The organism is Clostridium sp. LS (assembly GCF_002760435.1).
GTDB lineage: Bacteria > Bacillota > Clostridia > Clostridiales > Clostridiaceae > Clostridium.
The window spans coordinates 1-51,928 of the sequence record NZ_AUUU01000071.1 but is presented as its reverse complement, the minus strand read 5'-3'; the positions used below and the strand labels follow the sequence as shown (position 1 = coordinate 51,928).

Here is a 51,928-nt window from a genome sequence, read left to right as displayed (position 1 = left end):
TTGGCTTTTCAAAAATAAAATATTTAAGAAATTACGAAGTAATTTCAACCTTAATCCTTAATCATTAATCATTCATCATTAATAAAACGTGGCGCAGCCACTTTGTTATACTTATTTTATCAAACTGAAAATGACAAAGGATGAATTGAAGAAAATGGGAGTAAATTATGAGAATTGGAGAATTTGAACTAGCAGTAATTGATATAATAACATTTACAGGACTGCTGATTACATTTTTAACTGGAGTTTTGAATCTACTTCAAAATAAGAAAACTCTTTATATAAATAATATTACAAGATTTAGAGTCATATGGATAACTACACTTAGAACACATATTTCGTGCTTAAAGGAATTAAGTAATATAACAAATTTATATATTAGAACTAAGGAAGGAACAAATAAAATTGAATATAGAAGGGAATTGGAAAAAGTTGTTTCTTTAATAAAAATGCACTTGAATTTTACAGGATCCATAGATATGGAATTAATATCAAAAATAGATGAATTAAAAGCTACCCTAAATAGCTATTTGCTGTTATATCATTGTAAAAACTCTATTAAGTTAGTAGAGGATGATAATGATCTTATAGATAAATTTTATGATGCTGTTGATGTCATAAGTGAAAAAAAATTGTTAAAGCAGTTTTTAAATATTGCAATAAAAAATAAAAAAATTGAAGAAATAAATAGTACTGAAAATTTAAATTTATTTGATTTAAAAAGCAGAGTTAAGCTGGCTTGTATGGGCGACTTAGAGTTAATAAAGCAAATAATTAAAGAAAGTGATTATATGATAAGTAATTATGAAAATGAAATTGAATGTTTAAATAATGATATAGATACTATAGTACATATTTATCTAAAAGCTGAATGGATTAGATGTAAAATTGAAACGAAAATTTGGCCCTATAACAGGTATAATGAAGAGCAGGTTATACAAAAATTGCGAAAAGAATATCAAAAAATTAGACATTAAATTAAGCAATAAATGCAGGTTACTCAATTATATAAATGAATAACCTGCATTTATTTGTTAAACTAGTCGCATACCTATTTTGTGGGATTTTCTATTGTTGGCTTGAAAATTTTTGTTTAGCTTTATCTATTTTATTTTGATCTTCTTGTTCTGTTGAGTACCAGCCTTTATCAGACATTTTACAATATAATTCATTTTGCATTTTTAATGTGTCATTTAATGATCTATCAAATGCATTATAAACATTTTGTGTGGAAGCTTCTATGGTTCCATGTAATAATAAATCAGAGCCACGTTTTACTGTCAATAAAAGATCTTCAATTAATTCTTTATCGTTCATAATAAACTCTCCTCTTAATCTTATAATAATTGATAAATTTGATCAAATATTTGTTGGTGAGTATTAGCCAATTGATTAACATAACTTTTAAGCTCACTATCTTGAATTTGATTTGCAATGTCTTGGCATTTTTTCTTCATATGTTGTTGATGACCTAACGCATCTTGAATATATAATAATTCTTTTGGACTCATTATAATTCACCTCCTACATAATTAACTTAATTTATTTAACAAATGTATTATGTGATAAAGAGAATTTTTTATACTTAGAGCTATGATGAAGTTATAACTTATAATTTCGCACTAATTTAAGAATATTGATTGGAAAATATTATAGTGATATTATTTTAGTAGCAATTTGACTGTTAATTTTAGTATAAATTAAGAGGAATATATTTTATGGAAGAAAAAGTGGAAAGAGAAAAGGCATGGGAACTTCTTTAGAAAATACTATTTTAGGAATGAGAGAAGTTGCAGATTCTATACGACTTTAACCATGAGTATTAAAATGGGGGGATAAGCATGATTAAAAATGTAATATTTGATCTTGGAAATGTAATATTAGAATTTGATCCTAAAACATATGTTAAAGCTAAAATCGGTGAAGAAAAACTTGAAGAAATATATGAATGTGTTTTCAAAAGTAAAGAGTGGCCTATGCTTGATAGGGGTGTAATTAGCGAAGAAAGTGCTATAACAGAAATAATTAATAGAAATACTAAAAATGAAAAATTAATAAAATTAATCTTTGAAAATTGGTATGACATGTTAACTCCTATAGATAGCAGTGTAAATATGTTAAGAAGATTAAAGGAAAATGGATACAAGATATTTTATTTATCAAATTTTCACTTGGCGGCATTTGAATATATAAATAATAAGTACAATTTATTTGAACTATTTGATGGTGGAGTAGTTTCCTACAAAGAAAAGTTGCTTAAACCTGAAAAAGAAATTTATGAAAAAATTATTACTAAATACGATTTAGAGCCAAACTCAACAATATTTATTGATGATATGAAAGAAAATATTGAGGGAGCTATAAATTTTGGACTTAAAGGCATAGTCTTGGAGGACCCGAAGGATTTAGAGATAGAATTGAGAAAATATCATATAAAAATTTAGTATGATACTAATTAGGTATACATTAAAATATATTTATTGGAGAATATAACACTGAAGACCTTAAAAAAGTACGGAGGTGTTTATTATGGAAGATAAAAATAATATATCTTCAGCAGGAATAACACTTGATTTTATTCACAATGCTGCAGTGGCAAATACTGATATAAAATTAAGCGACCAATCTCTAGAAAATAGCAATGAAGATTTAACATCTAAATCACAAACAGATAGTGAAAAAAATTCAATAAAAGCAATAATAAAGCATTCAGGCGAAATAACAGGATATGAACTTTCAAATGGTGAGAAAGTGACTAAAGAACGAGGTGTAGAATTAGCTAAAGAAGGAGCTATATGCGGAGTATCTGTTTCAACTTCAAGAAAAGGTGAAGAATATTTAAGAAGCCGCAGAGATGATGATGAATCAAATAATTTGAGCTCCCTTCCAGTTATAGAAGAATAATAATTCTTAAAATATTTAAAAAGTAGAATATCTCATAAACATTGTAACAATTAAGATTAAGTCAGAATATATAATTTATTAGAAAACTCATGTCATAAAGACCATTGAGATAAAATAAGAGACTTAGTTCGTAACATATTTTGTATTAGATGGTTATATTCTAGTGCAGTCATACGAAAACACATACAGGTCTATTATTTTTTAAAATGTGTCTAAATGATATGAGTTTTTTTATAAAAGTGCTAAAATAATAAAGAAGCATAAAAATTAATAGATATATGCTAATAGGAAAAAATTAAAAGCTATAGGAACTTAATCAAGAATAGGAGATGTATTAATGAGTGATTTACGTGATTTAAAGGAAATGACGAAAGCTAAGGCAGCGCAAGAAATGCAGGAATTAAAAGATAAAATAATAGAAAGATTAAGCTCTATTAAAAGAGATGGAATAGATGAATTAATAAAATACCTTTTAGAAAGGACCGATTATTTTACTGCACCAGCATCTACAAAGTTTCACTCAAATTATGATGGAGGCTTAGCATATCATTCAGATAATGTGGTTGAATTACTAATTCAGAAAAATAATCAGTATAGATTAGGATTAAGTAATGATACAATATACTTAACTGGATATTTACATGATCTTTGTAAATGCAATTTTTATGAAAAGACAATGAGATTAAAAAAGGATGAAATGACAGGAAAGTGGATAGGATATGCTTCATATGAATTTGATGATAAGATTCCTTTAGGACATGGAGAAAAGAGCGTAATTTTATTACAGCAATTTGTTAAGTTAACCCTAGAAGAATGTTTAATGATTAGATGGCACATGGGAGCTTATGTACCTAAGGATGAATATAGAGATTATAACAAAGCAATAGAAATGTATAAATCAGTTTTAGCCTTTAGCAATGCTGATGCAGAAGCTTCACATTTTCTTGAGGAAGTTAGAGAACCTGAAATTTATTCAATTGAAGAATACAACCAATATGTAAAAGAAAAAGCTATGAGAAAAAATAGTTAAGTAGATTTTGGTATATTTGTATATGAAATATGGAGGATTTTAAAATAATATTGAGCATGATGGAGTTTAAGTAAAATTATTTAAACCACAGTAAGAAATATTGTCATAAATAGTAGCATTTTTAAAGATAATATAGTAAAATGTCAATGTTGTATGATAATAATGTTTCAAGGTAAACATAAAATTAAGTATTTGTAAGATTGCGAACATTAAATAGATAAGATTTAATCGGTGGATTTTTGAAACAAATTCTAATGCAACTAGAATTTAATTTATGCCAGAAAGGTTGTGATGTTAGGGTTGGACAACAAGCTGAAGTTATACGGCTTTAACAACCTCACAAAGACACTTAGCTTTAACATCTATGATGTGTGCTATGCAAAAAGTGAGCGCGAACAAAAGGACTACATTGCGTATATTGATGAGCAATACAATTCAGAGAGACTTACAAGAATTTTATGTGATGTAACGGAAAGTATCGGGGCACATGTACTTAATATTTCAAAACAAGATTATGACCCGCAAGGAGCAAGCGTAACTATCCTAATATCTGAAGAAACTTTAGCCGTTAAAGAAATCGATGCTTCTTGTAATAAAGGTGAAATTGATATTTTGAAAACTAGAGATACTGTTGTGGGACATCTAGACAAAAGTCATGTAACTGTCCATACTTATCCAGAATATCACCCAGATAACTCAATTGCTACTTTCCGTGTTGATATTGATGTTGCTACTTGTGGAGAAGTTTCTCCTTTAAATGCATTAAACTATCTTATTGGAAGTTTTGATTCGGACATCATAACGATAGATTATCGTGTAAGGGGATTTACCCGGGACGTTGATGGCAGAAAGTTGTTTATAGATCACAAAATAACATCCATTCAAGATTATATTGATGAAAGTACCTTGAAGAGATATGATGCTATGGATATAAATGTATATCAGTCAAATATATTTCATACTAAAATGTTAATTAAAGAAATTGAGCTTCAAAATTATCTTTTTAATAGAGATGTTTATGAAATCAAACCAAAGCAAAGACTTGAGATTGAGAATAATCTAAGGAAAGAAATGATTGAGATTTTTAGTGGGACTAATATATATTAATGGGGGGATGTACAGATGAGAGATAGAGAATCCCATGCTAATGCACCAATTTATAAAGCGTTAACAGAATATAAGAAAGCTAGAGTGGTTCCATTTGATGTACCAGGACATAAACAAGGAAGAGGAAATGCTATGCTTAGGGAATTTTTAGGTGAGCAGTGTCTTTCTGTTGATGTAAATTCAATGAAACCCCTCGATAATCTTTGTCACCCAGTATCAGTAATAAAAGAAGCTGAAGAACTTGCAGCAGATGCTTTTGGTTCGAAACATGCATTTTTCATGGTAAATGGAACAAGTTCTTCTGTTCAAGCTATGGTTATGAGTGTTTGTAAAAGAGGCGATAAAATTATAATGCCTAGAAATGTACACAGAAGTGCCATAAATGCCTTAGTTATTAGTGGAGCAATTCCAGTTTATATAAATCCAGGAATTAATAAAAAGCTTGGAATACCTCTTGGAATGTCAGTTGAAGATGTGAAAAGAGCAATCTTAGAAAATCCAGATGCAAAAGCCGTGTTAGTAAATAATCCGACTTATTATGGAATATGCTCAAACTTAAAAGAAATTACTAAAATTGCCCATGAGCACGGGATGTATGTTTTAGTAGATGAAGCACATGGAACACATTTTTATTTTGGAGAAAACATGCCAGTATCAGCTGTGGCAGCAGGTGCAGATATGGCAGCAGTTAGTATGCATAAAACCGGTGGTTCCTTAACCCAAAGTTCTTTCTTGCTGTTAAATTGTGATTTACATATTGGATATGTTCGTCAAATTATAAATTTAACTCAAACTACAAGTGGATCATACCTTTTAATGTCATCCCTTGATCTAGCAAGAAGAGATCTTGTACTTCATGGAAAAGAAATTTTCAATAAAGTTACCCAAATAGCTGAATATGCTAGAGGTGAAATAAATAAAATAGGAGGGTACTACGCTTTTTCTAAGGAATTAATCGATGGCGATGCAGTTTACGATTTTGATATAACAAAGCTATCTGTTTTTACTAGGGAAATAGGCCTTGCAGGAATTGAAGTATATGATCTTTTAAGAGATGAATACGGCATACAAATCGAATTTGGTGATATTGGAAATATATTAGCTATTATTTCTGTTGGAGATCGAAATTTAGCTATTGAAAGATTAATATCATCATTATCAGAAATTAAGAGATTACATTCAAAAGATAAAGCTGGAATGTTCGATCATGAATACATTAATCCAGAAGTTGCACTTACTCCTCAAGAAGCATTTTATTCTCCTAAGATTTCAGTTCCTATGAATGAAAGCAGCGGGAAAATATGTGCTGAGTTTGTAATGTGTTATCCGCCAGGGATACCAATTCTTGCTCCAGGAGAAAAAATAACTAAAGAAATCCTAGATTATATAAACTATGCGAAAGAAAAAGGTTGTTTTTTAACAGGAACAGAGGATCCTAAAATTGAAAATATTAATATTGTGGAGGATAAATAAATGGAGTTATGGTATACAGAACAGCACACTGAAAATGTAAGATTTTCGATTAAAGTTGAGAAAGAAATTCATACAGAACAAACTGAATTCCAAAGAATTGATGTATTAGAAGCTAAGGAATTCGGTAGATTTTTCACATTAGATGGATTAATGATGGTAACAGAAAAAGATGAATTTATTTATCATGATATGATTGTTCATGTGCCAATGGCAACCAATCCTAATATTAAGAAGGTTCTGGTTATAGGAGCAGGAGATGGAGGAACTATAAGAGAGCTTACAAGATATAATTCTGTAGAGCAGATAGATATGGTAGAAATCGATAAAAGAGTTGTTGAAATCTGTAGAGAATATTTTCAGCAAACAGCATGTAAGCTTGATGATGAAAGAGTAAATATATTTTATGAAGATGGTTTGAAATTTATACGTGATAAAGAAAATGAATATGATTTAATAATAGTAGATTCAACAGACCCTTTTGGTCCAGGAGAAGGACTATTCACTAAAGAATTCTACGGAAATTGTTATAAGGCATTGAAAGAAGATGGGATCTTAGTAAATCAGCATGAGAGTCCATACTATGATAACGACGCAGCAGCAATGAAAGAGGCTCATGAAAAAATAACAATATATTTTCCAATTATCAGAGTATATCAAGCACATATTCCAACATATCCATCAGGACACTGGTTATTTGGATTTGCATCAAAAAAATATCACCCTGTAAAGGACTTAGATGCAGATGCATGGAATAAATTAGGAATAAAAACAAAATACTATAATACAGATCTTCATGTAGGAAGCTTTGCTTTACCTAATTATGTTAAAGATATGTTAAGTGGGCTTACCGAATAATAAAAATTAACAATTTAATGATAAAATAAAAATTGTAGTAATTATGATCAGAAATACAAATTTATAAAGAAATTGGAGGAATTAGGATGGGAAAAGCTTTAATTATTGGTGCTGGTGGCGTTGCTAGCGTTGCTATTCACAAATGTTGTCAAAACTCAGAGGTATTCGAAGAAATTTGTATTGCCAGCAGAACCCTATCAAAATGCGATGCTATAAAGGCTTCATTAGAAGGAAAAACTAAAACTAAAATTCAAACTGCTCAAGTAGATGCAGATAATGTAGCAGAATTAGTAGCACTAATTAATAAGTTTAAGCCAGAGGTTGTAATAAATCTTGCACTTCCTTATCAAGATTTAACAATTATGGATGCATGTTTAGAAACAAAGGTTCATTACGTAGACACAGCTAACTATGAACCACTTGATACAGCTAAATTCGAATATAAATGGCAATGGGCTTATAGAGAAAAATTTGAAAAAGCAGGGATAACAGCACTTCTTGGAAGCGGTTTTGATCCAGGTGTAACAGGAGTATTCAGTGCTTATGCTGCAAAGCATTATTTCGATGAAATTAACTACATAGATATTTTAGATGCTAATGCAGGTGACCATGGATATCCATTTGCAACTAATTTCAACCCAGAAATAAATATCCGTGAAATTACAGCTCCAGGAAGCTATTGGGAAAATGGAGAATGGGTAGAAACAGAACCTCTTGAAATAAAGAGAGTTTATGATTTCCCTGAAATAGGTCCAAAGGATATGTATTTACTTCACCATGAAGAATTAGAATCTTTAGGCATCAATATTAAAGGAATTAAGAGAATAAGATTTTGGATGACATTCTCAGAAAAATATTTAACACATTTACGTGTACTTGAAAATGTTGGTATGACTTCAATTGAACCAATAGATTATGAAGGAAAGCAAATTGTTCCATTACAATTCCTTAAAGCAATTTTACCAGACCCAGCATCCCTTGGGCCAAGAACAAAAGGTAAAACTAATATAGGATGTATTTTCCAAGGTAAAAAGGATGGAAAAGATGTAACTTATTATGTATATAATGTTTGTGTTCATGAAGAATGCTACAAAGAAGTTGGATCTCAAGCAATTTCATATACAACTGGAGTTCCAGCTATGATAGGTGCAAGCTTAATCTTAAGAGGTTTATGGAAGAAACCAGGAGTATATAATGTAGAAGAATTTGATCCAGATCCATTTATGGAAGAATTAAATAAATGGGGATTACCATGGAAAGAAGACTTTGCACCAACTTTAGTTGAATAAACAACAGAAATTTTAAATTAAATGTTAACTAACCGAAAGGGTAGGTACTCTGTTGTTTCGGTTGCTATAGAATATAGCTGTGGATTTCTAAAATTAGAAGTTGTACCCACAATGCTAGCATCAAAGGCAAGCTTTGAACTAGCATATGTGGAACAACTTCTAATTAAGAAATACCTACAGCTATATTCTAAATGCAACACTGCATATTATGACCCTTGTGGTTACAAAAGAGTACCTACCCTTTCTGGTATAGATAATATTTGAGTGTAAAAATTTAGTTAATAGTTTATTTATTTAAAATATCACAATTGTTTAATTTTATGTTGTTCTGTATATAAAATTAAAGACTTAAGTAAAAATTGATAATTATAACGATAAAATTTGAATGTTATCAATGAAAAAGTTAAGGATGAAATCTTAATTGGATTTCATCCTTAAAATGTTAACTCTTAAATGAGAAAAAGGTTGGTGGATTGATGAAAGATATAGATTTAAATAAATTGCCATCACCATGTTATTTGGTTGATGAGAGGCTTCTTAAAAAGAATTTGGAAGTTTTGGATCATGTTCAAAAGGAAACAGGGGCTAATATTATTCTTGCAACAAAAGCTTTTTCAATGTTTTCTACGTTTCCTTTAATAGGAAAGTATTTAAAGGGAGTTACTTCAAGTTCTTTGCATGAAGCTAGACTTGGATATGAAGAAATGGGTAAGGAAGTGCATATTTACGCGCCTGCTTATAGAGAAGATGAATTTGATGAGATAATGAAATACAGTGATCACATAGTATTTAATTCATTTAGCCAATGGAAGAAATATAGAGATAAAGTTAAAAATCTTGAAGGAAAGAAAATTGAATGTGGAATTCGTATTAACCCAGAGTATTCTGAGATAGAAACAGATATATATAATCCATGTTTTGAAAATTCAAGAATGGGAGTTACTTTAGCGAATTTTGAAGAAGATGGGCTTGAGGGTATAGACGGATTACATTTCCATACAATGTGTGAACAAAATTCTGATACTCTTGAACGTACAATAAAGGTTGTAGATGAGAAGTTTGGCAAATACATTAAGAAAATGAAGTGGATTAACTTTGGCGGCGGTCACCATATTACTAGAGAAGATTATGATTTAGAAACTCTAATAAAATCTATTAATTTTATAAAAGATAAATATAACGTTGAGGTTTATCTTGAACCAGGTGAAGCTATAGCCCTAAATACAGGATTTCTTGTTGCAACAGTTTTGGATACAATGAAAAATGGAATGGATATAGCAATATTAGATACTTCAGCAGAATGTCATATGCCAGATGTGCTTGCAATGCCATATAGGCCTAATATAATAGGAGCTGGAAAGCCAAATGAATTTGAGTTTACTTATAGATTTGGAGGTCCAACTTGTCTTGCTGGAGACATTATAGGTGACTACTCATTTAAGGAGCCATTAAAGCCGGGAAATAAACTTGTGTTCTGCGATATGGCTATTTATTCAATGGTTAAAAATAATACTTTTAATGGAGTTAATCTTCCTGCAATTGTAAAATACAGTGAAGAAAAAGGTGTCGAAGTTATAAAAAAATTTGGATATGAAGACTTCAAAAATAGATTGTCATAAATAGAAAAAGAATTGTGTAATTAAACACAGTTCTTTTTTTATTTTACAAATATTCTTTTAATAATCACATTTTAATAAATTAATGATTCGATTTTACTAAAAATCGAACCATTAATTTATTTAATTCCTAATGATACTACGAATAAAAAATTATTAACAATTAATATTATAATACAACAATTTTTGATAAGTTATTAATCAACACTATATAAAAATATAAGTGTTAAATTAAGTTTGATTTTAGGGAAAAAAAGAGAAAAAATTCGTATTAAGTTAAAATGGAGTATTTTAGTAAATAAATGTAAGATAAAGTTGGAAATATTTAAATGACAATATAATTTACTATTAAAAACACAAATGTAAAAATGGACCAGATATTCTTGAATAAATTTAATTCATATATTATAATTTGCTATAGTATTCCTATAAAATGTAATAAAGGGGAATGCTAGGTATAAAATAATTTTTATGTAAATTTATTTAATGGGAGGATTAAAAGTGGATGTTATAAATCAAACGAATAGAACTATATTATTTGAGGAGATTAATCCAGAAAAATTAGATTTAATTACAGTAGTAGGTGATACTAAAGGATTAAATAGTTTAAATGATGACAAAATTAAAGAGATTAATGAATTATTTTTAGTAAATAGCTTTGATGAATTTTTAGAAAAGTTTTCACCAGTAGTATATTCATTTTATAATGCAACAAATCAGAAAGTAATGTATACACTAAAAAAACCAGAAAACTTTCCAAGTGAATTAATAACTGAGATTCCAATCAATAAATCCAACGACTTTTTGAAGATGTTATTTACGTTAATAGATACAAAAAGAGCTCAAGGAATTGCAAATGTAGATTTTAAGTTCGAGAATTTATTGGACATGATCTCACCTAAAAAAGTAATGGATGATATAAGGCAGACTCGAAAGGAAATTCAATATACATATAGTAAGTATGAAGCCTTAGATGATGAAGATCCAAGTAAACTTGACATGGGGGACAAGCTTAACTTAATGTTTGAGGAAGCAAGTGCAAACTATAACAATATTATGGCAATGTTACCTCTTGCAATTGAAGATATAAAGACAAGATTACTTCTTGGAGGAGACGATAATAAAAACTCAAATGAACAATTTCAGCTTGGTGTTTTGAGCATGGGAGAAAATGGAGAATTGAAGGTTATAGAAGCTCCAAAAGTAGAAGAAACCTCATTAGTTGCAATAGATGATAAAGCAAATGCAGGCTTAATCGAAGCTTTTGAGGAAGACTATGAAGAAGTTAATGAGACAAAATCAGAGTATGTAAAAAGCTTGGTTATAAGAACATTTTGTCCACTTTCATCAACCATGGAAAGCTCAGTAGACGTTGAGTTGGAAGTAAATAACTATAATACTTATTTAGAATTCTATAAAAATTCTAAAGATGATTTTATAAAGACAGTAAAGCCTTTAATAGAAAAAATATTAGGGGTAAAGATGTTTTTTGATCAATATAAGACAAAAAGCAAGGGAATGAAGCCAAGTTTATTGGTTACAAATACAAAGCTTACTAGATTGGTAAATGCTCAAAATCTGCCAAGGCTGAACACATTCTTAAGTTCAGTAAATGATAAGAATGACTTTGAAAATACAATTTGGTTTGGAATTGTTCCATCAATCGAACTTGAAGGACAAGCAAAAAATAAAGTTCGAAGGGAAAGATTTAAGTCTAACAAACAAGCTTTACAGACAGATTCGAACTCAATGGAGGACTTAGCTATGCTTTTGGATACAGTTCAAAAGTACCGTATACAAGTGTTCTTTAGTTTTGAACCAAGAGAAGATACTACCTTTAATCATATAGCAACAGCGGGAATTGAGAAGTTTATGGATAAATGTGAAACATTAATGAATAATCCGTATAGTGAATTTGCAATTCCATGTTTACCTAATTTTACAGTTATTCCAAAGGAAAAGTCAGGGGTAATTTTAGATAAGAGAATGATATTAACGGAAAATGGAGCAGTAGAGCTATCTAAAGAAAAAGAGGATATTCTAAAACTTTGGATAGAAGGAGTTTACATTGGAAGTTCATATATAGGAGCTGGTATTGTAGCAGCATACCAATGTCCAGAATATTTAAAAGAGAATTTTAAGGATGTATACAGTGAATATCCAGGAGTTAGATTTGATATAGAATCAGGAGCTAATTCATTAATGATTACAACAACTCTTGCAAAAGAAATATCTGGATTTACGAACGAAATTAAAAATGCAATAAACAGAAGAAATTTTGGATTTGTTTTTTCATCTGAAAATGCCAAAATTCAAGGTAAGGATATAAAGCAAATAACAGTATATAAGGCTAGAAGCTTACAAGCTAATGAAAATGATTTTGAATCAATTTACAAGACATTAGTGACAACATATATTGAGAGAATATTAAGATTCTACACTAATGATTTTAAAGAAGATAATATTGTGAAATTCTTTAGTAACAATCCAACAAGTGTTAAAAGCAAGTGGATGGCACGTAAAGAATATATTAATGCCATTGTTAGAGATGGAGATGATATTAACTTCGTAATAAATGAAAAGAATGGAACATGTAATATCGACTTAGTATTTAACGGTAATGTTAAGAACCTTGAAGTTGAAATTACACGCAATGACGCACGTAGTGAAGTTAGTTAATTACAATAGATTTTAGGCGCAATCAAAAAACAAGTCTATCTGCCAACTATTTTTCACCATCCTGTATCGGCAGATTGACCTGATGGGCGCGCTATAATGGCAATCTAGCTCGTTGCTTGATGAAAAATATTCATGACATATTGGACTTGTAATATTTAGTGCCTTAATAAATCTATTTTAATTATAAATAAAAATTAATGGGAGGATCAAAAATGGGATTTAGAGTAAAAGTTGAGGGTGCAGAAACTATTGATTTAAACATCGAAAGTATTGAAACTGTAGAATTCAAAACAGATACTCCAGATGATTCTAATGCACGTTCAACAGATTTAGGAACAACATTAGTAATTGCTGGTAAAATTTTAACACCAGTAAATGGAGAAGCAGCAGATAACACAATTAAATTAGCACAATGGTCATTAGTGCCAGCAGAAAAAGCTGATTGTTACAGAAAAGTAACTGTAGATGTAATTTCAGCATCTCAAGTAGTAAGACAATTTACTTTACCTAATGCTTTTGTAATTAATTATGAAGAAGATTATGGTGATACAGAAGGTGTAGGTACATTTAAATTGTATGTTAAACAAAAGAAAGATAAAACAGCCGGTGTTAAATTTGAAGGCGGCTTTGCTGAATAAAAATTATAATAAGGAGGACGTTAATAAATGGGATTTAAAGTAAAAATTGAAGGCGCAGAAACAATAGATCTTAGCATAGAAAGTGTTCAAACTGTAAAACTTACTACAGATACTCCAGAAGATTCAAATGCAAGGTCAAAAGATGTTGGAAGCACAATGATTATTGCAGGTAAAATCTTAACAGCAGTAGACGGTGATCCATTTGACAGCACAAGAAAAATGGGTACATGGTCATTAGTGCCAGCTGAAAAGGCAGACTGCTATAGAAAAGTAACTGTAGAAGTAATTTCAGCAGATCAAGTTATAAGAAAAATAACTTATCCAAATGCCTTTGTAGTTGACTATAAAGAAAATTTTGGAGACACTGAAGGAATAGGTACTTTTGAGCTTGTTGTAAGACAAAAGAAAGACAAGCTAAGCACAGTTACAATAGAAGGCGGATATAGCGCTTAACTATAATAATATTGATTTTTCTTTTAGGACAAAGTCCAAAAGAAAAATCTTTTAATATATTACAAAAATCAAATTCTAATATAAATAAACATGCAGCTTATAATTTCAACATAAGCTGCAAACTCTTAACTGTAAATTGTTAACTGTTAACTGTTAACTGAACTAAGTGGGGGATAAGGTGAAAGATTATTATAAGATATTAAATATATCTACAGAAGCCTCTAAGGATGAGATAAAAAAAGCATTCAGAAGTTTAGCAAAAAAATATCATCCAGATAGAAATAAAAATGATACGGATGCATTAAGAAAATTTCAGGAAGTAAATGAAGCATATGAAGTTTTAAACAACGAAGACTCGAGAAGAAAGTATGAACAAGAATTTTTTAAAGCGAAAAACACCAGAGAAGCAAATAGTACAGATAATAGATCTAATAATAGTAGTAATAAAAAATATCAAGATAAAGGTGAAAGTATAGAAAACTTAAATAAATATTTTGAGAGTTTTTTTGGATTTAATGCAAATTCCAATAATATTAATAAAGATAAATTACAGAATAAAAAAAATCCAATGGATACCAGTAAAATGTTTGAGAGCTTTTTTAATATAAAAAAGAAGTAATGGAGTGGTTACTTTGAATGAAGAAAATAATTTAAATTATAATAGTAAATTACTAATAAGTCTGCAGTTAATTAATGTATTTATAGGAGTAATAATTGCATTAATATGTGGTGTTGCCTATATAACAATAGGATCAATTTATATTAGAGGAATTATAATAGCTGCAGCAGTAGGATTAGGAGCAATATGTTTTATAAATTTGTATAAAAGATTGCATAAGGAAGAAGTAATAGAGGATGAGAGTAATATAAACAGGATTGATTTAGTTAATGAAGAAAATGAAATCATAAGAACCTGGGATATAGGAGAAAGGGTATCCTTTATTATTGGTAAAAACGGAAGAGACAATGATGTATTTATAGACTTAAGCTGTTCGATATATTCGAAATTTATAGAAAACAACCATGCAGTTGTGAATTATGCAGCGGGAAAATGGTATATAGAAGATTTATCAGAAGAAAGCGGAATAAGTATTCAAAAGGCTGATGATGACACAAAGTATAGAATTGTAAAAGATGCTCCTTGTGAATTAAGAAGCGGAGATATTCTATTTATTTCTAAAGTAAAATTATTGCTTAAATAATAAGTAAGAAAAGCCTATGGCTTTTCGTAAAGATATTAAAAAATCCCGCACAGGGATTTTGTAAACAATTGTACACGGATACCCTAAAGGGAATTGATTTAAAGAAATGGAGTGATATAAATGGGACTTATTAGATGTCCAAATGGGCATATGTTTAGTGAAAGGCGTTATGGAAGTATATGTCCATACTGCAATATAGATACTTCAAAAAAAGAAAGAGTAGAACCTGTACAGGAAAAGATAGATATAGAAACTAACTTGCTATATCAAGAGGTTGATCCAGTCTGCGGATGGCTTGTATGCATTCAAGGAACAAGAGTTGGCAAGGACTATAAAATAAAAAGCGGAAAAAACTTCATAGGTAGAGCAGATGACATGGATGTTCAAATTATAGGAGATAACGATATTGCTACAAGAAATCATGCAATAATCGTATATGATCCAAAGAAAAAAAATAATGTATTGTTACCGGGAGATTCTTCAGGAATTGCCTATTTAAATGGTGAGCCTGCTTATATGCCTTCAGAATTATCTGCTTATGATGTAATTGAACTTGGAAAAAGTAAGTTCCTTTTTGTACCATTTTGTGGTGAGCACTTTGAATGGCAAGATAATGAAAAAGAATAGGTATGTGATATATGCTAAGCGTTGATGATTATGGAAATTTAAAATTAATTCTTTTACTTCTAGGCGTTTTAATACTTTTGCTAATATTAAGAACTTTTTTATTAAAGAGAATTAATAAAAGAGATTTAGAGATAGCAAAAGGAGTAAGCATTGGATCTGAAGAAATCCAGGAAGATTATGTGGATGTAGTAAATACATCTAATGGAACATTGGCAGTGTTAGCAGATGGTTTAGGTAAAAATGAGGCAGGGAGAATTTCAAGCATTGTAGCAGCTAAATCAATAATTAAAATGTTTGTAGAAGAGGGCAGTAAAGAAAAATTAACTTATTTCTTTAAAAAAGCTTTCAATAAGGCCAATCATGAAATTATAAAGCGAGTTGAAAAAGATAAAGGAGGAGCAAGCGTATTAAGCGCAATAGTAAATGATAACTTATTATCTTACGCTTTAGTTGGGGATGCAATGATTGGCATTTTTAGAAATAAGGAACTTGTGAGATTAAGTGAAGGACATACCATAAGTGAAGTAGCAAAAAAAGAATACTACAATGGAAAAATTCAAAAGAAGGAAGCATTATATGCTTTAAAAGAAGAAAAAATTCTATATTATGTTGGACAAGAATCTTTTAAGAATATAGAAATTTCTGAAGTTCCAATTGAGCTTTATAAGAATGACATAATTTTACTTATGAGCAGAGGTATATATGAAGGCTTAAGATGGGTTGAATTTGAAGAAATTCTAAGTAATAAGAGAGCATCTGTAAGTGTAATCTGCCAGGAGATAATTGAAAGAGTTGAAAATAATAATAAAAACAATTGTAATGGCAGTCTTATACTTATGAAATACACTGGCAAAAAAAGAGAAGCTGCTAATGAGAAATAAATTACAACTAATAAAACTAAGTTAGGGTGAAGAAAATGAGGAAGCTAAACTCAAAATTTAAAACGAGTTTTATATCAGAAGAAGGAACTAATTTACAGAATAAAGACTATTTTGCATTTGTTGAGCTAGATAATTATGCGTGTTATGTAATAGCTGATGGAATAGATAAAGACAAGGAATTAGAAAGTGCGAAAATAGCAGTAACAACTTTCATAAAAGATTTTACAGCAAAGCCTACAATGAATAAATTCACATTAAGGAAATATTTAAAGAATGTAAATGATGAACTTATAGCCAGCAGCAGAAATGTGAGATTAAAGGCATCAATGACTGTAGTTGTAACTAACTATAGTAAATTAATTTATTCAGTTATAGGAAATACAAGGCTTTATTACTTTAAAGATGGATATTTAAAGCATAAAAGTAAAGATCAATCACTAGCACAACAATTAGCAGATGATGAGATGATTCCTCTAGATGCAATGGAAAAGCACGCTGAGAGGAACAATCTTTCTGCATATTTAGGGCAAAGCGATTTTAAAAAACCTTTTATATCGAAGAAAATCAAACTTTTTGATGGAGATGTGTTTGCACTTTTAACAAAAGGGATATGGGAAAATTGCGATGCTAAAGAAATAGAAGATTCCTTAGAAGGAGCAAAAGAACCTAAGGATGTAATTGATAACGTTGAAGATGCAATTTTATCAAGACAAGGAAAAGAATTAGAGAATTATACTTTGGCTATGACTTTTGTAGAAAAAGCATACATAGATCCAAAAAGAAGCAAGAAAATAAAAATAGCTATAATAGCTGCAATACTCGTACTCTTAATAATAGCAATAGGGGTAGGGGCATTTATAATATACAAACATAAGAAGGCTGATGATATTGCTGTAATGAATAAAGATAAGAAAGATGCAGAGGAATACATTCAAGATGGCAATATTGAAAAAGCTAATCAGGAATATAAAGATGCTTTAGCTATAGCTGAAAAGTATAAACTTGCCGATGATGAAAAGAACTTAGATACTGATTATAAATATACAGGAATCATAATTGATGGTGATAAAGACTTAGATGGGAAAAAATATGATGATGCTTTAGATAAATACACTCTTGCTCTAGAAAAAGCAGGGGATTCAGAGGATATAGGAAGAGATTATATATTAAATAAAATAGATATAGCTAAAAAATGTATAAAGGTTGCGGATTTACTAACCCTAGGAGATAAGCAATACAATGATGGAGATTTAGATGGCGCATTGCAAAATTACTTAGATGCTAAAGATTTAGCAGTAGATAGCAATTTAAAAGATGAAAAGAAAGAAGCTATGGACAAGATTCAAAAGATATATGATCAAAAAGCTGCCGATGCAAAACAACAAAAGGCTGATGCAGATAAAGCGGCAGACGATAAAAAGAAAGCTGATGAAGATGCGAAGAAGCAGCAGGAAGATGCAGCGAAAAAGGCAGAAGACACTAAGAAAGCAGCAGAAGATGCTGAAAACAAAGCCATAGATCTTAGAAAAAATGGAGATCTTAAATATACTGCAGGAGATTATGTAAGTGCAAAAATGTACTATGAACTAGCTAAAGAGAAATTTGAAGAAATAAATGCAAATAGTTTAGCTGATGAACTAGTAGATAAAATAGCACTTATGGATAAAAAAATCAGTGAGACCTCTGATAAAAAGAGTGAGGCAGATAAATATAAGGAAGAAGCAGATAAAAAATATGCAGAGGGTGACAATACTTCAGCAAAAGTATTATATCTTTTATCTAAAGATGCATACAGCAGCCTAGGAGATAATGATGATTTATCAAAAGTAACTGAAAAAATAAATGCTATAGATCAAGCTTCAGCAAAAGCTCAAACTGCAGCTAAATAATAATTTAACGTAGGTGAAAAAATGGATGATAGGATTTATGAGAAATTAAATGAAATAAAGGATTTAAATGATAGATTGCTTCTAAAAAAAATAATGAATGGTGTCTTTGAAGAACTAGAGGAATATTCAAAAGATAGGCTTAACGATATAGAAAAAAGAGTATTTAATGAAGTGCCGTATATAAAAGAAAAATATAATGTTTACTCGACTATAATTCGAAGAGATAAGTTAGATATAACTGATGATTTTCTATATCCAATATTAAAAGAAGATGCAGAAGAAAAAATTTATAATACTTTAGAGATTTTAGAAGCAATTAAAAATAGAAAAGATAAAAAGATGTTTAAGGTTTTTCTTAAATGCGATTACCTAAAGTTTAGGGAATTTATAAATAAAGATTTTAATATAAAAGGTCGTATAACTACAGATAAAAGAATTTATGAAGCTGATTTTAAAATAGTAGAAAATAGGCAATATATTGATAAAGTTAGTAAGTTATATAGAAGCTTCATAAAAAATAATATTCCGTGGACTACAGTAAATAATCCATATATATATAAAATTGCCGATGTAGTTTTAATAGGGATAGAAGGCAGCATGGATAGAAATGAAAATATAAGCACCATTGAAGTTGATTTTGGAGAATATGCACAGTACGTAGAGTATAATATGGTGCCCCTTTGGAATATAAAGGAGCTGAGCTTAAAGTGTGGCGGATTTCCAGTACCGTGCATAGATAAAGTAAGTTATGAGCATGATATCACCATAGTAAAAGAAGGAACAAAAAACGGATATTTAGTGGACGAAGACAATAGTGAGTTTAATTATATTACCTTTACTAAAAAGTCCGTAATAATATGTACAAGCATAAGTGAATCAATTGATTGGAAGTTCCTATGCATTATAGATCCACATAAAAATAAAAAATATGAATATGAGCTCATGACAAATGAAATAAAAGTTAACTTTACAAATAAATTGGCCTTCGAAAAACCTTATACAATAAAGACTAAAACAGAGCTTGCTAGAGTAATAAATTCATATAAAGTTTCAAAGCATTTAATATTTAATGAAGTTAAGCTTACAGCAGACTATCCAGAGGAATTTAAACAAACCTATGAGGTAAATAACTTTATAATAGATGAAATAAGAGAAGAAAATGTAAAGAAGTCTCTTGTTTTATATTTTGAGCCAATAAACAAAGAATATTATTTAAATAAAGATATTCTAAGTTTCTTAGTATCAGAAGTTCAATTGCTTTATCCAGAATATAAGTGTGAAGGAAGATTAATATGAATTATATTTGGGAGATGTTATTAAAAGCAGATAGGCAAAATATCCCTAGAGGAGATATAAAATTTATACATGCAGAAACCAGCAGTCCATATATGGAGATTTCTCTAAATGAACTTAATTCTAGTGCCCTTCCAGAAGATAACATTATAGAAGTAAATGAGTGCTATAGATTTTATGAAATTTTTAAAGATTTATTTAATATTAACTTAGAAGAAAGTCAGGAACTTAGAGAAGTCCTTTTGGATATATTATTGCATTACTTAGGTGAATTAGATCTAAAAATAGGTTTGTGTAAAACAGAATTTTATAAGAAATTCCTGCTTAGAGATATATTAAATTCAGTATTTGGAGAAAAGCTGGCTAAAAATATAAGCTATTTTGAAAAAGAAGAATTGGATATTTTATTAAATGGATTTATCAACTTATATAGAGCTGGAATTTCCCTTGAATTATTTAGAAAAATTCTAAGAAAAATATTCAAAAACAGTGTAATTTACATGAGTAAGGAAAGACCAAAAAATGTTTATATATATTTAGATGAAGAAGAGAACAAGGAACTAGAAATTAAAATCAATGTTATAGTTGAAACATTTTTACCTATAAACATGAAGCCCTTAATATTTTGGGATAAGCATTTTGGAATTATAGGTCTGGATAATACCATGAAGATTAACGAAACTATTATGGTCGAGTAAAGAAAAAAGTTTTAGGAGGAGAATATGAGTTTATATTCATACAAGCTACATAAGGGAAATGAAAATGAAAAGAAGAACAAGTATAAAGAAAAAGATTTAAGACTCATGACCACTTTTCAATTAAGGGAAATATGTAATAAAGAAAAGCTGGTAAAGAGTATAGTTAATCCTCTTGATAAAGAAGAACTAATAAGGCTCATAATGAAGTATAGAGGCGAAAAAGAGAAAAAACTCATAAATAATTATTTAATTGGCGGAATTGGAAGGATTGAAAGGTTTTTAGAGAGAAGTAAAAAAGAAATCATTACAGATGCTAACATTGATTATCCAGGGAAAATTACTCTTTACGAAAATTTAGCTCTTGATATTTATGACAATTGTATTTTAAGAAGTAACGAAAACCTAGAAGAAGGAAATGTGCTTTTAGTTGATAACAATTATAAAGTTTGCACTATATTTAATATAAAAAGAATATTTATGGACAATAAAGAAAGATACTTTTTAACAAAAAGTGAGTTAGTAGAAGCAAGAGAATCAGAAAGTAAGCATTACAGTCTTTTATTCTTTTCAGAAAAAGATTCAGAAACCCTTTATGATACCTATGAAGGAGACACTATTGAAATAAATTACTCAATCAAATTTATTTCCCTGCCAATATTACAATTTGAAGTAAAACCATTAAATGAGACAAAAATGCCGCTAGCTATTGACTTTGGAACCTCAAACACAACAGCTGGTATTTATATAGATAAAGAAATCTTTCCAGGCTTAAATGAAAATCTAACTGAAAGCCAGGAATACGCTGATTACGAAGATGATAAAGTAAAATTTGTAAAAATAATTAATGAAACAAAGGAGCAAATGGAAATAACTCCACTTATACCAAGCGTTGTAGGAGTAAAAAATATTGAAGATAATGAAATAGAATATATCTTTGGATATGAAGCAATGAGGGAATCAAGAAGAAGATATGTAGATGATGGAATGAGTCTTTTCTATGACATAAAAAGATGGATAAGTGATTTTGAAAAAAGTGAAAAAGTAATTGATATAAATGAAAGAACAACTTTTATAAAAAGAAAGGATATTATAAAAGCTTATCTTAATTATATTATCTCTTTAGCTCAGCAAAGATTTAAATGTAAATTTAAAAATATTTATATATCCTGCCCATCGAAGCAAAAATATAAATTTCATACCTTATTTAAAGATATCCTAAGCGATTATACCGTGGAAAGTACAAATATATTAGAAGAAAGTGTTGCTGTACTTTATAATACAATTTCTGAATTAATAGATAAAAAGAGATATGTTCAGGGGGAATGGTATAAAGCTTTAATTATAGACTGCGGCGGGGGGACTACTGACCTTACTGGCTGCAGCTTCAATATATCTAATGGAAGAGTATCTTATAAGCTAGACATAGAAACTTCTTATGAAAATGGAGATACAGATTTTGGAGGGAATAACCTAACTTTTAGAATACTTCAATTTATAAAGATATTAATGGCAAATGTTTTAATTAATGAGGATGAGAGTATAAAAAAGGCCATAATAGATGAATTTAAAATAGATATATTTAGATTTATAGACAAGACCGGAATTAATGAACTATATGAAACTCTAAATGAAGCATATGAGAGAGCAGAAGCAATAATACCAACAAAGTTTCAGCTATACGAAACAAGGAGTAAAGAAGATTACTGCAAGGTTAGAAGTAATTATTATTTCTTATTTGATTTAGCAGAAGAAGTTAAAAAATTATTTTTTGCAAACCCAGATATTTTAAATATTATATTAACTCCTAAAGAAAGTAAGGATTCTGAGGAAAATGTAATAAAATTTGATAAATGGAAATTATCATATGTAAATAAGGGGATTTTGCAGGTAGTAAAAGAAGCTCCAAGCATTTCTCTCAGCATATATGAAGTAACCACCTTAATAAAAGGTGATGTTTATAACATAATAAAGAAATTTTTGGAGAAATTATATGACAACGATGAGTTATATGATTATTCTTTCATTAAACTAACAGGTCAATCCTGCAAAGTAGATATATTTAAAGATGCTTTAAAAGAATTTATACCAGGGAGAATAATTGAAGTTAATAAAAGCAAAAAAGAAGCTAAGGAAGAATATGAATTGAAGCTTGCATGTCTTAAAGGTTCATTAAAATATTTATATGCAAGAAACTTTGGATATGCAGATATAAATATAGAAAGTAAAACTCCAACCCTTCCTTATGTTCTAACAGCTTATACACATACAGGAGAGCAAAAGACTTTAATTAAAGGAAGAGAAATAAATAGAGGCTTCATTTCAAGATTTATGGATAGAATTCTTCTTAAATTGTATCTAAAAGACAGTAATGACAATGTAAAATACGAATATAATTATCAATTTAATGAAGAAGAACTAGAAAAGACTGATGCAAAAACTATAGGAAAGATGTTTCCAAATATCAATCAACATGAAACAGACAACATAGAAAACAATGAAGTAAAATTCTTTGTATGGGAAGAAGAAGAGCTATGGGGCTTTTATGTACTAGCTATCTTAAGAAAAGAAGAAGAACTATATATAGGAAAAGAAAACTTCTTCTACTTTGAAAATGACAAATGGGAACGAAACTTTTTCGATGGACTTAAATAGAAGTTTACCGAAATCAAATACATTTTTATTCCACAGGACTATGAAAATTTTGCTGAAAGCACTAAATGGAGGCTTGCGCCCAAATTAGCTTGCTCCCACTTTCAGTGTGACAAGCTAATTTGGAACAAGCCTCCATTAAGTGCTTTTAACAGCCAAATTTTCAAATGCCTGCTTCACAAAAATGTATTTGATTTTTGGTGAAGCTATCAATTTAAGCCAAGCAAAAAATAATAACTTTGATTTCTAGTTTAGTATGAATTTAATATTATAACGATGCAAATGGGTGAGGTGCTAGAGGCTAAATATATTATTGTTTGCTTCACAAAAATGTATTTAATTTTTGGTGAAGCTGTCAATTTAAGTCAATAAAAAATAATAATTTTGATTTCTGGTTTAGTATGAACTTTATATTATATCAACATATATAAATATGGGTTATGGTAGGGATAAAATATAGAAAATTGGTAAGGAGAGAAGGGGTAAGGTGTTTGAAAATAGATATCCGATTTTTAATAGCGGAAGGCTTTTGAAAATTGAAATGCTTGAGGAACTTAGGGATTTTTCTAGGGAATTTTTTGATGCACAGTTTAAGGGATATTCTGATGGGATAATCTCTGGGTGTGATTTAGAGGTTTCTGATAATTATATAAAAATATCAAAAGGAATAATAAAATACCATGGTGTAATTTACCTTTTAAAAAAGGATAGCAGACTTGAATACACCTGCAGCAATAAGCTTACGATTTTAAAGGTAAAATTCTTACCTGAAATGCAGGATAGCGACTTTAGGATGAATTCTACAGAAATGAGTTTAACAGAGAATTTAGAACTTGGAGAAAATGAAATTGAGATTTGCAGATTTAAATTAAGAGTTGGAGCAAAGCTTAGAATTAATCATACAGATTTTACTGATTTAAGCACAAAATACGATACAGTAAATACAATATATGCACCTTATGCAGCTTATGGAGACAGCAGTTTAAATCCAGATATCTTAAGAAGATTTGGACTAGAATTATTAGGCTGTAATTTAAATGAGCCTTGGGATATATCCTTTGCAATGATGTGTGTTCAAAGTAAGGAAGCCATCCAAAAAGAGATAATAATCAGCTATTTAGCATATAAGTTGAACATTGAAAACAGAGAGTATAGTAATGAAGATTTATATTATTATCTTTTAGATGTATTAAGAAGTGCTAAAGATGGAGCAGGCAGTCATGGACGTAGAGGCAGCGGAAGATTTAAGAAGATACTTATAGATTAATGCACAATTGACAATTAGCAATCAAGGGAAAAAGTTTATGATTTTTAAATAATAATAGAAGGGGGAAAGGATATATGGCAGAACGAGTTGATGAAAAGATTTTGGATTTTATAAATGAAATGGAGAAAAGAGAGGCTAAAAAGGATATTAAAAGTGGCCCTGTGAAAATTGGAAACAGATATTATGAATTTGAGGAAAGAGACTTCTTTGAAGAAAGGTTAAAGATGTATATTCCCAAGGACTTTGAGGATATGTCATTTGAAGCAAGAAAATTAAAATATCCATCAGAAAACAGACCAGAAATCATAAAGTGCAATGAAGATGGAAGTATAACATTTACTTTAAATATTATTGCTAGTCCTTTAGATGAAGAACGTGTGGAAGAACTAAAAGATGGAATGAAGATGATAATTAAAAAAACAAATCCTGCAAATGTGTTTTATGAAGATGGAGTAATAGAAGTAAATTCAAAGAATATAGGCTTTTTTGAGTTTAAGAGCTATGCAATAGATGATTCTTTATATAATTTAATGTTTTTCTTTGAATTTGAAGAAAAAACATTAATGGGGACTTTTAGCTGCAGATATAGTGATTATGAAGAATGGAGAGACGTCTCTTTTGAGGTTTTAAAAACTATAAAAGTAGTAAATGAAGAACAATAATAATTTGCTTAATGAATTTTAGAAAGTTGGAGATGAGAGTAGATGAGTGAAGAATATGTATATACTTATGGGGATTTTATAGTATCGCCATATAAATTCGAAAAGATAAAGGTATTAAAAATAACAAGAGAATTAAATGAACATGCAAAGCTTTATATAAATGGTGTAATAAGTGATGAAAGTGCAGATAAATATGTTGAAGAAGCAGATGATGAAGCAAGTATTAAAATTTCAGTAAAAGATAATGAGGGTAATGTAACGGATTTATTTGAAGGAATTATATCTAACATTGGTATTGATGCAAGCAATGATGTAAGAACCTTAGAAGTAGAAGCTTTAAGTAAGACTGTTTTAATGGATATAGAAAAAAAGAGCCGGACTTTTCAGAATGAAAATGATACCTATGAAGATATTTTTAAGAAAATTAATTCAGAATATAGTAGCGCTCAAATATATGATAATGCTACAAATGGAGCGAATATTGATAAGTTAATAGTTCAATATAAAGAAACCAACTGGGAACTTATAAAAAGATTAGCATCGCATTTTAATATTGGAGTTGTAGCTGAATGCCAGCTATCAGATATAAAGTATTCATTAGGAGCTTCAGGAGATAGAAGTATATATGATATAAACGAATATAACTATTCAGTAAAAAAGGGCTTACATGAATATAAAGTTAAAGCTGCAAATGAAAATTATGATTTAGATGATCTAAACTTAGTAAGCTATGAAATAACAAGTAATAAAATAATGAATTTATACAGCAATGTTAACTTTCAGGGAAGAAACGTTTATGTATATAAATGTGAAATAGAAATGATTGATGGAGAGCTTTTAAATAAATATATTTTAAGAGATGAAAAAGGCATGAAAGTAAGAAAAATTTATAACAATAAAATTGTTGGAATGTCTCTTAATGGTAGCATCCTAGAAACTAAAAATGATGTGGTTAAAATAAAGCTAGAAATAGATGGGAATCAAGATGCAGGCACAGCAAAGTGGTTTGAATATTCTACAGTTTATTCCTCAGAAGATGGTACGGGATGGTATTGTATGCCGGAAGTGGGAGATGCCGTAAGATTGTATTTCCCAGATAATGAAGAAAAAAATGCATATGCCATAAGCTCAGTAAATTTAGAGAGCAGCAATTCAGAAAAACGCAGCAATCCAGATGAAAAGAATATAGGGACAAAGTATGGAAAGCAGATAGTAATGAAACCAGGTGCAGTAGAAATAGTTGGAGGCGGAAATCTTCTGATGAGATTAACAGATGATGGCGGAATAGAAGTTAATAGTGATAAGAAGATAATATTAAGTGCTCAAGATGATATTGAAATTAACTGTAAATCCAAAATAACAATTCAAGGAGACGAGGGAATTAACTTGACTCAGGCGGGAGCCAATATGAATATACAAGATGATGTAACCATGGGCGGTGCAAAAGTTAAAGTTCAGTAATTAAAGATTAGGAGGTGTACAACTAGTTTTGATAAAAGCAGTTATGAAATCTGTAAACAAGGAAGAAATTCTAGATGAGTTTTTAAAAAAATATGTGGGAGATAGGTGGATTGATGAATTTAATTATATTGATGAAAAATATAAAAATAACAAAGATTTAATTCAAGAAGATTTAAAATCTAAATTTTCTTCAGTGTGCAAATTAGTAAAGTCTCTCCAAGAGCAAGGAACAAAAGGAGAAATTAAACACATTTATTTTTCATTGCTTAGGACAAGTCTTCTTGAAAATAAAGGAGAATTTAGAATTGACTTTTATGATGAAAGATGGTTTTTAGATAAAGTAGATTGTTCAGTTAATATAAATTTAGATTTCATTTATACTTCACTCTTTAAGCATATGGAAGAACTTAAAGAGAAAAGGAAAGAGTATGGAAGAACTATAACAGATATGGATATAGAAGAAATAATGCTACTGGAATCGAATTTGTATCATATTTTATCTGTAGAATTTTTGAGGAATTTTATAGATGCATTATTAGAATTACCTTCTTATAAGGAAATGAAAAAAAGTACGGATATAAAAGTAATGGTAGGAGAGTTCATGGATGTTTCAGATTTAATATACCCTAAAGAAGAAGTAATTAATTCTTAAAAGAGATTGAAATAATTAAGTTTAAAATTATTTGTAAAACACCACTTTGGGAAGGAGAAATATGGATTATTTTTTATTAAAACAAGATGAAAGATATATAAATATCCCAAGACTTGAAAATATATTTAATAAGATTGATGTTAGGAACATTAACTTATTAAATTCACATAAAATTGATGACATTGTAGTTTTTTATGTTAAAGCCGATAAAGAAACTAACTTTCTAGATATTTTGAATAATCAATTATTTTTAATATCAGATGAAATGGGAAAGATTTTAAAGAAATATGATGAAGAGATGATACTCAAAACAATTCCATTGATTGATAAAGCCAACAAAAAACAGAGAAATTATTATTTGCCAATATTTGAGGAGATAGAAGCTTTAAGCGAAAAAGCTGAATTTAATTTAAATAGGACGGTAGTTAAAAAAATAATATTAGATAAGGAAAAAATTCAGGATAAAAAGATCTTTAAAATAAAAGAAGTATTTAAACCTTTAATTGTAATAAGGTTAGATGTAGCTGAAAGTTTACTAAGAAGAAATTATAAGGGAATATCCTTAGAAAGACTTCAAGTAGAGTAATTTCAGTAAAAAATATAAACTAATAAAAATATAAGGAGTAGATACCTATGTCAGATGGAGTATATTACATTGTAAGAGGAGCAAAGATGAAATGTACTAAAGGAACTCATAAAAGAAAAATCAACCTGCCTTTAGGACATGGCGCATATGTAAATGGATATCCTATGATGAATAAAAAAGATAATGAAGCAGAAAAAAATATAAAATATTTTGGAATATGCAATGGTGGTTGTGAAGAAGGAGAAGACATTTATTTAATAGGAGAAGATGGAATTCAGCTGCCTCCAGGGAAAAAGTGCAAGGTAACAATTTTAGATGATTGGATAAATGCTAAAGAAGACACATTAGTTGAAGGTGAAGGAGCTCTTACATTGGATTCAAAACTTATATGTCAATATGGAGGAATAATATCATTTGTGACAGACGGGCAAAATGATGGAATAGAAAAAAAAGAAGGAGAAATTCCGCAAGAAAGAGTTAATATATAAATGTAATAGAAGGAAGGGAAGGTAGATGGGAGCAATTCACGGATTAAGAATTAAATCTCCGTATAAGCTATTAAAAATAGAAGATATAAGAATTGAAAATAAAGCAAATGAACATGGTCAGTTATATTTAAAGTGCTTAATTGATGATTCAATTAATTTTGATTCTGCAATAAAAGCTTCCACAGATGATAAAATAAGTGTTTATGAGGAACTTGAAGATCATAGTGTAAACAGCTACGGAACAACTGTAAATATAAATGAAGTTGATGAAAGAAATAGCACAAGACTATTTGATGGGATTGTAAAAGACATTAAGACAAGCAATGTCAATGGTATCTATTATTTAGAAATAGAAGCATTCACTTCAAGTATTGAATTAGATATACAAGAAAAGAGTAGATCATTTCAAAATGCAGATATGACATATGATGAGCTCATAGAGAATATACTAAATGATTATTCTGGATATAATTTTAGTCAATGCGTAGGACAAGGAGAAAAGATAGGAAAACCATTATTTCAATACAAGGAAACAGATTGGAACTTTTTAAAGAGATTAGCGAGTGAATTAAGTTCAGAATTGTATTGTGATATAATTAATTCGAATGATTCATTTTATTTTGGAAGACCAGGTAATGCAAGTTATGAATTAGAAGATACGAAATATTATAAAGCTCATAAGAATCTTCACAGGTTTAGAGAATCTGGTGGATATGATGTTGGTCATGACACAGATTATTTTTATTATGAATTAGAAAGAAGAGAAAAATACAACGTTGGTGATGAAATATATTTTAAAAATAAACAGCTTTATGTAAACCAATATTCAGCATATGCACTAAAGGATGAAGTTATTTATAAATATAGATTGTGCAGGAAAAATGGTGTATGGCAAACAAAATCGTATAATTCACTTTTATCAGGAGCATCCCTTGAAGGCAAGGTAATAGACAGGCAGGGAGAACAAGTAAAACTTCAATTAAAGATTGATAATAATCAAAATAATGAAGAAGCATCCTGGTTTAGATTTGCACCACCAACAGGAAATATGATGCACTGCATGCCAGTAGTTGGGACAGATGCAAGGCTTTACTTTCCAAACGAAAGCAGTGAAGAACCAATAGTTACAGGATGTTTAAGAACAAACGGAAGTAGCTGCAAAAAGACATCTGATACAAGCAAAAGATATTTAGGTACTGAACATGGAAGTTCAGTGGAAATGCTACCAGATGCAATAAACATTAAAGGAGGAAGCAGCAGTCCATTAAGCATAAAATTTGAAGGTAGTATAGGAGTGACACTTACGAGTCCTAAGAAGTTAACCATGAGCGCAAGTGACGAAATAATAATGAAGACTCCTAAAAGTGTAAAAATAAATGCACAAAGTCAAATTGCTATAGTAAAAACAAATGCAGGAAGCGGACTTGCAATAGAAGGAGATTTAAATTATAAATCAAATAACGTAATATTAGAGGGAACATTCAAAGAATCATTTCCTGATTTTGATGATGATGAACCGAAGATTGGACAAAAACCTGAACAACCTAAAGAAATGCCATTTTGGGAAAAGGTAGCAATAGCAGCGGTAGCAGTAGTAGCAGCAGTAGCAATAGTAGCAGCAGCAGTAGTTCTTGCACCAGAGGTAACAATGGTTGCTTTAGGGGCTTCATTTAATCTCGGAACGGCAATTGCAGTATGTGCAGGAGTAGGTGCAACAGTATCCGCTGTTGCCGATGCTGGAACACAATGGCTGACCAATGGACATAAAGTTTCAGAAATTGATCCTCTGGAGGTAATTATTTCAGCATCTGGAGGTGCAATAAGCGGAGCATTTGCAGTTTTACCTATAAGTAGGTTAGGAGAAGCGGGAATAAATGGTGTAATTGGAGCTGTACAATCTGCTTCAACTGGAGGAAGTGTTGCAGATATCGCTTCAGGATTCGCTTTGGGAGCAATAGCAGGTTTTGCAGGAGGAGCGGGATATAAAGCAACATGGCGTCTATTTTACGATGCAAATCACGTTAATAGTGCATTAAACGCTTCTAAAAGAGGATTTGAAGCAGGGGTAGTAGTACCATGGATTGGTAAAGCTGCTAATTATATTGGAGATAAATTAGAAGAATGGTTTGATAAAAAATCGGAAGGAAACTTAATATGTTAGATAAGATATTTGGTGTTTTTGTTTATTTTTTTCAATTTTATGCATTTAACATACTATGTAGGTTTAGTGCAGCATATATTCCAACAACAAAATATAAGAAATATATTATTATTAGAAATGAAATAATTGCAAATATATTAATAGCTAAGTCAATAGGAAGAGATAGAATAGTAGAATATGGCGATCGAAATAAAATGTCCATAATGGGAATAATATCATATATTTTTATTTCGCCTGTTAATATATTAAATTTAATTGTTAATTTAGTTATACTATTTAACTATAATGGGTTAGGTAATTTAGTAAACTTATCTGGAAATGTCTATTTTATATTAGGAGTATTTGCGATTTTTAATTTGGTGGCAATATTAATAAAAATTTACTAATCACAAAGAATAATATAGGAGTAATAGTTAAAGAACATAAAAAATTAACGATATTTATCGACGTAAGTAATGGGTGGTGTCATGAAAAAATATTTTCTTATGAAAAATTATATAAAAATTCTACTTGGTTCAATTGTTATATTCATACTTGTTCTTATTATACTATTTTCTATTTATTATTATTATAGAATAGAGGACGAGCGTCTTATGATAATATTAATTCCGGAAGTATTTGGAATAATTGCTTTAGTTAAAGTGAAATATATGTTGCATAAAAACATAATGAAATTTGTACATGACGAATCAGTATTAAAACACGCAGTGTTAGATAGAATTACGCGTGAACAGATAATTGAACGAGTAAAAGAAAAAGGTTTTGAAACATACTCTGTCGATAATATTGAATTAGGTTTACAATTAGTGAACATAAAGAAAAACTTAATGGAAATCAGTTGTTGTTATGCTTTCTTGATATTAGGGGAAAGTATTGATGATGAAAATGAAATAGTGAAAAATGAAGAATTGGATAAAACATTGAATAATTATATAAAAGGAAAAGAGATGTATCGGTTTAGGACTGTTTGTCCGATATATTGTTTTTGGGCAGAAAAGCTTTCAGATAAAGTGATAGAAAAATGTAGCAAGGGATTTGAGTATAAAAAAGGAGCATTTTATATAGGTTATGAAACTTCAAGTGAAAATCTCTATTATGCAGAAGCTATTGAACAAATAAATATACCTAACTGTAAGAGGCAAGCTCAGTGGATAAAAGAAATTTTTCAAATAAGGTAGTTGAGTATAGATCCTAATAATTTAACAATAAAAGCGTAAAAATAAATGCACAGAGCCAAATAAGTGTTGTAGGGTAAATTTTAATTGATGAATATTGGTAAATCTTAATTATTATAAAGAAGATAAGAATCAAATATGAAAAGACGAAATATATTTGAAGATAACAAGTTGACATTTAAAAATAAAATCTTTTGGAAAGTACTCTTAATACCATTAATAAAACAAACCATTTCTGTTCCAAGATAATCTGTATCCAATTTTAATAATTCTGCTTCTTTAGCAATTTGTAATAATAACTTATATCGTTTATTGACCCATTCTGTAGAATGGCTTACGGTGGATGTCATAATGGCAATAACATCTGATTTATTGGCAGATAAAAAAGCACTATAGGTTGGATATTTAAACAAAATAGCTAGTGGAACTGAACTAAATGCATCACTGAATATTTCATTAAATTTTGGAAATACTAAGTTGCGTAGTGAATTGACTTTATCGTTTTTAACTTTTCTAATACTTTGTTTTGCAAAGTTCTTAGTATGTATTGGATTAATAATATAGCATTTATAGTCATTTTTACTGAAATAATTATAAAGAGGCATATGATATAGTTCAGTAGATTCCATAGAAATTTCAGGTCTTTTTGAAAATTGTTTTTCAATTTCCTTTAAAGTAGTTAAAAGTTTAGTAAATCCTTTAAAATCGTTAGTTACATTTAATTTTTTCCTATAGGTTTCACCACCGGCATTAAAATAGTTATAACAGAAGATTTAGAGGATATATCTACTCCGACAACGAAGTTATTGATGAATTATTCATAAGCTATGTCTCCTTTGATCTGAATAGAAGTATCATATAAATCCAATAGACTATATCCTCGTTTGTTATTCAGATAGTTTTACAAACAGTAAAAATCCAACCAGTTACGTATATAGAATATATTGAATGAGATGACAGTCTAAACAACGGGTATATATTATGCATCCAGGAAATTAACATCAATATCTCTATTCAAATATGTAATTTTCACTAGTTAGACTTTCACCGTATAGACTTAAATATTCGCCTATGAATTTAGTATTTTCAAATATGAGGATAATATAATAAATGAAAGTGATTATGATAGCTTTAAATTAAAATATAGTAAGGTTAAAAAGTAAGAATAAGATATCTGCCAAATAGCAATCTTTTATTAAGTATAGAACCAGTAAAAGATTAGAAGTGATTAAATTTACTATGTGTTGATATTAAGTCAACTTTGAGTTATACAGTTTCATTTATTATTATATATTTTAGGGAGAAATTATGAACAAAGTAGAACAGGGAAAAAAGTTATTTTTAACAATGGCAATAATATATATGACTTTAGTATTATTTGTAACCTTGCTTAAGGTTGTGGATAGAGGTGTTTTAGGAGCATTAGTAGCAATTATTAGGACTGTATCTAATATAATTCTTTTATACTATACGTTTAAGGGCAGAAAATGGGCTAAGATTATATTGACAATTTTATTCTCTATTGAACTATTTTTAGTTGGAATAAAAGTTGCATTTTCAATTTATACAGCAATAGGTATAATAAATTATAGTGCATCAATAGCTTCAAATGGATTAGGTATATATACGATATGGTTATCTCCTAGTTTTAATGAGTATTTAAAATCTATAAAAAATTAGTTTGACTGATGTTAGATTTGCATTATATTTGCCACTATATTTTTAAAATTTAAGATAGAAAAATCCTTACAGTATATAAAGGTTTATTTATAGCTATGAGGATTCTTTTTATTTAAGCAACATCATCATTACCCTTATAGTTAATTGTTTATTAACTACTGCGCTAAGTTCAGATGTAGACTGTGATAATTCATCAATTTTACTTTCAAACCTAATTAATAGGTATGTATCAACTGCAATTGGAGAAATAACATTAGTGAATAAAGTAACCATTTGACGGAGAGATACTTGAATGGAAATTAGGGAAAGGTATAACACATTATAAGTATGTATATGGTGCAGAGAAATATGGTATGAATTTAACATTAGTTGAATAGGTTAAGTGTAATATCTGATGTCATATAATTGAGTATATTAGTTATTGAAAAACAAGAAAATTTAGAGTAAATATAATTAATAAATTTTGGTAGTATATGTTTTTTAAATAATTATTCTTATAATAATATTATCGTAACTTAGGCAGCTAAGAAAGGCTTTGCAGCTTTCAGGGGCTGGTGCTTATTTAGATAATAAATATGGGATTAGCAGCAAAATTCATAATGCGTTGGATAAAGCAAAAAAATGTTTGAGGGTGAGAAAAAATTACTATGTTGAATAAGATAATACTTATTATTTGTGATACTTTTATGTTTTTCCTATTTAATGGAATTTGCAGATATAATGCATGTTATTTTCGTGAAAGTCTATTTAATAAATATATTATTATTGAAAATGCAGTAATTAAAACATTATTAATAGGCAAAGGTGTAGGAAGAAATAGGTTTGTAGCTGATTCTGATGCCAACAAATTACCAATAATAGGATTAATGTCATATGTTACTCTTGCACCAACTAATTTATTGAAGTTAATTTTAGAAATTATGATGATATTTAATTATAAAGGAATAACAAATCTTAAGGAAATATACCAAAAGGTTGATTATATATTTGGAATGTTTTTATGTTTATATTTAATACTACTTTTCATAAATGTTTGCATTATTGATCATAGGCGTAAAGTAAAGAAGTAAACCGTAAAATAAAGATAAATACAATTAAATGAATTAAATTGTAGACGTTTCTGCTGGATTGGATAATAGATTTGGAATTCTAAAATGTATTAAGAGAGATAATCGTTCTATAAGAATATTATCTCTCTTTGGAAATTAGAATAAAGTTTTGGAAACATATCATTGATATTTGAGTAGCTACTAGAAGGTACCTTGAAGCTGAACATGGCAGTGAAATAAAAATGATACCAGAGATGCAATGAACATTAAAGGTGGAAGCAGCAGTCCATTAAGCTTAAAATTTGAAGATAATGTAGGAGTAACACTTACAAGTCCTAAAAAGTTAATTATGAATGCAAATGAAGAAATAATAATGAAGACTCCTAAAAGTGTAAAAATAAATGCACAAAGTCAAATAGCTATAATAAAAACAAATTCAGGGAGTGGAATGACAGTATAAGGAGATTTGAATTATAAGTCAAACAATGTGAAATTAGATGGAACATATAAAGAACCATTTCCTGATTTTGATGATGAGCCAAAGTTAGGTAAAAAACCTGATCCGCCCAAAGAAGAAAAAGTGGATTTAATTGTGGGCTTTTAGCTAAGTGTGCTTTAGTAGCTGTGGCGGTGGTTGAATCAGTAGCTACATTTGGAGTAGGAGCTACACTCTTGATTGGAGCAGTTATGGCAGCTAAAGCAGTAGTAGGAGCAATTAATAGTACTGCGGGTAATTATTTCTATGCCGGTCTAGAAATTGTTGGTGGAGTAATTACTGTAGCAGCAGTGGGAGCGGTTATATTTAGTGATGGACTTAGCTCACCAGTTTCATATGTAGCAGCAGCACATGGCATAAATTCTATTATGGATGGTGTAAGAGATTTTAAGCATCTTGCCAATGGTGAAAATGATAAAGTTGGAACAGAAAATTATATTAGAGATGGTGTTTATAAACCTGTTGGAAAAGGAGCTGGTGGTTATGTTAGTTCAGCTGTTGATGGAAGTACAAAATTATTAACAGGAAAGGAGACTAATTATAACTACTGCTTATAGCGAAAAAGCTGAATTGGGCTTAGAAATAGGGAAAGATGAAGAAATTGGAAAAATAAATTGTAAAGGAAAAGCAGGAGCTATAGCAACACTTCATTCAGCGAAAGCTGAAGAAAAGTTTACAATACTTGGATTAGAGATAAGCCTTGAAGAAGAGGGGCAATTGGTTCAGAAGCAGAAGCTGGAATAGATGAAGGTAAACTTAAGGTAAAAGCAAAAGCTGCTGCGCTTTTAGGGATTGGGCTTTCAGTATCAGTAGGATTAGCGGATTCAGAGGTGATAAGATTGGGAGATATAAAAGAATGGTCATTTGGATTTAGGGAATTAAAATACTTTTTATTTAGCAGAAAAGTTTGTAAAATATGTGGAACAAAAATGAAAAAAGTAACAAGTAAAAAATATGTAGGAATGAAAAAGTTTAGAGGTATTGTGACAGGCTTATCATATGATAAAGCATATGAAGTTACTATTTTTTATTATTGTCCAAAATGTGATAAAAAATATTCTTTAGAAGAATTAGCAAGGGGACGGGAATAATTATGAAAAACAAAATAAAAAGAATAATATCTAATAAACTATATATAGGGTGCTTAGTAATTGTGCTTATATAATATATTTTTAGGCAGAACTATGTTAAACAAGCATTGTTTAGCACTACAAGTTAACATCTATTAGTCAGTATGGATTATTAATTTTAGCTATTGTAGGAGCAACAATTTTGGCAAGGACAATACTTTTATTAAGTATAAGCAGTGATGAGGCGATTGAAACTGTACAACAGAATATAGATAGAGCAAAAAATAATAAGGATATTAAATTTGAGTCTTAAAGTATAGAAAATGGTATATTAAAAGTATTATTGTTATCCCAAAGATAAAAAATCAATAGTAGATTTACAAAGCATTTTATAATTCGATAAAACTATAGGGCTAAATATGAGGAGGTTTTACATTCATGTTGCATAATAATAGTTCGTTTTGGATTATATCTGTTATTGTTTTGATTGTAAATTTACGCAAGTTGATTGAAAGTCAGCTACCTAAAAAAATATAAGGTGTTATTATTTATATCTAGAGCTATTTATTCTGGTATCTTTTTAGCTTCGGTGTATCATTCAGATATGATTGGTATGCACGATGTGTTTTTTGAAGGATATATTCAAAATGGTGCATATTTTGTGGTTAGGCCAGCACATGCACCTGTTCAAATAAGTGAATGGGATTATAAGTTAAATCTCATATTAGGCATAAGTACTTTTGTAACCTTCGTTATACATGTCATTGTGGGAATTTACGTATTTTGGGAAGAGTGAAGCAATTAATTATTTATTAAAAATTGATGGAGGGGGAATTATGGATAATTTATTTTCGGACATAATTGAAAGAAATCTGTTAAAAGAAGAAAAAATTCTATGGGCTGGAAAGCCTGTTGTTAGAAAACAGTCAATCCATAGTAATAAATTACAAGTTCTAGGTAGTATATTTTGTGGAATAGTATTATTATTTATGCTTATAGTGGGAGTTTTATTCGCTTTGCTTGGATTAATATTTATTGGCATTGGATATTACTTTATGGTGGGAAGGTTCAAAATAGAAAGAGAAGAGAAAGAAAAAACACTATATGCTGTAACAGATAAGCGAATACTAATATTTAAAGTTACAAAACGTGAGGAAGTAGTTAGAAAATACATTAATGAAATAAAGAATATTGATATATCTATAAGCAATGATGGAATAGGAACAATAAGATTTGGAGAAATTCCTCTGCATACTAGAATGTCTGATGCCACAGGTATTAAATCTACATTGGATTACTTTGGTGAGGGCATTCCTACATTTTATGATATACCTGATGCAAAGAAGGTTTATGAACTAGTAAACAGCTTAAAAAATGAGATGTAAATATTATTTAAATAAACTGCCAAAGTAAATTGCAAGCATTGGTGTTAAACAAGCTATAAAAAGAACAAAATTCTAAGGTATTAGAGCCATTACGTTTTGTAAAATATACAATGAAATACACAAATAAAAAGCGGTCGCAAATAATAATTATAACGACTTGTATGGAGATGGAGCTTAAGACTTTATTCAAAATAATAAGAGCTCGTTGGGATATTGAAAATTTAATTTTATAGAAGAGTAGATATTATCAAGTGAAATCTCGATGGTAATAATGGAGAATATTAATAAGATCATGTGTAATTATAGCAAAAGCTAAATTACTGCGCCCCAACCACATATGGCAGCGAGAATATGACTGAAATATTAATGATTAAATATAGAATAATAGTGATACATTTGGTAAAATATTATTAAAAGAGGAAGTGATAAAGTGTGGATATAAACTATGATGACAAAATGATACTAGATCCTAAGAATGATGTAGTATTTCAAAAGATATTTGGAAGCCCTGAAAATGAGGATATATTAATAAGCTTCTTAAATGCTTTATTAGAGAGGACGGAAAAAGAAAAGATAAGGCACATTGAATATGTAGATACAAAATTATCTGATGTAGAGGCAATAGACGATAAGATTGGAATATTGGATGTAAGGGTAGTAACAGAAAAAGGAATTCACATAAACGTAGAGATACAGCTTATAAATAGATATAATATGATAAATAGAACTCTTTTTTATTGGTCTAGATTGTATTCTAATCAGATAAAAAAAGGTGAAAACTATAAGAATCTTAATAAAACTATAACAATAAATATATTAAACTTCAATTATATTGAAAGTAAAAAATATCATACAACTTATCACTTGTGGGAAGATGAGGAAAAGACGAAACTTACGGATATATTGGAGATACATTTTATTGAGTTACCTAAATATCTAAACGAACAACCAGAACTTAATAACAGTTTAAATAAATGGCTTGCATTTTTGACTAAACCAGAAAAAAGAATTATGGAGGTTGTAGAAATGGGAGAACCAGAAATAAGGAAAGCAATAACTGTTTTGGATATGCTAAGCAGAGACCCTGAAACTGTGAGACTTGCAGAACTTCGAATGAAAAAAATACTAGATGAAAAGAGTATGATTGAAGGTGCAAAAGAAGAGGGAATAAAAGAAGCAACAATAAAGAATGCTAAGAACTTTTTAAGTATGGGGTTAGATGTTGATATAGTTGCAAAGGGAACAGGGTTAAGCATTGAGGAAGTATTGAAAATTAAGGAAGAATTAAATTAATAAAAATAAAAGTGTATGACAAGTTAATGTGTCAAGTAAGTTGTAAAGATGTAGGAGTATATATTTCTAGTTAAAGAAATATATACTCCTTAATTTTGTTCTTTACAACAGTAAAAACAATTAGATTCTGTGATAATTTAAATAAAAAATATTTATTCAAATAATAGCCAACAATATGGTATTGGCAGTTGATATATTATTTGTGATATAATGGAATAAATAACGCTTAATGTGAGAAATAAGAGAAATATACAAGAAAAGGACGGTCATAAGTTGATTAAAAGTAATGAGGAATATAGATTTTGTAGTTAACAATGAAATTAAAATTAGGGAAGGGAAGATATTTATCATGAAAGAAGATTTTATAGCGTATGACAATTTGAGGATATCTACTTATGAAGTTAAGTATATAAGAAATATGCATATAGAAAATGATTTAAATAATCATGCAGTTTTAAATCTTACATGTATCTTAGATGATGAAATGAAAGATGACTATGTGCAGGGCACTGACGAAGAAACATCAATTGAAGTATTTTATGAAAAAGGAGAATCTAAAGTTTCTTTATTTAATGGAGTTGTTACTCAAATAAAAGTTAAAGTAATAGATTATGTATACACACTATTTATTGAAGCTAAAAGCTTTGAGTATAAGATGGATATTGAAAAGAAAAAAAGAGATTTTCAAAATATAAATATGACAACTCATGAACTTATAGATGAAGTCATGAAGGCATATCCAAATGCAAATTATAACATAAGTATTCCCAATGAACCAATTGGCGAATTTATACTTCAATACAATGAAACAGATTATGAATTTTTAAAACGTATAGTATCTAGATATAATCAAATCCTTATTAGTGCAATGGAATTTCAGGAAATTCATTTATATTTAGGCACTCCGGAACTAAATGTTGAGTCAAAAACGAAAATAGTAAATTATAAAATCTCGAAGGCAGTAAGTGAATATAATGATGTGAAAAATAATGATGTGCCTGATGTATTAGAAACAGACTTTATAGCTTATAAAATAAGAACTCAGGAAATATTTAATCTTGGGGAAAACTTTAATTTTAAGAATCATAAGTTTTATGTAAGAAAGGCCATTTACACCATGGAAGGTGGAAATTTAGAAAATATATATGAACTGAGATCAAAAGGTGGTCTTAGAGCAAAGAGACTTTACAATATGAATATTATTGGAATATCAATTAATGGATCTATATTAGAGGTACAAAGGGACAAAGTAAAAGTTAAGTTAGAAATAAGTAATAACACAGATGCTTCTACAGCTTACTGGTTTCCATATTCTACAGTTGCAGCATCACCAGATGGTGGAGGGTGGTACTGCATGCCTGAAATAGGGGAAAAGATAAGATTATATTGTCCAACGAAGGATGAAAGCAAAGCCTTTGTTATAAATGCAATTGACACCCATGAAGCAAAATCAGGAGCAGAAGCAGAAAATGATAGGATGTCTACCCCAGAAAATAAATCTTTGCAGACAGATTCAGGGCAGGAAGTTAAATTTACACCAAATGGGATCCTTATAGAATGCAGTGGAGGACAAGCATCGGTAAATTTAAATAGGGATGGTTCTATAGAAGTTAAAGGACAGAAAAATATTAATCTTGCATGTGTTGAAAACCTTTCTTTAAGGGCAGAAAATGAAATGACAATCAGTGCAAGTGAAAGTGTAGATATATTATGTGAAGCAGGAAGCAGCCTTATTATGAATGAAGGAGATGAGCTATTGCTTACAGGAACCAGAGTTCATAACAACGGTTAAATTAAAACAAAATTTTAATATAGAGGAGAACTTAATATGGATAATATAGATGAAAAAATAGCAAAGTTAAAAATGCAGCAAAGAATTGAAAAGGAAGCAAGCGTAGAAAATAGTGAAGAGGGGGAAGCAAAGGAAGAAATTACTCTTGAAGAAGTAATAGAGCAAATGAAAACTGGAACAGTGAATATAAATAATACTAGCTTTAAATTTGCAAGTAAAAGTTTCATAAAAGGAAAGCTACAAATGCCAATGCCTTTAGGGTACTTTGAAGAAAAAGTAAATAATAATGCCAATGCTACTTTAGTAAATGATTTTGATGGTGTGAGTTTTACTTTAACATATATAGACAAAGGTGTCCAAAAACAGAGCTTTGCTAAGTTTAAAAAGGGGATGGAAAAAAACTTTAAGGACATGGAGCTTTACTTAGAATGGCTTGAAGAAGGGGACGTGGGAGAAGGAGCTTCAAAGGTATATTACGGAACTTATAAGACTCCAACTGGTAAAGGCCCGGTTTATAATCTGATTTTTTATAGAGAGCATAAAGGAACTTTAATTGTTGGAAATTACAATTGTTTCTATAAGGATATAAAAACCTGGGGGCTGTTAATAAAGGCAAGTGTAATGCTGTTAAGAATTATGAGTTAAAAGTTTAGGGAGGGGAATATAAGATGGATCAAAGCCAGGCAGTAGAAGCAATTAATTATGAAAAGATAAGAGTTGATGGTTATGATTTACAATCCATTGAAAATTTAAAGCTGCAAACCAATATAAATGAGCATCCAGTTTTAAGTTTAACTGGAGTTTTGAATAACGAAGATGATAAAGATATTGATTTAACTACAAATAATAAAACTATAGAAGTTTATTATGAAGGAAATGAAAATACGACCTTATTTTATGGAGTTGTAACTAATATTGAAATAAGTGTAGAGCTGGAAGTATATAGAATTAAGCTTGAAGCTAAAGGCATGACACATTTAATGGATATAAAGTTAAAATCAAGATCTTTTCAAGATACATCTTTGACAACTCACAAGCTTATAAATTCCATAATGAGTGAATATGGGAATTCAAATTATATTTTAAATATACCAGATGAAGAAGTAAAGGATTTACTAGTGCAGTTTGAAGAAACTGATTGGCAGTTTTTAAAGAGAATAGCATCAAAATATAATCAAGGACTATTTCCTGTTATGGATGCTAGGTTAATTCAATATGTTATGGCAGTTCCAGATCAGACTAAGGAATTAAAAACAAAAAGTACTAATTATAAGATTTATAAAGATTTAGATACTTATAATTATATGCTCCAAAATTTTCTTAAAGATGCCAATGAAGTAGATTATATAACCTATGAAATAGAAAATCATGAAATATTAAGGCTTGGAGATAACGTGAAAATGCAAGGTCATGCCTTTTATGTATATGAAGGAATCTATGAAATCAAAGATGGAATCTTAGAAAATACCTATAAATTAAGAATAAAAAATGGATTAAGGCAGGAAAGAGTTTTTAATACAAAGGTTATAGGAAGTTCTATTGGCGGAAAAATAATAAGAGTGCAAGGTGATAAAGTAAAAGTTCACCTAGAAATAGATGCAAATCAAGAGGAGGGAACAGCCTATTGGTTTGATTTTTCTACAATGTCAGCTAGCAGTGATGGAAGTGGATGGTACTGTATGCCTGAAATTGGAGATAGTGTAAGAGTTTATTTTCCTACTAAGGATGAAGATGAAGCCTTTGCAGTTAGTGCAGTAAGTGATTATAAGCAAGGAGCAGGTGAAGCAGAAGATAGGATGGGGAATCCTGATAACAAGTATTTAAGGACAGTGCATGATAAGCAGGTAAAGCTTACACCAGATGGAATTTTTATTTCTTGTGATAGTGGACAGGCCGAAGTGAATCTTACAAGCGATGGGACATTGAGTATTACAAGTCAAAGCAATATAAGTGTAAATGCAGAAAAAAATATTAAAATCGATGCTCAAAAAAGCTTTTTAATTAGTTCTAAACAGGCAATAAGCTTTGCTTGTGATAAAGGTGGAGGCTTAGATTTTGACCAGGAAGGGAAAATAAGAGAAAAAGGAACAAAAGTTAATAACAATTAAAAGCTTTAGGCTAAGAGAAAATATAATTCCTATTAATAAAGGAAGGATAGTTATTATGAATAGACAAGAAGCATTAGTAGAATTTAATGAAAAAATCACTAAAAATTTAATAGAGGAATATAAGTTGAAATTTGAAGAAAATTTTAGAGAAAATCAAGAAAAGACAAAAGCCTTGATAATCGAAGGTATAGAAAGATTAATAAAAAGAGCTAAAAATCTTCAGGAAATAAATGAGGGATATAAAATAGCAGTTTTTCAATTTGAAATTCTTAGAATAAATATCTTAAATGAAAGTTATAAAATATTTGTTCATGGGTACAATTCCCTATGGTATTTAGATAAAACTTCAATATATGAGGAAATAGATTTTAAATTTCTATTTGAAGCTTTCATAGAGCTTAAACAAAAGCTCATTAAAGAAAAGAAGATTTACATGGGTAAGGTAAATAACTATGATATCCAAAAAATAATTTTTAACTTAGCAGTAGAGTGTTATAAAGAAATGGCTGCTCACGTTAGAAATTGGTTTTGGAATATAGATGAAGAAAAATTCATGGAAGAAAGTTCTATAGAAAATTTCTACATTATAAAATGGAGTGAATATCAAGGGAAAAGTGAAACACTGTTTGCAATGGATAATAGGAAAAAGGATATAAAGGAGCTTTTACAATTAAAAAAGAGTCCAAAAGAAAAACTTCCTTTCGTATATACCGTGTGGAAAAACAGTACCTTAGAAAATGGTGAGTTTACAAAAGAAAATATGCTATTTATTAATTTTAAAGAAAGCAGGCTTAAGAAGATAGATTTTTCAGAAAGCAGCATAGTAAGAGGGCAGTTTAAAGCTACCTATATTAAGGATTGCAAATTTGAGAATTCAAAACTTATGGGAAGTTCTTTTGAAAATGCTGTAATTGAAGATTCAGATTTCAGCAATGCAGATTGTCTTGGAGTAAATTTTGAAAAATCAGAGCTTAGGTATGTGGATTTTAAGGGGACAAACTTAAAAAAAGCTATTTTTACAAATGCTAAATTTAAAAACGTATCCTTTGAAGGAGCAGATGTAGAAGATGCAGTGTTCAGCGAAAAGGATATACCATTTATTCATTTATCCTCTAGGCAGCTTCAAACTATATACATAGATGGAGGGAAGGAATGATGAAGTACTTTATATTAAAGCAGGATAGAAATCTTGAAAATGCAATTGAAATAGAAGGCTTTAATAATAGCCAGAAGATGACTTTATTAAAGGAAGATGAAGATAAATATAAGGATTCTACAAATGTTCTTGTAAAAGGAAATGAGAATAGTATTTATCCTGATCTTATTCAAGCACCAGTTTTACTTGTTTCAGATGAACTTCATAAAATTTTTAATCTATATGAAAATACAATAATTTATAAAATTGCTGTATTTTCAAATTTAAAGCTCAAAACACAAAAAGTATATAGATTAGTTCTTCCTGAGCTATTAGACGTATTAAGTAATAAGACTACCTACTTTAAAAATGGATGGGTAGATAAGATAGTTTTAGATTCTGGGAAAATAGGAGATTACAATATATTTCAAATAAAAGCAGGTGTAGATTACTATTTTATTGTTTCCTTAGATGTAGTTGAAAGCATGTTAAAGAGAGATTTATTTGTTGGAGTTAAATTTGAGGAGGTAGAGGTGGAATAGCATGGCAAGTGAAAATGAAGAGAAATATGGAGTTATAGCTGGAACGGCAATAAATGAGGCTGAAAAAGGGGTAAGTGATACAGTAAATGCAGTAAAGCAAACAGCTTCAATGGCAGAAAGGGTTGGCGGTTTTCTTAAAAGAGATTTTAACAATGAAATAGATTGGCTTAAGTTATCTCCTCAGGAGAAAGCAGCAAAAAAAGCTGAAGAAAAGAGAGCGGAAGAAGAAAAACAGGCAGAAGCAGAGAGGAAGGCAGAAGAAGAAGAAAAAGCAAAGGAAGCAGAACAGGAAAGGCTTGAACAACTTAAAAAAAGCTATATTGTACATACGGCAGCTATTGTATGTACTTGCGCACTTCATGAAAGTTATGTTGTCGTTCCTGTAAGCCATGGAGAATTTATACATGGAATTGCACAGCTAAATGTGGGGGATAGTAAGCCAAATATAAACGTAAGAAGCTTTGGAATATGTAATAGTCCTGGTAATCCGAGTGTGCAGGCAGCAGCTAAAAAAATAATTGAGGAAGTTAATAACAGGCCTAAAAGTTTTACAGAAAAAGTTATGGATTTCTTTTCTAAAAAACCATCTGAAGAAGTGGGAAAAGATTTATTAGCACAATGTGTGGGAGTATGTGATCCGCAAATAGCTACTGATTGGATAGATGGAAAAGAAGATGTTCTTGTAGATGGAAAGCCAGCATTACTTGGAAAGTGTACACTTCACTGCTCATATGGAGGAAAAATCACCTTATATACAAGCGGTCAAAAGGAATAAGAATTTTATTTGAAATTTAATAAGAGAAAAGGAGGAATTGCATGGTACTAACATATAAAGGTTTAAAAATTGAAACTCCCTATGATGCCGTTCAAGTAGAAGATATTAATATAATTGAGCATATTAATGATCACGCTGCTCTAGAATTAAAGCTATTAATAGAAGAAGGCAAAATATTTGAATGTATAAACAAAAATGTTAGTGAAGAAAAAGTAACTGTAATTAGGATCGATGAAGATACTAATGAAGAAATGAAATTATTTGTAGGAAAAATTAATAGCGTTACCATGTTCTATGAGGGCGAACTTCATATTATGAAAATTCAGTGTATTTCTTATACAAAGGATTTTGATATAAAGAAAAACAGCAGAACCTTCTGCAATTTAGATATGACTTACCAAGAAGTTATTCAAATGGTTTTAAAACCATATAGCAATAAAGCTTTTACTGATAATCTAACAAATGGGCAAACTATAGGGGGATTTATACTCCAATACGAAGAAACAGAATGGGAGTTTTTAAAGAGAATTGCAAGTCATTTTAATGGAGTGTTACTTTCAGAATGTACAGAAGAATATGGAAGATTTCACTTTGGAATACCTAAAATTGATAACCAAAAGGAAATAGAGTTAGAAGATTATGAAGTTGTAAAAGATATTGATAACTTTAATAAGCGTGAAGCTCTAGGCATTGAAGATAATTACCTTCAGGAATATACAACCTGGGATATTGTAAGTTCAAAGAAATTAAAGCTTGGTGAGCAAGTAACCTTTAATAAAGTAAAATGTGTAGTAGAAAAAATTCATACGGAAGTTTATAAGGAAGAAATTAGAACAATATATACATTGGGAATTCAAAGAGGTCTTAGAAGTACCTATAAAGTAAATCATAATATTTTTGGAATGAGTATACCTGCTACTGTCAAAGATGTAAAAGGAAATACCATGAGTGTACACTTTGAAATAGACCCAGAGTATGAAGTATATGAAAATCAGAAATACTTTACCTATGCCATAGAAAGCAGTGCATGGTATTGCATGCCAGAAAAGGAAAGTAAGGTGCATATATATTTTCCAACTAATGACGAAAAAGATGCAATTGCAGTCCATGCAGTAAGAGCACAAGGTTCAGAGGCAAAATATGCAGGAAGAACACAAAATCCAGATAATAAGTCCTTTTCAAATACCACAGGAAGTGAAATGAAGTTGACTCCAAGTGATATGAGCTTTGCAGCAGATGATAGCAGAACTGTATGTCTAACCTTAGCTCAAAGTGGGAATGTCTCTCTTGTAGGTCAAAATATAAATTTTACTGCTAGTGAAAATTTACAGCTTGGAATGAGAGAGGCTGAAGGAGATTCTCCCCCATTAAGACCTCAAAATATACAGCTTTCAGCTAAAAGTAAAATAGAAGTGGCTAAAGGTTCCATTGGAGTTCAAATGGTAGATGAAACCTTTCTAAAAGCAGCTACAATTAAGTATGAAGGGACCATAAAAGATCCTGCAGAGCTGCCTGATGAAATAGCTCATAGAAATGATGGAGATGCAGAACAAATAGAAAAAATAAACGATCAGGCAAAAGCTATGGAGGAACAAAAGATTGATGCTGCTAAGCAAAAGATGGGCTTTGGAGCAATAGCATTAGCCATAGGTGTTGCAGCAGTAGTGGTTGCAGCAACAGTTTTTACAGGAGGTTTAGCTTTAGCAGCTATAGGAGTCGGTGTCACTGCCGCATTAGTAGGTGGATCAGAATTGGCAGAAGGCAGCTCTAATTATACTAAGGCCCGGAGTGGAGATTATTCGAAATCCTATAATTTTATGCGGGATACCGTATGTGGTGGAAATGAAACCTTATATAATATTGTAAAGTATGGATCAGTGCTTATATCAAGTGTAGTAGTAGCTATAGGTACAGGTGGAACAGCTACAGAAGTATTACTAAAAATGGGATCTGATGCAGGTGGAGATGTTGCAATTAACTTAATAGCTGATTATGCTGACGATGGAAAAATAGATGGAAATCTTTCAGATTATATAGAGTCAGCAATTATGTCCGCGTCAATGTCAAATGTAAATATAGGTGTAATGAATAAATTTAAGAAATTAGAGGAAGCAGAAAAGCTTTCCTGTAAAACTTTAGGAAAAATTAGATTAGCTTCAGATGTAGCTTTAGATATGGGCAGTCAATTAGCTACTACTGGGGATGCAAACTTTACAGGCACTTTTATAAAAAAATATATTGGAAATAAACTATGTTTTTCTGACCCTGTAGATGGAGCAACAGGAAGTCTATATATTCCAGCAACTGATATGGTTCTTCCAGATATTACTGAAGAGTTCAAAATAGAAAGAAAATATGAATCAGTAAATAGCAGGGTAGGATTACTTGGTCGTGGCTGGACAGCTAGCTTTGAAACTTGTTTGGAATTTCATGAGGAGAAAATAAATGTACTTTGCAGCGATGGTCATATTGAAACCTTTGATCGAATTAATGATGAATGGATAAATGATAAAGGCGGGGCAAAAATTTATTCATTAGTAAATAAGGAAGGTTATTGGATATTTAAAGTTTCTACAGAGAAAAAAGTTTATAGATATAACAAATTAGGTAAACTAATTGATATTACTGATAAAAACAACAATAAGCTTTCAGTAACCTATATTAGGGAAAACATTGAAACAATAACCACCTTCTCAAATTATAAGTTATTTTTCACCTATAAAGATGAAAAAGTAATTGAAATAAAGGATGATTTGGACAGGACTGTTCAATATAAATATGCAGGAAATTATTTAACAGATGTTATTCATGTAGACAAAGGAATAACAAGGTATACCTATGATGAAAAAGGATATATAAGCAGTATAACAGATCAAAATGGAAACACTTATACTAAAAACTTCTTTGATAAAAGAGGAAGGGTAATACGTCAAGACTTCCCAAATGATGATTCCTGCAAAATAACTTATGACGATTCAGAAAAAGAAGTAACTTTTTATTATACAAAGAGTCAAAGAACAGAAAAAACAAGGTTTAATAAAGATGGATTAATAACACATTTATTCTATGAAGATGGAACTACAGAAGAATACAAATATGATGCTTATCAAAACAAGGTTTATATAAAAGATAGAAATGGCTTTGAAACCCACAAGGTTTATGATGAGTTTGGTAATTTGCTTAAGGAAGCCATGCCAAACGGGCTGATTACAGAATACACATACGATGAAAAAGGGAACTTAATTAAAGAAACAGATAATGAAGGAAAAGAAATTATCTATGATTATGATAGCTCAGATAATTTAAAGAGTACGAAAACAAAGATTTCAGTTGGAAATTGGAAAACTGAAAGTTACACATATGATTCCTATGGAAGAATTTTAAGCAAAACTGATGGTAATAAAAACACATTAAAATATGAATATGAAAACATTAGCGACTTAGAAGGAAAGAAAGGAAAGGATCCTGTAAGAGTAATTACAAGCAGTAATTATATTTATGAATACACTTATGATAAAGTAGGCAGAAACACTGAAATAAAAACAGATTATGGAGTAATAGAATTTGCATATAATCATTTGAATTTTGTTGCCAAAATAAAAGATGCCAATGGAAATATAACAATTAAAAATTATGATAACATGGGAAATCTAATAAGCCTTTATACACCAAATGCCTGCTCTGATGGAAGTATTTCAGAGGAAGGCTATAGATATACCTATGATCATATGGATAGACTTATAAGTATAAAAAATCCACTTGGAATTGTTGAAAAGAGTATTAGAGACAGCGAAGGAAATATAATAAAAGGAATAAATCCCAATTACTATAGTGATGAAACTTATGATGGAATTGGAGTAGAATATGTTTATGATAAGGATAATAGAAAAATAAAAACTATTTATCCAGATGGAGGAATTGAAAGATTTTTCTATGATGCAAATGGAAATGTAATAAAGCATATAAGTCCAGAATATTACCAGGAAGAAACAGATGACGGCTTAGGTTACAGCTATACTTATGATTCAATGAACAGGTTAAATTCTATAATAAATGAAGAAGGAATTGTAGAGAAGACTTTTGAATACGACCTTCATGGAAACATAATAAAAGAAATAGATAATGAAGGAAATGCTACTCTTTTTAAATATGATTTATTAGGAAACTTAATCGAAAAGAGAGTACCTGTAGAAAAAGATTTCTATGGAAATATTAAATATAACTTAACCTGCTATATATATGATAAAAACAGCAATAAAACATTAGAAAAGCACGGAACAGGAGCGGTATCTGAAAAAGGCATCTGTAACAATTATCATGAAATTTACTTTGAATACGATGAAGGAAACAGACTTGTTGAAGTTAAGGATAAGTATGGAGCAAAAGCAAGATACAAATATGACTGTCTAAATAATAAAACTTTTGAAAGTTTTAAAATTAATGATGGAACTACAAAAGCAATTCATTATATTTATGATAAGGTTGGAAACCTAATACAAAAGAAAGAAGAAATAAATGGAATATTTGTATCCCTAGAAGCAAAAGGAAAAAATGTTTGGGCAATAACTAATTACGAATATGATAAAAACGGAAATATAACAAAAATAGTAACTCCAAAAGGCTTTGAAATTGGAAGAGTTTATGATAAAACAGACAGACTAATAGAGCAGCATGAAAAAGATGAAACTAATGGAATCTTCAGAAGCTATGTTTATAAGTATGATAAAGCTAATAATATAACAAGCATAAGTGAATATTCTGGAGAAGAAGCAAAGCTTATAAGCAGCAAATATATAAGTGAAAATGATTATAGAGTCCATTGGTCCGAGAGATATGAAAAGAAAAAAGAAAATGAGAGGCTGTTTGGCAGGTTAGATTTTAGAGAGGATAAAAAGCAGAAAACTTATGTTTATGATGCACAGAATAGGCTTACACATTTTATAAACTTCTTGGGAAATACAACAAGGTTATTCTATGATAAAAATGACAGGATAATAAAACAAGTACTTCCAGAGCAGTATGATGAAGGCGCAGATGATGGAGTTGGAACAACTTATACTTATAATGTAAAAGGACAAGTTGTAGAAGTTAAAAATGCTTTAGGAGAAACCATAACTAAAAATACCTATGATCCTAAAGGAAATCTTAAAACTAGAGTAGATGGGGAAAACAATAAAGTAGAATACACTTATACTCTCCTTGGACAAATAAAAGAGGTTATTACTCCAAACTCAAGAAAAGAAAACAAAGCAGCTCAAAGCTATAAGTATGATGTAAGAGGAAACATTACAGGAATAACTGATGGAAATGGAAATGAAACAAGCTATGTACTAGACGATTGGGGAAGAATAATTCAAATAACAACACCGGAAGGCGGAGTTGAGAAATATACTTATGATTATGCAGGAAATATAACTAGTACAACAGATGCCAATGGTGGAACTATTGAATACATCTACAACAGCTTAGGACAAGTGTGTGAAATAAAAGACCAGGAAGGAAACAGTGAATATTTCTATTATGATAATGAAGGTAACTTAACAAAACACATTGATAGGAATAAAAACCATGTAGATAGAAGTTATAATCTAGATAGAAATATAGTTTCAGTAAAGGCTTATCAAGTCGATGAAGAAGCTATAGCCTTAGAAGCAAAGAAGGCTGAGGAAGATAGAATCAAGGCCATAGAAGAAGCCAGAATTAAAGCTGTAGAAGCAGCTAAAAAAAGGATCGAAGAAGGTTCAGTATTCACTCCATTAAGCCAGGGACATCGAAGAAGAAGCTTTACTGAAAGGGAAAAAGAGAAAAAAGAAAAACAAGAAAGAGGTCTAGAGCAAAGCACGTCCAAAATAGAAATAGCTGAAGACCCAAATAAAAATAAGTTACAAGTAATAAGCCAAAGATTCAACTACAATCCAGATGGAACTTTAAGAAGTGCATATACATGGAATATGCAGTATGAGTATTCTTATAATATTGAAGGATTATTGGAATCAAAAAGTGCTTCTGGAAGAACTCTTTTAAGATACACTTATGATAAAAATAACAATATAAAAACTATAAAAGATATCACCGGAAAGAGCAGTATTTATAACTATGATGAAACTAACAGAGTAAAGTTAATTCAAGATGATAATGAAAATACCTTAGCAACCTACGATTATTATAAGAATGACAATATAAAATCAGTAAGCTTAGGAAATGGTCTAAAAACAGATTATACTTATGATGGTGATGGCAATGTACAAAGCTTAGTAACAATAACATCAAATGGTGAAGTTTTAGTAGATTATAACTATGCTTATGACTTAAATGGAAACAGACTTCAAAAAGTAAGTTCAAAGCATAAGAATTTCTATACTTATGATTCAATGAATAGGCTAAAAGAAGCTAGCTATGACGATCGATGCGAAAGCTTCACTTATGATAAGGTAGGTAACAGATTAACTAAAACTACAAATGACATTACTGAAAAATATGTTTATAATATAAAGAACCAAATAAGGGAAATGCACAATAAAAATGGAATAAACTACTTTACTTATGATAATCAAGGAAATACAATTAAAGAAGGGACTTCAACTGGAAATAACATCTTTGAGTACAATACTCTTAATCAGCAGGTTAAGGCTATAACTAAGGAAGGTAACACTTTAATTAGCAGATATGATGCTGAAGGTTTAAGAGTTGAAATTGAAGAAAATGAAAAATTAACTAAATTTATTTTCCATAAGGATAATGTTTTAGTTGAGACTGATAAAGATTATAATGTAATTTCTAGATTTGCCAGAGGGTATGAGGTTGTTGCGGCTGATATTGCAGATTCCGAAGTAGACTCTAAATTAAATAGATATTTCTATACTGTTGA

Annotated in this window: 51 protein-coding genes; 47 read left to right on the top strand and 4 right to left on the bottom strand. The window is 29.7% G+C overall.

Annotated features, from left to right (window positions below; translation table 11 throughout):
* The first annotated feature begins 167 nt into the window (after positions 1-167).
* Positions 168-977, top strand: a complete 810-nt coding sequence (locus tag COL3_RS16835) for a hypothetical protein (protein WP_008428654.1) — start codon at positions 168-170, stop codon at positions 975-977.
* Positions 978-1,068: 91 nt separating this feature from the next.
* On the opposite strand, the gene COL3_RS16830 is transcribed toward COL3_RS16835, so the two are convergent.
* A complete protein-coding gene (locus COL3_RS16830; RefSeq protein WP_008428652.1) occupies positions 1,069-1,317 on the bottom strand; it encodes a spore coat protein in 249 nt (82 codons plus the stop codon).
* Positions 1,318-1,337: 20 nt separating this feature from the next.
* Positions 1,338-1,511 (bottom strand): hypothetical protein, encoded by a 174-nt coding sequence (locus tag COL3_RS28865; protein ID WP_008428650.1) that lies wholly within the window; start codon positions 1,509-1,511, stop codon positions 1,338-1,340.
* Between the two features lie 330 nt (positions 1,512-1,841).
* Here COL3_RS28865 and COL3_RS16825 point away from each other — a divergent pair, with 330 nt between their 5' ends.
* From COL3_RS16825 to COL3_RS16690, 29 genes are all read left to right on the top strand, one after another.
* Positions 1,842-2,444, top strand: coding sequence for an HAD family phosphatase (locus COL3_RS16825; protein WP_008428648.1), 603 nt, complete (start codon positions 1,842-1,844; stop codon positions 2,442-2,444).
* Between the two features lie 85 nt (positions 2,445-2,529).
* On the top strand, positions 2,530-2,904 hold the full coding sequence (locus tag COL3_RS16820; protein WP_008428647.1) for a DUF3892 domain-containing protein: 375 nt from the start codon (positions 2,530-2,532) through the stop codon (positions 2,902-2,904).
* A gap of 337 nt (positions 2,905-3,241) precedes the next feature.
* On the top strand, positions 3,242-3,934 hold the full coding sequence (locus COL3_RS16815) for a hypothetical protein (protein WP_008428645.1): 693 nt from the start codon (positions 3,242-3,244) through the stop codon (positions 3,932-3,934).
* A 288-nt stretch (positions 3,935-4,222) separates the two neighbouring features.
* Complete coding sequence (gene speD, locus COL3_RS16810; RefSeq protein WP_180277953.1) at positions 4,223-5,041, top strand: adenosylmethionine decarboxylase; 819 nt, start codon at positions 4,223-4,225, stop codon at positions 5,039-5,041.
* Between the two features lie 15 nt (positions 5,042-5,056).
* Positions 5,057-6,514 carry an aminotransferase class I/II-fold pyridoxal phosphate-dependent enzyme gene (locus COL3_RS16805; protein WP_008428640.1) on the top strand — a complete coding sequence of 486 codons (1,458 nt, stop codon included), beginning with the start codon at positions 5,057-5,059 and terminating at the stop codon, positions 6,512-6,514.
* A complete protein-coding gene (gene speE, locus COL3_RS16800; RefSeq protein WP_008428639.1) occupies positions 6,515-7,369 on the top strand; it encodes a polyamine aminopropyltransferase in 855 nt (284 codons plus the stop codon).
* Between the two features lie 86 nt (positions 7,370-7,455).
* Positions 7,456-8,658 (top strand): saccharopine dehydrogenase family protein, encoded by a 1,203-nt coding sequence (locus COL3_RS16795; protein WP_008428636.1) that lies wholly within the window; start codon positions 7,456-7,458, stop codon positions 8,656-8,658.
* Positions 8,659-8,679: 21 nt separating this feature from the next.
* Entirely contained in the window at positions 8,680-8,922 is a 243-nt protein-coding gene (locus COL3_RS28435; RefSeq protein WP_143327548.1) for a hypothetical protein, read from the top strand.
* Positions 8,923-9,134: 212 nt separating this feature from the next.
* A complete protein-coding gene (nspC, locus tag COL3_RS16790; RefSeq protein WP_008428634.1) occupies positions 9,135-10,277 on the top strand; it encodes a carboxynorspermidine decarboxylase in 1,143 nt (380 codons plus the stop codon).
* A gap of 498 nt (positions 10,278-10,775) precedes the next feature.
* On the top strand, positions 10,776-12,953 hold the full coding sequence (locus COL3_RS16785) for a hypothetical protein (RefSeq protein WP_008428632.1): 2,178 nt from the start codon (positions 10,776-10,778) through the stop codon (positions 12,951-12,953).
* A 212-nt stretch (positions 12,954-13,165) separates the two neighbouring features.
* Positions 13,166-13,591 (top strand): hypothetical protein, encoded by a 426-nt coding sequence (locus COL3_RS16780; protein ID WP_008428631.1) that lies wholly within the window; start codon positions 13,166-13,168, stop codon positions 13,589-13,591.
* A 27-nt stretch (positions 13,592-13,618) separates the two neighbouring features.
* Complete coding sequence (locus COL3_RS16775) at positions 13,619-14,044, top strand: hypothetical protein (protein WP_008428628.1); 426 nt, start codon at positions 13,619-13,621, stop codon at positions 14,042-14,044.
* A gap of 178 nt (positions 14,045-14,222) precedes the next feature.
* Positions 14,223-14,663: a DnaJ domain-containing protein gene (locus tag COL3_RS16770; protein ID WP_008428626.1), complete on the top strand. Its 441-nt coding sequence runs from the start codon at positions 14,223-14,225 to the stop codon at positions 14,661-14,663.
* Positions 14,664-14,676: 13 nt separating this feature from the next.
* Positions 14,677-15,246, top strand: a complete 570-nt coding sequence (locus tag COL3_RS16765; protein ID WP_008428624.1) for an FHA domain-containing protein — start codon at positions 14,677-14,679, stop codon at positions 15,244-15,246.
* Positions 15,247-15,366: 120 nt separating this feature from the next.
* Complete coding sequence (locus COL3_RS16760; protein WP_008428622.1) at positions 15,367-15,873, top strand: FHA domain-containing protein; 507 nt, start codon at positions 15,367-15,369, stop codon at positions 15,871-15,873.
* Between the two features lie 11 nt (positions 15,874-15,884).
* Positions 15,885-16,754, top strand: a complete 870-nt coding sequence (locus COL3_RS16755) for a protein phosphatase 2C domain-containing protein (RefSeq protein WP_008428620.1) — start codon at positions 15,885-15,887, stop codon at positions 16,752-16,754.
* 35 nt (positions 16,755-16,789) lie between these two features.
* Positions 16,790-18,643: a serine/threonine protein phosphatase gene (locus tag COL3_RS16750; RefSeq protein WP_008428618.1), complete on the top strand. Its 1,854-nt coding sequence runs from the start codon at positions 16,790-16,792 to the stop codon at positions 18,641-18,643.
* Positions 18,644-18,664: 21 nt separating this feature from the next.
* Entirely contained in the window at positions 18,665-19,939 is a 1,275-nt protein-coding gene (locus COL3_RS16745; protein ID WP_008428616.1) for a hypothetical protein, read from the top strand.
* Positions 19,936-20,634, top strand: coding sequence for a hypothetical protein (locus COL3_RS16740; protein WP_008428614.1), 699 nt, complete (start codon positions 19,936-19,938; stop codon positions 20,632-20,634). The genes COL3_RS16745 and COL3_RS16740 overlap by 4 nt, the downstream gene beginning before the upstream one ends.
* Positions 20,635-20,658: 24 nt before the next feature.
* Positions 20,659-23,286, top strand: a complete 2,628-nt coding sequence (locus COL3_RS16735; protein WP_008428612.1) for a hypothetical protein — start codon at positions 20,659-20,661, stop codon at positions 23,284-23,286.
* 484 nt (positions 23,287-23,770) lie between these two features.
* Positions 23,771-24,550, top strand: a complete 780-nt coding sequence (locus COL3_RS16730; RefSeq protein ID WP_008428610.1) for a hypothetical protein — start codon at positions 23,771-23,773, stop codon at positions 24,548-24,550.
* Positions 24,551-24,624: 74 nt separating this feature from the next.
* Complete coding sequence (locus tag COL3_RS16725; RefSeq protein ID WP_008428609.1) at positions 24,625-25,212, top strand: hypothetical protein; 588 nt, start codon at positions 24,625-24,627, stop codon at positions 25,210-25,212.
* Positions 25,213-25,254: 42 nt separating this feature from the next.
* The gene (locus tag COL3_RS16720) at positions 25,255-26,673 is read left to right on the top strand and encodes a phage baseplate assembly protein V (RefSeq protein WP_008428606.1); all 1,419 of its coding nucleotides are present in this window, start codon (positions 25,255-25,257) and stop codon (positions 26,671-26,673) included.
* A gap of 28 nt (positions 26,674-26,701) precedes the next feature.
* Complete coding sequence (locus tag COL3_RS16715) at positions 26,702-27,325, top strand: hypothetical protein (RefSeq protein WP_008428604.1); 624 nt, start codon at positions 26,702-26,704, stop codon at positions 27,323-27,325.
* Between the two features lie 61 nt (positions 27,326-27,386).
* Positions 27,387-27,911 carry a hypothetical protein gene (locus COL3_RS16710; protein ID WP_008428602.1) on the top strand — a complete coding sequence of 175 codons (525 nt, stop codon included), beginning with the start codon at positions 27,387-27,389 and terminating at the stop codon, positions 27,909-27,911.
* 47 nt (positions 27,912-27,958) lie between these two features.
* The gene (locus COL3_RS16705) at positions 27,959-28,399 is read left to right on the top strand and encodes a DUF4280 domain-containing protein (RefSeq protein ID WP_008428601.1); all 441 of its coding nucleotides are present in this window, start codon (positions 27,959-27,961) and stop codon (positions 28,397-28,399) included.
* Between the two features lie 25 nt (positions 28,400-28,424).
* Positions 28,425-30,560: a hypothetical protein gene (locus tag COL3_RS16700; RefSeq protein WP_008428599.1), complete on the top strand. Its 2,136-nt coding sequence runs from the start codon at positions 28,425-28,427 to the stop codon at positions 30,558-30,560.
* On the top strand, positions 30,554-30,946 hold the full coding sequence (locus COL3_RS16695; RefSeq protein ID WP_008428596.1) for a hypothetical protein: 393 nt from the start codon (positions 30,554-30,556) through the stop codon (positions 30,944-30,946). Before COL3_RS16700 ends, COL3_RS16695 begins: the two co-directional genes overlap by 7 nt.
* An 81-nt stretch (positions 30,947-31,027) precedes the next feature.
* Positions 31,028-31,738 (top strand): hypothetical protein, encoded by a 711-nt coding sequence (locus COL3_RS16690; RefSeq protein ID WP_008428594.1) that lies wholly within the window; start codon positions 31,028-31,030, stop codon positions 31,736-31,738.
* 104 nt (positions 31,739-31,842) lie between these two features.
* Here COL3_RS16690 and COL3_RS16685 read toward each other — a convergent pair whose 3' ends face one another.
* Positions 31,843-32,508 carry a transposase gene (locus tag COL3_RS16685; protein WP_099716669.1) on the bottom strand — a complete coding sequence of 222 codons (666 nt, stop codon included), beginning with the start codon at positions 32,506-32,508 and terminating at the stop codon, positions 31,843-31,845.
* A gap of 535 nt (positions 32,509-33,043) precedes the next feature.
* On the opposite strand from COL3_RS16685, the gene COL3_RS16680 reads away from it, so the two are divergent.
* On the top strand, positions 33,044-33,415 hold the full coding sequence (locus tag COL3_RS16680; protein WP_008428589.1) for a hypothetical protein: 372 nt from the start codon (positions 33,044-33,046) through the stop codon (positions 33,413-33,415).
* 108 nt (positions 33,416-33,523) lie between these two features.
* Here the strand turns inward: COL3_RS16680 and COL3_RS29360 are convergent, their stop codons facing one another.
* Positions 33,524-33,688 (bottom strand): YvrJ family protein, encoded by a 165-nt coding sequence (locus COL3_RS29360; RefSeq protein ID WP_242982149.1) that lies wholly within the window; start codon positions 33,686-33,688, stop codon positions 33,524-33,526.
* 374 nt (positions 33,689-34,062) lie between these two features.
* Here COL3_RS29360 and COL3_RS16670 point away from each other — a divergent pair, with 374 nt between their 5' ends.
* The 16 genes from COL3_RS16670 to COL3_RS16595 all read left to right on the top strand — a co-directional run.
* Complete coding sequence (locus tag COL3_RS16670; RefSeq protein ID WP_008428586.1) at positions 34,063-34,485, top strand: hypothetical protein; 423 nt, start codon at positions 34,063-34,065, stop codon at positions 34,483-34,485.
* A gap of 238 nt (positions 34,486-34,723) precedes the next feature.
* A complete protein-coding gene (locus tag COL3_RS29355; RefSeq protein ID WP_008428584.1) occupies positions 34,724-34,924 on the top strand; it encodes a hypothetical protein in 201 nt (66 codons plus the stop codon).
* Positions 34,925-34,930: 6 nt separating this feature from the next.
* On the top strand, positions 34,931-35,068 hold the full coding sequence (locus tag COL3_RS29350; RefSeq protein WP_242982148.1) for a hypothetical protein: 138 nt from the start codon (positions 34,931-34,933) through the stop codon (positions 35,066-35,068).
* A gap of 20 nt (positions 35,069-35,088) precedes the next feature.
* On the top strand, positions 35,089-35,517 hold the full coding sequence (locus COL3_RS16660) for a hypothetical protein (RefSeq protein ID WP_143327547.1): 429 nt from the start codon (positions 35,089-35,091) through the stop codon (positions 35,515-35,517).
* Positions 35,518-35,530: 13 nt separating this feature from the next.
* The gene (locus COL3_RS28860) at positions 35,531-35,704 is read left to right on the top strand and encodes a hypothetical protein (protein WP_180277952.1); all 174 of its coding nucleotides are present in this window, start codon (positions 35,531-35,533) and stop codon (positions 35,702-35,704) included.
* Between the two features lie 95 nt (positions 35,705-35,799).
* Positions 35,800-36,051 (top strand): hypothetical protein, encoded by a 252-nt coding sequence (locus tag COL3_RS16655; RefSeq protein ID WP_008428580.1) that lies wholly within the window; start codon positions 35,800-35,802, stop codon positions 36,049-36,051.
* A 517-nt stretch (positions 36,052-36,568) separates the two neighbouring features.
* Positions 36,569-36,826, top strand: coding sequence for a hypothetical protein (locus tag COL3_RS16645; protein WP_143327546.1), 258 nt, complete (start codon positions 36,569-36,571; stop codon positions 36,824-36,826).
* Positions 36,827-36,866: 40 nt separating this feature from the next.
* Entirely contained in the window at positions 36,867-37,415 is a 549-nt protein-coding gene (locus COL3_RS16640) for a hypothetical protein (protein WP_008428578.1), read from the top strand.
* Positions 37,416-37,847: 432 nt separating this feature from the next.
* Complete coding sequence (locus COL3_RS16630) at positions 37,848-38,708, top strand: Rpn family recombination-promoting nuclease/putative transposase (RefSeq protein ID WP_008428576.1); 861 nt, start codon at positions 37,848-37,850, stop codon at positions 38,706-38,708.
* Positions 38,709-38,994: 286 nt separating this feature from the next.
* The gene (locus COL3_RS16625; RefSeq protein ID WP_008428574.1) at positions 38,995-40,500 is read left to right on the top strand and encodes a contractile injection system protein, VgrG/Pvc8 family; all 1,506 of its coding nucleotides are present in this window, start codon (positions 38,995-38,997) and stop codon (positions 40,498-40,500) included.
* Between the two features lie 36 nt (positions 40,501-40,536).
* The gene (locus COL3_RS16620) at positions 40,537-41,145 is read left to right on the top strand and encodes a hypothetical protein (protein WP_008428571.1); all 609 of its coding nucleotides are present in this window, start codon (positions 40,537-40,539) and stop codon (positions 41,143-41,145) included.
* Positions 41,146-41,168: 23 nt separating this feature from the next.
* Positions 41,169-42,608 (top strand): phage baseplate assembly protein V, encoded by a 1,440-nt coding sequence (locus COL3_RS16615; protein ID WP_008428569.1) that lies wholly within the window; start codon positions 41,169-41,171, stop codon positions 42,606-42,608.
* A gap of 55 nt (positions 42,609-42,663) precedes the next feature.
* On the top strand, positions 42,664-43,764 hold the full coding sequence (locus COL3_RS16610; RefSeq protein WP_008428567.1) for a pentapeptide repeat-containing protein: 1,101 nt from the start codon (positions 42,664-42,666) through the stop codon (positions 43,762-43,764).
* A complete protein-coding gene (locus COL3_RS16605; RefSeq protein WP_008428565.1) occupies positions 43,761-44,285 on the top strand; it encodes a hypothetical protein in 525 nt (174 codons plus the stop codon). Before COL3_RS16610 ends, COL3_RS16605 begins: the two co-directional genes overlap by 4 nt.
* A gap of 1 nt (position 44,286) precedes the next feature.
* Positions 44,287-45,060: a DUF4280 domain-containing protein gene (locus COL3_RS16600; protein WP_008428562.1), complete on the top strand. Its 774-nt coding sequence runs from the start codon at positions 44,287-44,289 to the stop codon at positions 45,058-45,060.
* Positions 45,061-45,101: 41 nt separating this feature from the next.
* The coding region (locus COL3_RS16595; protein ID WP_099716666.1) for a DUF6531 domain-containing protein at positions 45,102-51,928 on the top strand (6,827 nt) is incomplete at its 3' end.

Coding starts and splice junctions, on each gene's coding strand:
- COL3_RS29355 (WP_008428584.1), top strand. CDS start 34,724: ATGAACATTAAAGGTGGAAGCAGCAGTCCATTAAGCTTAAAATTTGAA.
- COL3_RS16735 (WP_008428612.1), top strand. CDS start 20,659: ATGAGTTTATATTCATACAAGCTACATAAGGGAAATGAAAATGAAAAG.
- COL3_RS16615 (WP_008428569.1), top strand. CDS start 41,169: ATGGATCAAAGCCAGGCAGTAGAAGCAATTAATTATGAAAAGATAAGA.
- COL3_RS16775 (WP_008428628.1), top strand. CDS start 13,619: ATGGGATTTAAAGTAAAAATTGAAGGCGCAGAAACAATAGATCTTAGC.
- COL3_RS16670 (WP_008428586.1), top strand. CDS start 34,063: ATGTTGAATAAGATAATACTTATTATTTGTGATACTTTTATGTTTTTC.
- COL3_RS16695 (WP_008428596.1), top strand. CDS start 30,554: ATGTTAGATAAGATATTTGGTGTTTTTGTTTATTTTTTTCAATTTTAT.
- COL3_RS28435 (WP_143327548.1), top strand. CDS start 8,680: ATGTTAACTAACCGAAAGGGTAGGTACTCTGTTGTTTCGGTTGCTATA.
- COL3_RS16705 (WP_008428601.1), top strand. CDS start 27,959: ATGTCAGATGGAGTATATTACATTGTAAGAGGAGCAAAGATGAAATGT.
- COL3_RS16825 (WP_008428648.1), top strand. CDS start 1,842: ATGATTAAAAATGTAATATTTGATCTTGGAAATGTAATATTAGAATTT.
- COL3_RS29360 (WP_242982149.1), bottom strand. CDS start 33,688: ATGGTTACTTTATTCACTAATGTTATTTCTCCAATTGCAGTTGATACA.
- COL3_RS16780 (WP_008428631.1), top strand. CDS start 13,166: ATGGGATTTAGAGTAAAAGTTGAGGGTGCAGAAACTATTGATTTAAAC.
- COL3_RS16725 (WP_008428609.1), top strand. CDS start 24,625: ATGGCAGAACGAGTTGATGAAAAGATTTTGGATTTTATAAATGAAATG.
- COL3_RS16755 (WP_008428620.1), top strand. CDS start 15,885: ATGCTAAGCGTTGATGATTATGGAAATTTAAAATTAATTCTTTTACTT.
- COL3_RS16600 (WP_008428562.1), top strand. CDS start 44,287: ATGGCAAGTGAAAATGAAGAGAAATATGGAGTTATAGCTGGAACGGCA.
- COL3_RS16605 (WP_008428565.1), top strand. CDS start 43,761: ATGATGAAGTACTTTATATTAAAGCAGGATAGAAATCTTGAAAATGCA.
- COL3_RS16710 (WP_008428602.1), top strand. CDS start 27,387: ATGGATTATTTTTTATTAAAACAAGATGAAAGATATATAAATATCCCA.
- COL3_RS16720 (WP_008428606.1), top strand. CDS start 25,255: ATGAGTGAAGAATATGTATATACTTATGGGGATTTTATAGTATCGCCA.
- COL3_RS16835 (WP_008428654.1), top strand. CDS start 168: ATGAGAATTGGAGAATTTGAACTAGCAGTAATTGATATAATAACATTT.
- COL3_RS16760 (WP_008428622.1), top strand. CDS start 15,367: ATGGGACTTATTAGATGTCCAAATGGGCATATGTTTAGTGAAAGGCGT.
- COL3_RS16625 (WP_008428574.1), top strand. CDS start 38,995: ATGAGGAATATAGATTTTGTAGTTAACAATGAAATTAAAATTAGGGAA.
- speE (WP_008428639.1), top strand. CDS start 6,515: ATGGAGTTATGGTATACAGAACAGCACACTGAAAATGTAAGATTTTCG.
- COL3_RS28865 (WP_008428650.1), bottom strand. CDS start 1,511: ATGAGTCCAAAAGAATTATTATATATTCAAGATGCGTTAGGTCATCAA.
- COL3_RS16745 (WP_008428616.1), top strand. CDS start 18,665: ATGGATGATAGGATTTATGAGAAATTAAATGAAATAAAGGATTTAAAT.
- COL3_RS16740 (WP_008428614.1), top strand. CDS start 19,936: ATGAATTATATTTGGGAGATGTTATTAAAAGCAGATAGGCAAAATATC.
- nspC (WP_008428634.1), top strand. CDS start 9,135: ATGAAAGATATAGATTTAAATAAATTGCCATCACCATGTTATTTGGTT.
- COL3_RS16620 (WP_008428571.1), top strand. CDS start 40,537: ATGGATAATATAGATGAAAAAATAGCAAAGTTAAAAATGCAGCAAAGA.
- COL3_RS16680 (WP_008428589.1), top strand. CDS start 33,044: ATGAACAAAGTAGAACAGGGAAAAAAGTTATTTTTAACAATGGCAATA.
- COL3_RS16815 (WP_008428645.1), top strand. CDS start 3,242: ATGAGTGATTTACGTGATTTAAAGGAAATGACGAAAGCTAAGGCAGCG.
- COL3_RS16795 (WP_008428636.1), top strand. CDS start 7,456: ATGGGAAAAGCTTTAATTATTGGTGCTGGTGGCGTTGCTAGCGTTGCT.
- COL3_RS16830 (WP_008428652.1), bottom strand. CDS start 1,317: ATGAACGATAAAGAATTAATTGAAGATCTTTTATTGACAGTAAAACGT.
- COL3_RS16700 (WP_008428599.1), top strand. CDS start 28,425: ATGGGAGCAATTCACGGATTAAGAATTAAATCTCCGTATAAGCTATTA.
- COL3_RS16805 (WP_008428640.1), top strand. CDS start 5,057: ATGAGAGATAGAGAATCCCATGCTAATGCACCAATTTATAAAGCGTTA.
- COL3_RS16750 (WP_008428618.1), top strand. CDS start 16,790: ATGAGGAAGCTAAACTCAAAATTTAAAACGAGTTTTATATCAGAAGAA.
- COL3_RS16820 (WP_008428647.1), top strand. CDS start 2,530: ATGGAAGATAAAAATAATATATCTTCAGCAGGAATAACACTTGATTTT.
- COL3_RS16690 (WP_008428594.1), top strand. CDS start 31,028: ATGAAAAAATATTTTCTTATGAAAAATTATATAAAAATTCTACTTGGT.
- COL3_RS16640 (WP_008428578.1), top strand. CDS start 36,867: ATGGATAATTTATTTTCGGACATAATTGAAAGAAATCTGTTAAAAGAA.
- COL3_RS16610 (WP_008428567.1), top strand. CDS start 42,664: ATGAATAGACAAGAAGCATTAGTAGAATTTAATGAAAAAATCACTAAA.